At 62.5% G+C, this 56,999-nt stretch carries 52 protein-coding genes (1 of these 52 running past the window's edge); 22 read left to right on the top strand and 30 right to left on the bottom strand.

Annotated features, from left to right (window positions below; translation table 11 throughout):
- Positions 1 to 102: 102 nt before the first annotated feature.
- From LU493_RS13045 to LU493_RS13085, 10 genes are all read left to right on the top strand, one after another.
- Positions 103 to 1,830 (top strand): DUF262 domain-containing protein, encoded by a 1,728-nt coding sequence (locus LU493_RS13045; protein WP_275288297.1) that lies wholly within the window; start codon positions 103 to 105, stop codon positions 1,828 to 1,830.
- A 169-nt stretch (positions 1,831 to 1,999) separates the two neighbouring features.
- The gene (locus LU493_RS13050) at positions 2,000 to 2,959 is read left to right on the top strand and encodes a hypothetical protein (protein WP_275288223.1); all 960 of its coding nucleotides are present in this window, start codon (positions 2,000 to 2,002) and stop codon (positions 2,957 to 2,959) included.
- 165 nt (positions 2,960 to 3,124) lie between these two features.
- The gene (locus LU493_RS13055) at positions 3,125 to 3,922 is read left to right on the top strand and encodes a Hachiman antiphage defense system protein HamA (protein ID WP_275288224.1); all 798 of its coding nucleotides are present in this window, start codon (positions 3,125 to 3,127) and stop codon (positions 3,920 to 3,922) included.
- A complete protein-coding gene (locus LU493_RS13060; RefSeq protein WP_275288225.1) occupies positions 3,912 to 7,034 on the top strand; it encodes a DEAD/DEAH box helicase in 3,123 nt (1,040 codons plus the stop codon). Before LU493_RS13055 ends, LU493_RS13060 begins: the two co-directional genes overlap by 11 nt.
- Before the next feature lie 77 nt (positions 7,035 to 7,111).
- A complete protein-coding gene (locus LU493_RS13065) occupies positions 7,112 to 7,483 on the top strand; it encodes a transposase (RefSeq protein ID WP_275288226.1) in 372 nt (123 codons plus the stop codon).
- Entirely contained in the window at positions 7,372 to 8,292 is a 921-nt protein-coding gene (locus tag LU493_RS13070) for an IS3 family transposase (protein ID WP_275288298.1), read from the top strand. The genes LU493_RS13065 and LU493_RS13070 overlap by 112 nt, the downstream gene beginning before the upstream one ends.
- A gap of 115 nt (positions 8,293 to 8,407) precedes the next feature.
- Positions 8,408 to 8,968 carry a DUF2268 domain-containing putative Zn-dependent protease gene (locus tag LU493_RS13075; RefSeq protein ID WP_275288227.1) on the top strand — a complete coding sequence of 187 codons (561 nt, stop codon included), beginning with the start codon at positions 8,408 to 8,410 and terminating at the stop codon, positions 8,966 to 8,968.
- Positions 8,952 to 9,509 carry an AAA family ATPase gene (locus tag LU493_RS13080; RefSeq protein ID WP_275288299.1) on the top strand — a complete coding sequence of 186 codons (558 nt, stop codon included), beginning with the start codon at positions 8,952 to 8,954 and terminating at the stop codon, positions 9,507 to 9,509. Before LU493_RS13075 ends, LU493_RS13080 begins: the two co-directional genes overlap by 17 nt.
- Before the next feature lie 35 nt (positions 9,510 to 9,544).
- Complete coding sequence (locus tag LU493_RS20060; protein ID WP_410000329.1) at positions 9,545 to 9,643, top strand: acyloxyacyl hydrolase; 99 nt, start codon at positions 9,545 to 9,547, stop codon at positions 9,641 to 9,643.
- Positions 9,644 to 9,813: 170 nt separating this feature from the next.
- Positions 9,814 to 12,006 carry an OsmC domain/YcaO domain-containing protein gene (locus LU493_RS13085; RefSeq protein ID WP_275288228.1) on the top strand — a complete coding sequence of 731 codons (2,193 nt, stop codon included), beginning with the start codon at positions 9,814 to 9,816 and terminating at the stop codon, positions 12,004 to 12,006.
- Between the two features lie 93 nt (positions 12,007 to 12,099).
- Here the strand turns inward: LU493_RS13085 and LU493_RS13090 are convergent, their stop codons facing one another.
- On the bottom strand, positions 12,100 to 12,534 hold the full coding sequence (locus tag LU493_RS13090; RefSeq protein WP_275288229.1) for a GFA family protein: 435 nt from the start codon (positions 12,532 to 12,534) through the stop codon (positions 12,100 to 12,102).
- Positions 12,535 to 12,673: 139 nt separating this feature from the next.
- Here LU493_RS13090 and LU493_RS13095 point away from each other — a divergent pair, with 139 nt between their 5' ends.
- Positions 12,674 to 13,693: a GlxA family transcriptional regulator gene (locus LU493_RS13095; protein WP_275288230.1), complete on the top strand. Its 1,020-nt coding sequence runs from the start codon at positions 12,674 to 12,676 to the stop codon at positions 13,691 to 13,693.
- Between the two features lie 96 nt (positions 13,694 to 13,789).
- Here the strand turns inward: LU493_RS13095 and LU493_RS13100 are convergent, their stop codons facing one another.
- From LU493_RS13100 to fabF, 5 genes are all read right to left on the bottom strand, one after another.
- The gene (locus LU493_RS13100) at positions 13,790 to 14,956 is read right to left on the bottom strand and encodes a hypothetical protein (protein ID WP_275288231.1); all 1,167 of its coding nucleotides are present in this window, start codon (positions 14,954 to 14,956) and stop codon (positions 13,790 to 13,792) included.
- Complete coding sequence (locus tag LU493_RS13105; RefSeq protein WP_275288232.1) at positions 14,953 to 15,768, bottom strand: hypothetical protein; 816 nt, start codon at positions 15,766 to 15,768, stop codon at positions 14,953 to 14,955. Before LU493_RS13105 ends, LU493_RS13100 begins: the two co-directional genes overlap by 4 nt.
- A complete protein-coding gene (locus LU493_RS13110) occupies positions 15,765 to 16,412 on the bottom strand; it encodes a hypothetical protein (protein ID WP_275288233.1) in 648 nt (215 codons plus the stop codon). The genes LU493_RS13105 and LU493_RS13110 overlap by 4 nt, the downstream gene beginning before the upstream one ends.
- Before the next feature lie 57 nt (positions 16,413 to 16,469).
- On the bottom strand, positions 16,470 to 17,300 hold the full coding sequence (locus LU493_RS13115) for a hypothetical protein (RefSeq protein WP_275288234.1): 831 nt from the start codon (positions 17,298 to 17,300) through the stop codon (positions 16,470 to 16,472).
- Positions 17,301 to 17,729: 429 nt separating this feature from the next.
- Positions 17,730 to 18,995, bottom strand: a complete 1,266-nt coding sequence (gene fabF / locus LU493_RS13120) for a beta-ketoacyl-ACP synthase II (RefSeq protein WP_275288235.1) — start codon at positions 18,993 to 18,995, stop codon at positions 17,730 to 17,732.
- 92 nt (positions 18,996 to 19,087) lie between these two features.
- On the opposite strand from fabF, the gene LU493_RS13125 reads away from it, so the two are divergent.
- The gene (locus LU493_RS13125; RefSeq protein WP_275288236.1) at positions 19,088 to 19,741 is read left to right on the top strand and encodes a TetR/AcrR family transcriptional regulator; all 654 of its coding nucleotides are present in this window, start codon (positions 19,088 to 19,090) and stop codon (positions 19,739 to 19,741) included.
- Between the two features lie 86 nt (positions 19,742 to 19,827).
- Here the strand turns inward: LU493_RS13125 and LU493_RS13130 are convergent, their stop codons facing one another.
- From LU493_RS13130 to LU493_RS13175, 10 genes are all read right to left on the bottom strand, one after another.
- Entirely contained in the window at positions 19,828 to 21,072 is a 1,245-nt protein-coding gene (locus LU493_RS13130) for a metal-dependent hydrolase family protein (protein ID WP_275288237.1), read from the bottom strand.
- Between the two features lie 41 nt (positions 21,073 to 21,113).
- The gene (locus LU493_RS13135) at positions 21,114 to 22,421 is read right to left on the bottom strand and encodes a TRAP transporter large permease (RefSeq protein ID WP_275288238.1); all 1,308 of its coding nucleotides are present in this window, start codon (positions 22,419 to 22,421) and stop codon (positions 21,114 to 21,116) included.
- A gap of 9 nt (positions 22,422 to 22,430) precedes the next feature.
- Entirely contained in the window at positions 22,431 to 22,940 is a 510-nt protein-coding gene (locus LU493_RS13140; protein ID WP_275288239.1) for a TRAP transporter small permease subunit, read from the bottom strand.
- Entirely contained in the window at positions 22,937 to 23,566 is a 630-nt protein-coding gene (locus LU493_RS13145) for a TetR/AcrR family transcriptional regulator (RefSeq protein WP_275288240.1), read from the bottom strand. The genes LU493_RS13140 and LU493_RS13145 overlap by 4 nt, the downstream gene beginning before the upstream one ends.
- Positions 23,567 to 23,652: 86 nt before the next feature.
- Positions 23,653 to 24,792 carry a C4-dicarboxylate TRAP transporter substrate-binding protein gene (locus LU493_RS13150; protein WP_275288241.1) on the bottom strand — a complete coding sequence of 380 codons (1,140 nt, stop codon included), beginning with the start codon at positions 24,790 to 24,792 and terminating at the stop codon, positions 23,653 to 23,655.
- 179 nt (positions 24,793 to 24,971) lie between these two features.
- Positions 24,972 to 25,871, bottom strand: a complete 900-nt coding sequence (locus tag LU493_RS13155; RefSeq protein ID WP_275288242.1) for a hydroxymethylglutaryl-CoA lyase — start codon at positions 25,869 to 25,871, stop codon at positions 24,972 to 24,974.
- 179 nt (positions 25,872 to 26,050) lie between these two features.
- Complete coding sequence (locus LU493_RS13160; RefSeq protein WP_275288243.1) at positions 26,051 to 28,075, bottom strand: acetyl/propionyl/methylcrotonyl-CoA carboxylase subunit alpha; 2,025 nt, start codon at positions 28,073 to 28,075, stop codon at positions 26,051 to 26,053.
- Entirely contained in the window at positions 28,072 to 28,902 is an 831-nt protein-coding gene (locus LU493_RS13165; RefSeq protein ID WP_275288244.1) for an enoyl-CoA hydratase-related protein, read from the bottom strand. Before LU493_RS13165 ends, LU493_RS13160 begins: the two co-directional genes overlap by 4 nt.
- Before the next feature lie 135 nt (positions 28,903 to 29,037).
- A complete protein-coding gene (locus LU493_RS13170; RefSeq protein ID WP_275288245.1) occupies positions 29,038 to 30,645 on the bottom strand; it encodes a carboxyl transferase domain-containing protein in 1,608 nt (535 codons plus the stop codon).
- 113 nt (positions 30,646 to 30,758) lie between these two features.
- Positions 30,759 to 31,928: an isovaleryl-CoA dehydrogenase gene (locus tag LU493_RS13175; protein ID WP_275288246.1), complete on the bottom strand. Its 1,170-nt coding sequence runs from the start codon at positions 31,926 to 31,928 to the stop codon at positions 30,759 to 30,761.
- A gap of 191 nt (positions 31,929 to 32,119) precedes the next feature.
- Between LU493_RS13175 and LU493_RS13180 the strand changes: the two genes are divergently transcribed.
- Positions 32,120 to 32,824, top strand: a complete 705-nt coding sequence (locus LU493_RS13180; protein WP_275288247.1) for a lipoyl protein ligase domain-containing protein — start codon at positions 32,120 to 32,122, stop codon at positions 32,822 to 32,824.
- A gap of 174 nt (positions 32,825 to 32,998) precedes the next feature.
- Here the strand turns inward: LU493_RS13180 and LU493_RS13185 are convergent, their stop codons facing one another.
- The 4 genes from LU493_RS13185 to LU493_RS13200 form a co-directional block, all read right to left on the bottom strand.
- Entirely contained in the window at positions 32,999 to 33,349 is a 351-nt protein-coding gene (locus LU493_RS13185) for a VOC family protein (protein WP_275288248.1), read from the bottom strand.
- Between the two features lie 99 nt (positions 33,350 to 33,448).
- Positions 33,449 to 33,796, bottom strand: a complete 348-nt coding sequence (locus tag LU493_RS13190; protein ID WP_275288249.1) for a GFA family protein — start codon at positions 33,794 to 33,796, stop codon at positions 33,449 to 33,451.
- 51 nt (positions 33,797 to 33,847) lie between these two features.
- Positions 33,848 to 34,165, bottom strand: a complete 318-nt coding sequence (locus tag LU493_RS13195; RefSeq protein WP_275288250.1) for an antibiotic biosynthesis monooxygenase family protein — start codon at positions 34,163 to 34,165, stop codon at positions 33,848 to 33,850.
- Between the two features lie 301 nt (positions 34,166 to 34,466).
- Complete coding sequence (locus LU493_RS13200; RefSeq protein WP_275288251.1) at positions 34,467 to 35,531, bottom strand: NAD(P)-dependent alcohol dehydrogenase; 1,065 nt, start codon at positions 35,529 to 35,531, stop codon at positions 34,467 to 34,469.
- A 323-nt stretch (positions 35,532 to 35,854) separates the two neighbouring features.
- Here LU493_RS13200 and LU493_RS13205 point away from each other — a divergent pair, with 323 nt between their 5' ends.
- Complete coding sequence (locus LU493_RS13205; protein WP_275288252.1) at positions 35,855 to 36,766, top strand: AraC family transcriptional regulator; 912 nt, start codon at positions 35,855 to 35,857, stop codon at positions 36,764 to 36,766.
- Positions 36,767 to 36,833: 67 nt separating this feature from the next.
- Here the strand turns inward: LU493_RS13205 and hmpA are convergent, their stop codons facing one another.
- Positions 36,834 to 38,018 carry an NO-inducible flavohemoprotein gene (gene hmpA / locus LU493_RS13210; RefSeq protein ID WP_275288253.1) on the bottom strand — a complete coding sequence of 395 codons (1,185 nt, stop codon included), beginning with the start codon at positions 38,016 to 38,018 and terminating at the stop codon, positions 36,834 to 36,836.
- 299 nt (positions 38,019 to 38,317) lie between these two features.
- Between hmpA and norR the strand changes: the two genes are divergently transcribed.
- Positions 38,318 to 39,874 (top strand): nitric oxide reductase transcriptional regulator NorR, encoded by a 1,557-nt coding sequence (gene norR / locus LU493_RS13215; RefSeq protein ID WP_275288254.1) that lies wholly within the window; start codon positions 38,318 to 38,320, stop codon positions 39,872 to 39,874.
- A gap of 32 nt (positions 39,875 to 39,906) precedes the next feature.
- Here norR and LU493_RS13220 read toward each other — a convergent pair whose 3' ends face one another.
- From LU493_RS13220 to LU493_RS13260, 9 genes are all read right to left on the bottom strand, one after another.
- The gene (locus LU493_RS13220; protein WP_275288255.1) at positions 39,907 to 40,146 is read right to left on the bottom strand and encodes a hypothetical protein; all 240 of its coding nucleotides are present in this window, start codon (positions 40,144 to 40,146) and stop codon (positions 39,907 to 39,909) included.
- A 196-nt stretch (positions 40,147 to 40,342) separates the two neighbouring features.
- Positions 40,343 to 41,437: a patatin-like phospholipase family protein gene (locus LU493_RS13225; RefSeq protein WP_275288256.1), complete on the bottom strand. Its 1,095-nt coding sequence runs from the start codon at positions 41,435 to 41,437 to the stop codon at positions 40,343 to 40,345.
- Positions 41,438 to 41,596: 159 nt separating this feature from the next.
- Positions 41,597 to 43,339, bottom strand: coding sequence for a sodium:solute symporter family protein (locus LU493_RS13230; RefSeq protein WP_275288257.1), 1,743 nt, complete (start codon positions 43,337 to 43,339; stop codon positions 41,597 to 41,599).
- A 111-nt stretch (positions 43,340 to 43,450) separates the two neighbouring features.
- The gene (gene iadA / locus LU493_RS13235; protein ID WP_275288258.1) at positions 43,451 to 44,614 is read right to left on the bottom strand and encodes a beta-aspartyl-peptidase; all 1,164 of its coding nucleotides are present in this window, start codon (positions 44,612 to 44,614) and stop codon (positions 43,451 to 43,453) included.
- A gap of 28 nt (positions 44,615 to 44,642) precedes the next feature.
- Positions 44,643 to 47,264, bottom strand: coding sequence for a cyanophycin synthetase (gene cphA, locus LU493_RS13240; RefSeq protein ID WP_275288259.1), 2,622 nt, complete (start codon positions 47,262 to 47,264; stop codon positions 44,643 to 44,645).
- Positions 47,261 to 48,109, bottom strand: a complete 849-nt coding sequence (locus LU493_RS13245) for a cyanophycinase (protein ID WP_275288260.1) — start codon at positions 48,107 to 48,109, stop codon at positions 47,261 to 47,263. Before LU493_RS13245 ends, cphA begins: the two co-directional genes overlap by 4 nt.
- Positions 48,110 to 48,280: 171 nt before the next feature.
- On the bottom strand, positions 48,281 to 48,763 hold the full coding sequence (locus tag LU493_RS13250) for an NYN domain-containing protein (RefSeq protein ID WP_275288261.1): 483 nt from the start codon (positions 48,761 to 48,763) through the stop codon (positions 48,281 to 48,283).
- Between the two features lie 75 nt (positions 48,764 to 48,838).
- Positions 48,839 to 49,903: a proline racemase family protein gene (locus LU493_RS13255; RefSeq protein WP_275288262.1), complete on the bottom strand. Its 1,065-nt coding sequence runs from the start codon at positions 49,901 to 49,903 to the stop codon at positions 48,839 to 48,841.
- The gene (locus LU493_RS13260) at positions 49,900 to 51,075 is read right to left on the bottom strand and encodes a zinc-binding dehydrogenase (protein WP_275288263.1); all 1,176 of its coding nucleotides are present in this window, start codon (positions 51,073 to 51,075) and stop codon (positions 49,900 to 49,902) included. The genes LU493_RS13255 and LU493_RS13260 overlap by 4 nt, the downstream gene beginning before the upstream one ends.
- A 286-nt stretch (positions 51,076 to 51,361) precedes the next feature.
- Here LU493_RS13260 and LU493_RS13265 point away from each other — a divergent pair, with 286 nt between their 5' ends.
- The 7 genes from LU493_RS13265 to LU493_RS13295 form a co-directional block, all read left to right on the top strand.
- Entirely contained in the window at positions 51,362 to 52,132 is a 771-nt protein-coding gene (locus LU493_RS13265; protein ID WP_275288264.1) for an AraC family transcriptional regulator, read from the top strand.
- 147 nt (positions 52,133 to 52,279) lie between these two features.
- A complete protein-coding gene (dctP, locus tag LU493_RS13270; RefSeq protein ID WP_275288265.1) occupies positions 52,280 to 53,356 on the top strand; it encodes a TRAP transporter substrate-binding protein DctP in 1,077 nt (358 codons plus the stop codon).
- An 86-nt stretch (positions 53,357 to 53,442) separates the two neighbouring features.
- Positions 53,443 to 53,988: a TRAP transporter small permease gene (locus tag LU493_RS13275; protein WP_275288266.1), complete on the top strand. Its 546-nt coding sequence runs from the start codon at positions 53,443 to 53,445 to the stop codon at positions 53,986 to 53,988.
- Positions 53,985 to 55,262: a TRAP transporter large permease gene (locus LU493_RS13280; RefSeq protein ID WP_275288267.1), complete on the top strand. Its 1,278-nt coding sequence runs from the start codon at positions 53,985 to 53,987 to the stop codon at positions 55,260 to 55,262. The genes LU493_RS13275 and LU493_RS13280 overlap by 4 nt, the downstream gene beginning before the upstream one ends.
- 23 nt (positions 55,263 to 55,285) lie before the next feature.
- The gene (locus LU493_RS13285) at positions 55,286 to 56,338 is read left to right on the top strand and encodes a histone deacetylase family protein (RefSeq protein WP_275288268.1); all 1,053 of its coding nucleotides are present in this window, start codon (positions 55,286 to 55,288) and stop codon (positions 56,336 to 56,338) included.
- Between the two features lie 16 nt (positions 56,339 to 56,354).
- Entirely contained in the window at positions 56,355 to 56,711 is a 357-nt protein-coding gene (locus tag LU493_RS13290) for a RidA family protein (protein WP_275288269.1), read from the top strand.
- A 1-nt stretch (position 56,712) separates the two neighbouring features.
- On the top strand, positions 56,713 to 56,999 hold the start of the coding sequence (locus LU493_RS13295; RefSeq protein WP_275288270.1) for an ornithine cyclodeaminase family protein. The gene runs 655 nt beyond the window's last position; the window shows 287 of its 942 coding nt (coding positions 1-287); it begins with the start codon at positions 56,713 to 56,715; its stop codon lies beyond the right edge, outside the window.

Consider the following 56,999-nt stretch of genomic DNA (forward strand, 5'->3'; position numbering starts at 1 on the left):
GCGTCCTGCCATGCATCACCTATGCAGCTGCGGCATGGTGCACATTAGTAAATTCGACTTTTCGGACAAAACCTAGCATCTCAACCAACCTCAATCCAATCCATATACAGCTGGTACAAGGAAGATAAGCTATACGTCAATAGACGGTATCAAAGAAAACTTGTATGGACTCAAGATGAGAAGCAAAGGTTAATTGAGTCAATATTAAAAAGATACCCGATTCCCGCGATATTTGTTGCCGAGCGAGAAGAGACGGGAACATATGAAATAATAGATGGCCTGCAAAGGCTTCATGCTATTGTTTCATTTATAGAAACATCATTTCCAGATTTAGATGGACGATTCTTCAACCTTGAACACTTCCCCACCGCGAAAAGTCGTGCGGATTCTGGTGGTTTTGACCCTGCTCAATCGGAGAGCCTTCTTGATCAGGAGCAGGTGACCACGATCCTTGATTATACGTTGGCGCTTTCTGTAATGCGCAATGCAACAGAGGATGAAATAAATGACGTATTTGACAGAATTAATACCTATGGTCACCGGTTAAGCGATCAAGAAAGAAGACAGGCGGGTGTTAAAAACGAATTCTCTGAGGTCGTTCGTCATATAGCTTGTGAAATACGAGGGGATGACTCTGCTGATGTATTGACACTTAGTTTGATGCCATCAGTTAGTGTTGATTTGCCAATGTCCAAGCACGGCTATGAGGTGCGCGCAGATGAAGTTTTCTGGGTTCAGCAGGGTATCCTGCGATCCACAGATCTGCGAGATAGCGAAGACGAGCAGTGCATAGCGGATATTGTGGCTTCGATAGTCGGGAGTCAACCAATTCCTAGGTCTAAGGATGCCTTAGATAGCGTGTACGCGGACGGAAGTGAGGAAAATAAAAGAATATTGAGCTTGCTTGATGTATACGGCCCCGAGCGCATATCAGAGGAGTTCAAGTTTTGTGTTGAAGAAATACAAAAAATATGCAACCAAGGGGGCGAGGAAAAGCTAAGAGATTTGATCTTTGAAAAACGAACAACGAACCCATTTCCTTCCGTTTTTGCTGTTCTTTTTATCGCACTTCACGAAATTTTTGTCAAAGACAAGAGAGTGATCTCCGACTACGAGTGCGCCAAAAAATCTCTATACAATCTTGTCTCTAGGATTGAATCTGGTAGGAAAGCCGGCTCCCCAAGTGAACGAAGAAAGAATATAGCAACTGCGAAAGCCTTGTTGGACGATTGCTTGATCGATGCTGATGGAACACAGCATATTTATGGGTCGCAATCGACCGTAGATATCCAAAACGCATTAAGGCGATCAGAAGCCGAGCACTCTAGGTACGAATTAAAGCAAGGACTTCTAAGTCTCTCAGATGACAGACAGAAAGATGAAAAGGTAGTCGACAAGGTTATTAATACGATTTGTGCAATAGCGAATAATGGGCCAAGCTGCTCTGGACAAATAATAATTGGGGTTGCTGACAAGGAGGCAGACAAAAATCGGGTAAGTGAAATTGACGGAGTGGAAGGGAAAAGGGTTGGCAGAAAATATGTCGTTGGAGTAAAACGAGAGGCGGAGGTGCTGGGTATCACTATTGAGCAATATTATTCGCATTGGAAGGAGGCGATCCGGAACTCGGGTCTTTCTGGGAGTGTGCGGGATTCTGTGCTTTCCAATATGGACTATAATGAGTTCTACGGCCTAGGTGTTATAACCATTACCATCCCGCCGCAGTGTGAAATGTCTTATGTGGATGAGGAGACATTTTTGAGGAGTGGTGACGACACCCTAAAAGCAGAAACTGCGCAGCAAATCGCATCAATCGCGAAAAGGTTTTAGGCTACGGGTTTACCGAAGGGCTGTTGGTGGCGGTACCTATGTCCGCTTCACCAACAACGTGCATAACACGGCGCTTGAGACGACGCTCGCACACTCGCGCGCCTCAGCTATGCGTTAGGCCCAAATTGGACTTGGCTTTAGCGCATTTTATGGATTGAGAGGAAACACTATGTCAGGAACAAATAGAGGATTGACCACATTTCTGGAGCTAGTCTTTCCTCCCATCTCTAATCAAGAGGCCTACTGGTTCAAGGATGAGCCAGCAGCTGACGCTATGCGCGCAAGCGACTTTTACATGATAGGTGGCAAACCGAAATCGAAGTTCGCTAACCTATCTGCATGTGAAGACACTATGAGAGTATCTTTTGATCTTTTCATTGGGGGTGAATTGCGAGGTCAGGGATCTATTGACGTAGACAGCTTGGAGGTCGTTCAAAACTTTGAAGGAAGCAAATATGGTGTGGGCGGAAGCGAAGATGCGATAGAAGTATTTTATGAAAAAGATGAAGATACACTTCTACTAGAAAGGTTCACGACTGAAAGCATTTTATGGCACCGTTCCAGAGGTCTGAAAGGTCTAACTGGCCTCGACAATTACAAAGAGCTTTTTTGCTATGACCTTTTGTATGTGGGTATTGCAAAAGAAGGTGATAGCTACGAACGTCTCATTAAAAACGGGCATCATGCTCGGTTGGATATATTAGCTAATGAGCCACAACGATATCCTGGTGCACGAGTCACAGATGAGATCTTTTTATTTTTATTCCGTCTCGAACCGCTTTTTGTAACCACTTTTGGTGCAGGCAGCGAAATAGACTTAGAATTCGGTTATGACCACAAAGCAATTGTTGCAGACGCAGAGAAGGCTTTCGTTAGTTTGCTCAAGCCCAATTACAATACGGTAAAGTTTAAGCAGTATCCAAAAGGCGCTGATGGCCTATACGATTCTAAATTAGATAGATATACATACTCTATTGGCGAAGCAATCACCTTTAATACTCCCCACGGAAAAATGAAGGGAGGTAGAGATCAGTATCTTGCAGGGATGACCAATGAGGCTGACTTTATATTTATAGATAAGGAAAAGTCTAAGCTATTTGTTGCCTGTGAAGATTTTTCGGATGATTAACAGCGGCCTAACCAGGCAAGTCACGGCGACGGTTACTGCATTGCGGCTTCGCCTCCATTCCGCAACCGCGCGTGCTTAGCGGCGTTAGCCCCTTAAGTAACATCAGGAACTGGAATGCCCTGGACTTCAGACCATATAAAATGGCTCGTCGACACTGGCGAACGAATGACGACTTCCGATGGCAAGGAGGTGGAAGTCTGGGATTTTCGTCATGACAACGACGAGGAAGTGCTCTCCGCTTGGGCAAAACACTTCCGCAATCACTATTGCTTAGATACTGAGATTGATTTCCTCCGGGGCAAGCGTCCGCGATCAGACTACCTGATCGATGTCAAGTTCCCATGCAAAACATCCAAACTTGGTCCAGGGATTAGAGCGGGTGATTTTGGGGAAATTCTGGTTTCCGACTATCTTCAATGGCTGCTCGGATATTGGGTGCCTAGGGTACGGTGGTCATCGAAGGTTGTTCGAGATGAATCACCCAAGGGCAGCGATGTCATTGGATTCCGTTTTCACGAAGAAGAAGGCGAATCCTCCACCAAGGATGTATTATTTGTATTTGAATCTAAAACAAAGTTCTCCGCCTCTAAGATCAACCGATTGCAGGATGCTATCAACGATTCTGCCAAGGATCATATTAGAATAGATGAATCTCTGAACTTCATCAAACAAAGGCTCTTTGAAAAAAAGGAAATCGAACAAGCCCAGAGAATCGAAAGATTTCAAAGCCCAGTAGATATTCCCTACAAGGAAACCTTCGGCGCTGCGGCTATTATCTCTAATGAGCATTTCGACGCTAATGAACTGGCTTCAGTGGACTGCAGCAAGATTCCCAAGTCAGCAAAATCCAGCGAGTTCTTTCCCCATCCCAACAGTGACAATCTTGTCCTACTAGTTATCAAGGGACCCGGCATGATGGATCTTGTCCACGAGCTCTACAGGAGGGCTACGGATGAGGCCTGAAAAGAAATCCCAACTCCTGCTTGGTGTAACTAGGTCAAAGGCCAAAATGCTCGAGTACGGTGTTCCGGAAGAGCATCACATCAAAATCAATCAAGATCCGGCCAAGCTATTCACACTCTCGATTGGCCTGCTGGGTGACCTCGCCGCTGCAATCAACCGGGGGGAGCCAGATTTAGAATCCCTCCCGGAGCTTAAATCCAATCTACTTTTTTCTGCCCGTTTTTTCGACTCCTATTTACAGTCAAGGCTGAATGAGAACCTAGAGCCATACCTCTTACTTGTTGGAGCGTCTTCTTACTATCTTTGCGATTTACCCGGAAGCGCCTCGGTACTGGCCTGGAATGCCGACGCGGATTTTCCAGATCTAAATGCCATGGGACTCGAAAATCTGATTTTTTGGATGTTACGAGGGGACATATCTACGGATTTTGGTGGAGCGGAGGGAGAACTCGGAAATTATATCGACGTTATTTTCGACACATTAGTACGGTTTATCAGTAATGGCACCGGTGAAGACAAGCTCCTTGACCTGATCAGAGAGCTCAGAGTTTCTGTTTACGAGTATGGTACGCCTAGACAGCTTTTGCTTGGCGATATTGCGGCCGCTTTGATCAGGAAAAAAATTATTAACTCTTGCTGGAATGCGCTTCCATTCTATTCCGGGCTTTCAAGAGATAAGTGGCGACCAGCGATCGGAAAGAGTTCATTCATCAAAGAATTATGGCCAGCACAACACCTTTTAGGCAGAGCAGGTATCCTTAAAGGAAAGTCTGCTATCGTACAAATGCCTACCAGTGCCGGAAAAACAAAGGCAACGGAACTTATCCTACGGAGCGCTTTTCTGGCAGGCCGAGTGTCATTGGCCATCATCATCGCCCCCTTCCGGGCGCTGTGTCATGAAATCAAGAACAGCCTCGTTGAGGCATTCCACGATGAACCCACCATGGTGGATGAATTATCTGATGCTCTACAGACCGACTTCGAGATTGCCGAGCTTCTTGGGCACCAACAGATCCTGGTCGTAACCCCGGAGAAGCTGCTCTACGTCCTTCGGCATTCTCCGGAGCTGGCAGCTCACATTGGCCTGCTGGTCTTTGATGAAGGCCACCAGTTCGACAGTGGCACCCGAGGCATCACATACGAGCTTCTCCTAACATCGCTGCGCTCCATGATTCCAGAAGAAACGCAGAAGGTGCTGATATCGGCGGTCATCAGTAATGCCGAGGCTGTCGGCGAATGGCTGAACGGCGAACCTAATGTCGTCGAAGGTACAACGTTGACTCCCACTTTCAGGTCGGTCGGTTTCGCCAGCTGGCTCGATCAACTGGGAAGAGTCGAGTACGTCGACAGCCGTGACGCTGAACAAAACGAGTTTTTTGTGCCGAGGGTTATTGAGAGATTCAATCTCGGGAGGAAGAAGCGGGAAAGGAAGGACCGTTTTTTTCCTGAAAAGACGGATGGACAGGCTATCGCACTTTATCTTGGTCTGAAATTGGTCCCAAATGGCAGTATCGCTGTTTTCTGTGGAAGGAAGTCGACAGCGGCTAGCGTCTGCGAAAAGGCCGTCAATATTATAGAGCGAGGCGCACCCCTGCCCCTGCCGTCAGATTTTTCTGACGCACAGGAAGTTGAGCGGCTGACACATCTGCATGTAGAGAATCTCGGCGCTGACGCTCCGGCGTCTCAGAGCGCAGCACACGGAATTTTTTCTCATCATGGCAATACGCCGCATGGTATCCGGTTGGCGGTGGAGCAAGCCATGCGTGACGACCTTGTGCGATTCGTTGTTTGCACATCCACCTTAGCGCAGGGCGTAAACCTTCCCATTCGATACCTCATCGTGACCAGTGTCTACCAAGGCATGGAACGCATCAAGGTTCGCGATTTCCACAATCTCATTGGCCGAGCGGGCCGAGCCGGGATGCATACCGAAGGCAGTATCCTGTTTGCAGACCCGGTGATCTATGACAAGCGGAAGGCCCGTAACGATAAATGGCGCTGGGATCAGGTGAAAGAACTTCTCGAGCCTCGCAATTCTGAGCCATGCATCAGCAATCTTCTATCGATCTTCGACCCCATCAAGAGTGATGACGAGAAATACACAATCATCATGGAGGCTCTGGATTTCGCTAAGGCCTATATCAACGATCCTGATGAAGTTGCCAAACTGGCTGTCGGGATAGCCGAACGACATGGAGGCAAAGGATTCTCACGAAGCGGTGTCGAGAGGCAAGTCGCCTGGAGAATCAGCCTTATCTGTGCCGTGGAGAGCTTTCTCTTATCCCATTGGGATGAATCGGAGAATGGTCTTTCGGAAGCCGATGTGTCCCACCTGGCCGAAGGGACGCTGGCTTTCTTCCTGGCCGATGAGCGAAAACAGGACCATATCCGCGAGTTATTTCAGCTTCTCGCCGGCAATATCTCGGCAAACATCACAGATCCAGCTCGCCGTAAAATCTACGGCAGGACGCTTTACGGAATTCAGGATGCCCAAGCCATTGAGGGATGGGTTCAATCCAACACTGCCAGTCTGCTTTCGATTGTTGATGAAAAAGAAGCTCTCGACCTAGCCTGGCCTTTGCTCACCCGGCATATCAACGGTGGCGTATTCACGAAGTTCGATAAGCCGGAGGTGCTTAAAGAAATCGCGCATGAATGGATCAGTGGGCGGCCTTTCAGCGACTTACTGGGAATCATCCGTCAGCGTAAAGCCAAAATGATATGGGGCAATCGGCGAAGGGAGTTCAAGATCGATCATGTCGTCGACGTCTGCGAAGGGACGCTCGCATACGACGGAGCGCTTGTTGTAGGCGCTGTGTCTGAATTCATCGAAACTCTCGACCAAGATGGCATCGGAGAGCTGATCAGTCGTTTACAGCTTTTTCAAAAGCGACTGAAGTATGGTCTGCCCACCGAAACCACGATTGCTCTTTATGAACTTGGCTTTTCGGACCGCGTCATCGCTCAAGACCTTGCGGCATCCTTGAACTTGGCAGCGACTCAAAAGGAAGATCTTGTGAAGGCGCTGAAACAAGAAAGGGATGGAGCTAGTGCGTTGATGGAGAAATACCCAAGCTATTTCCAGGTGCGAATGAATGAACTGTTGGGCTAACAAATCGCTGCACTGGATTTTGGACTTCCCCCACTCTAGTGGACACGCATCGATAACTCCCCAGCAGGAGAGAACCGATGCCCGAGATGATCACGGGGAAGAAAACACAGCGCTATAGCACCGAGTTCAAAGTCAAAGCAGTGGAGTGGAGCTATCAGGCCCACCGGAGCGTCCAGGGGGTGGCTGAAGCACTGGATATCCACCCCTTCATGCTGTCACGCTGGCGAAAGGAATATCGCGAAGGAAAATTCGCCATGAAACGAGTCAGGAAGGCACCAGCTGAGGCCAAGCAGAAGGTCCAGGAGCAGGATGAGGTTGCTCGCCTGAAGCGCCGCGTATCGGAGCTTCAGGAGGAGAACGACATCCTAAAAAAGTTTCAACGCTTTCAGGCCGAGGGACGACGGAAGCGTTCCGGTTCGTCTGGAAGCACAGACGAGAATACAACGTAAAGCTCCTGTGCAAGTACTTGAGCGTTTCCCGGTCAGGCTATTACGCCTGGGTCAATCGTAAGCCAAGCCCTAGGGCTGTCGAACGGGCAGATCTGGTCTTCAGGATCCGGAAGGTCTATGACGAGAGCAGAGGGCGGTATGGGAGTCCTAGGGTGTATCAGGCGCTACGCCGTGAGGGCGTTCAGGTGGGCGAAAACCGCGTGGCGAGGATCATGCAGGAGTGGGGCATGAAGGCACGTGTCACTCGAGTCTACCGGCGTTTGGCACGCAGACGTCATGAATTGAAGGCATTGCCCAATTACCGGCTGGCTGCACCAGCGCCAACAGGTGTTAACCAGCAGTGGAGCAGTGATGTTACCTACATCAAATTAGGCACAAAATATGTGTTCTTGGCCGTTGTGCTGGACCTCTATTCTCGCCGAGTCATCCATTGGCGACTCGGTAAGAGCCTAACTGCTGACTTCTCTAAATCGACGCTCAGAGAGGCCTTCAAGCGGCGTCATCCGTCACCAGGCTTACTGCTCCACACGGATCGTGGGATCGAGTATAGGGCACACAAAATGCAGCGGCTTCTGAATCAACATCAAGTGCGACACAGCATGAATCGGCCTGGGCAATGTACTGACAATGCGGAAGTGGAATCCTTTTTTAAGACCCTGAAGGGAGAGTTGCTACACGCAACTAGCTTCACTGCGATGTGCCAGCTACGAAGCCAAATCAGGCACTATATTGATGGCTTCTATAATAACCATCGTCTTCACAGTGGCCTTGGTTACCGGAGCCCGATAGAATTCGAAGGGATTAGCTGATGGCGCGTGTCCATTTTTTTGGGGGAACACCATTTCTACTCCGTTGCGCTCCGTAAAAACCAGTGAGCTCAAGCGCTATGCCAAACATCCGTCTTGACGAAAGGAATATCAGCCGATGATCGTCCCGCTTTTCCTCGATACCACCGACTGTCGGCATTTCTCGGACGATTCTCGTCAAGCCGTCGATGAGATCTGTGCTGCTGCGGATATGGAGATACGTGCCCACCTTGGTGCGCTGTTGCCCCATGATATCGAGCTGGCATGCCAAACGGGGCAGTTCGTTATCCCGGAAACGGGGGAGGTGGGCGCTGCGATCACATCACATCGTGTGGGCTGGACGGTCAATCAGGCGCGACCGAGAGGGATCGCCGGTGTCGCTCGCACGCAGTTGCGCTTCACGTTGTTCCATGAGCTCCATCATCTGGCACGAGGCTGGGTGATGTATGGCGGGCCGGAGCGCACCTCCTTCATGGAAGGCGTTGTCAGTGAGGGGCTGGCAACCGTTTTCGAACGAGATGTCGGGGGCCGCGAGACGCCGTGGGGGCAATACCCCGACGACGTCCAGACATGGGTGGCCGAGTTGCTGGAGCTTCCGGTTTCGGCGTCTTACGGCCATTGGATGTTTCGGCATCCGGATGGGCGGCGTTGGATTGGATATCGTGATGGATGGCCTTAGACGTTTAATGAACAATCGATTCGTAGTCACCGGCGGGCCCGGCGGAGGTAAAACCACAGTTCTTGCCGCTCTGGCGGAGCGTGGGTACGGTTTCGCACCAGAGTCTGCCCGGAGGATAATCCAGGAGCGGTTAATGGCGAGGGTGTCGCCAAGGCCGGAGCCCGCCTTGTTTGCCCATGAGGTCCTGAGTGCGGATATCGAAAAGTATCGAGAAGTCGATATTAGTGATGGTCCCAGGTTCTTTGATCGAGGTGTGCTGGACGCGTTGTGGATGCTGGATGCGGAGAATGCACTGACATATGATCAAGCGGCTCGATACGTTCACGATTTTCCCTACAACAGGCGCGTTTTTCTTCTGCCTCCATGGAAAGAGATCTATGACACCGATGCCGAGCGCGACCAGACATTTGAACAGTCCGTCGAGGTGTTCGAAGGTCTGAAAAGGTGGTATCGGCAATGGGGCTATGAAACCTTGGAAGTGCCGCGTACCCATGTCGGTGAGCGCGTTTCATTTATTCTGGAAGCCGTAGACAACATCTGAAAAATTTTTGCCGTTGACCACCCAGCGCCACTGGCGTGGGCTATCGGTTTCTTCACTATTCCGATGCCGGCGTGAATGGCCCGGACACGACGGGGGCGGATTTCCACATGATCGAGTTCCGCTACCGGTATTGAGAATCGTCGTCGTAATGCCCGGTGGCGTTCGGGCCCGAGCGGGGCATGCCCTCGGCGCGCCCGCTCTGGCGATTTTTTGACCAGCCGCCCAAGACGAAGCGCCTCAAAAGCTGGATAATGGCGGGCTACGCGCTACGGCCGACCGAAACCACGAATCCGGTGCTTTGTCAATGGAAATCAAGGTCAATTATCTCGACAACCTCCGGCTGGAGGCCAAGTTCGATGACTTCACGGTCATCTCCGACCAGCCGATTCGCTACAAGGGCGATGGCTCGGCGCCTGGCCCCTTCGACTACTTCCTGGCGTCGTCGGCGATGTGTGCGGCGTATTTCGTCAAGGTCTACTGCAACGCGCGCGATATTCCCACCGAGAACATCCGGCTGTCGCAGAACAACATCGTCGACCCGGAGAACCGCTACAAGCAGATCTTCAAGATCCAGGTCGAGCTGCCGGAGGATCTGTCCGACAAGGATCGCCAGGGCATCATGCGTTCCATCGAGCGTTGCTCGGTCAAGCGGGTGGTGCAGAACGTGCCCGAGTTCCAGATCGAGACGGTCGAGAACCTGGATGAGGATGCCCAGGCGCTGCTGATGGCCGAGCCGGAGGAGGGCGCGAGTACCTGGATCGAGGGCAAGGACCTGCCGCTGGAGCAGACCATCGCCAACATGACGGGCATTCTCGAGTCGCTGGGCATGCAGATCGAGATCGCCTCCTGGCGCAACATCGTGCCGCATGTGTGGTCGCTGCACATTCGCGATGCCCACTCCAACATGTGCTTCACCAACGGCAAGGGGTCGACCAAGGAGAGCGCGCTGTGCTCGGCGCTGGGCGAGTTCATCGAGCGCTTGAGCTGTAACTTCTTCTACAATGATCAGTTCTTCGGCGAGGAGATCGCCAACAGCGAGTTCGTCCACTATCCCGACGAAAAATGGTTCCAGCCGGGGCCGAACGACGAGCTGCCAGAGGGCATCCTGGATGCCTACTGCCGAGAGTTCTACGATCCGGATGGCGAACTGCGCGGCTCCAACCTGATCGACACCAACTCCGGCAAGGTGGAACGCGGCATCGTCTCGTTGCCGTTCGTGCGCCAGTCGGATGGCGAGGTAATCTACTTCCCCTCGAACCTGATCGAGAACCTCTACCTCAGCAATGGCATGAGTGCCGGCAACACCCTGCACGAGGCCCAGGTGCAGTGCCTGTCGGAGATCTTCGAGCGGGCGGTGAAGAAGCAGATCATCGAGGAAGAGATCGCGCTGCCGGACGTGCCGCATGAGGTGCTGGCGAAGTACCCCGAGATTCTCGAGGGCGTCGAGGCGCTGGAGAAGCAGGGCTTCCCGGTGCTGGTCAAGGATGCCTCCCTGGGCGGGCAGTATCCGGTGATGTGCGTCACCCTGATGAACCCGCGCACGGGCGGTGTCTTCGCGTCCTTCGGCGCGCATCCGAGTTTCGAGGTGGCGCTGGAGCGCAGCCTGACCGAGCTGCTGCAGGGCCGCAGCTTCGAGGGCCTGAACGACTTCATGCCGCCGACCTTCAATTCGCTGGCCGTCACTGAGCCGAACAACTTCGTCGAGCACTTCATCGATTCCTCGGGGCTGGTGTCCTGGCGTTTCTTCAGTGCCCGGGCCGATGTCGAGTTCGTCGAGTGGGATTTCTCGGGCACAAACGAAGAGGAAGCCGAGCGCCTGTTCGGTATCCTCGCGGAACTGGGGCTGGAAGCTTACATGGCCGTCCACGAGGATCTGGGCGCGCCGGTGTGCCGCATCCTGGTGCCGGGGTATTCCGAGGTTTACCCGGTGGAGGATCTGATCTGGGACAACACCAACAAGGCATTGCTGTTCCGCGAGGACATCCTGCACCTCCACGAGCTGAGCGACGAGCAACTGGGCGATCTGCTGGAGCGCCTGGAAGAGACCCAGATCGATGATCACGAGGACATCATCACCCTGATCGGCATCGAGTTCGACGAGAACACCGTCTGGGGGCAGCTCACCATCCTCGAACTGAAGCTGCTGATCAACCTGGCGCTCGGCCAGCACGAGGAAGCCCTGGAGCGGGTCGAGATGTTCCTGCAGTTCAATGACAACACCGTCGAGCGCGGGCTCTTCTACCAGGCGGTGAACGCGGTGCTGGAAATCGTGCAGGACGACGAGCTCGAGCTGGAGGACTACCTCTATAACTTCGAGCGCATGTTCGGCGAAACGACCATGGCCGCCGTGGTCGGCTCGGTGAACGGCGAGGTGCGCTTCCACGGCCTCGAGCCGACCAGCATGCGGCTGGAAGGCCTCGAGCGTCACCAGCGGCTGATCGAGAGCTACAAGAAGCTGCATGCCCATCGAGCCAGGCGGGCAGACGTGGCGGCGTAGCCGCACGCTTCCTTTCGTATCACTTGAAGCGCCCCGGTCCAGCATTGGTCCGGGGCGCTTCGGGTTATGCATGGTGTGATACGTCTCAGCACGTCATTCCGCCACGCGAATACCGGAACCGCCTATTTCCTCGGGCACATCCCTGAACTTGTCGAGCTCGTCGGAAATCGGCAACACGCTTTCCTGGTAGTGCACGTGAAGGCCGGGGCTGTACGGGAGTGCGGGCAGGATCGCGGCATAGACATCCGTCAGGCCGAGCTCCGGGTGCTCGGTGAGAATGTGCCCGCCGCAGGTCTTGCACCATTTGCGGTAGCTCTGTGGGGTCTTGTGGTAGGTGCCGATGTTCTCCTCGCCCTGGGTGATGTGGACGGCCTCCGGCTTCCATAGTGTAAAGGCGTTGACTGGCGCCGCGGACCACTGTCTGCACGAATCGCAATGGCAGTAGCCCATGGCCTCCGGCTCGCCGCTGACGGTCACTTGTACGGCGCCACAAAAGCAGCTTCCCTTGTAGGTAGTGTTGTTGCTCATGCTGTGTCTCCTCTGCGTGCCTGGATCTCGTACGTCGAGGCGTCTCGGACGCGTTTCGCCAGTATTCTCCAGGAGCTTCCCGCCGCGTAGTGGCGGAAATGACATAGTGCAGGGGCGATCCGGCCAACGGAGTGATCAGATGATCGATGTCACCGTGGTGCTGGTGGAGGGGGGAATGCCCTCGACGGCGGTGGCGCCGGTGGAGGTATTCAGCACGGCCGGCGTGCTGTGGAACACCATGCGCGGGGAGGCGGTGGAGCCACACTTCCGGGTGCGTACGGCGTCCCAGGGCGGCCGGCGGGTGTCCACGGCCGTGGATTTGAACCTGGAACCGAGCTGTGCCATCGAGGCGGTGGCGGAGACCGATCTCATTATCGTATCCGCCGTGGGTGCAGACCTGGAGGCCGCCTGCTCGGCCAACACGGCACTCTATCCGTGGCTGCGCACGTGGCACGCGCGTGGCGTCACCCTGGCCGGTATCTGCGCGGGCGTGGGACTGCTTGCCGAGGCCGGTATCCTGGATGGCCGGCCCGCGACGACCCACTGGGGGGTGGTAGAGACGTGTCGGCGACGCTACCCGCAGGTGCACTGGCAGCCGGAGCGGTTCCTGACGGAGAGCGACAACGTGCTGTGTAGTGGCGGCGTGTATGCCTCCGTCGATCTCAGCCTTTATCTGGTCGAGAAATTCTGCGGTCATCGAGTTGCCATGGAGACGGCCAGGGCACTACTGCTCGAGACGCCGCGTGTGTGGCAGGCCGGGTACGCGGCGGAACCTCCGGAGATGTCGCATGAGGACGGGCAGATCCGACGGGCCCAGGAGTGGTTGTTCCACCATTTCACCGAGCCGGTGAGACTGGATGACCTGGCCGGGCAGGTGGGCATGAGCCCGCGGAACTTCGCTCGCCGCTTCAAGCTGGCCACCGGGGAAACGCCCACCGGCTACCTCCACCGCCTGCGAATCAATGCCGCCCGTCACCTGCTGGAGAACGAGCAGCAGACCGTTCAGCAGGTGAGCCGTGCCGTCGGCTACGACGACCTGGCCTTCTTTCGGCGCTTGTTCAAGCGCTACGCGGGGCTGCCGCCCCAGCGCTACCGGGAGTGCTTCGGCATCCGCCCGCCCGAGAGCGTCGCGATCGCCGGCCGCACACCGCATCGCTGACGCGGCATGGGCAGGGGGATATCGAAATGCTGGTGGCCGTTCGATGGCGCAGGGTTGGGCTGATCGGCGTGGTGTCCTCCGTTGCCGTGGAGGATGTCATGAACGTCGCTGCTGGAGGCGGGTCAAGCCGGCCCTCAGCGTTCGGCAGAGTCGTGGATAAAGCCCATCCAGCAGGCGCATCACCAGTATGAAAAGTCCCGTGATGGCCAGTGGCAGGGTGGCCTGCATGCTGGGTTCATTGATGAGCACGTCCCAGGGTCGTGGAGCGAGGTCGTTGCGGCTTATGTCACCGTAGCGGCCGATGGCCAGCGACCGCCCGCTGGCGTGACAGGCCAGGTCGATGCCCTTGCCTTCCAGTGCCTTGCTTTCCACCGAGAACAGGCAGGTGAAGAGCGCCGAGTCCTCCTTCTCTGCTGTGGCCGGCGGGCTGTCGTTTCCCCCTCGCACGCTGACGGTGTCGCCGAGATGCAGCGGGGCCTGCATCAGGGTGTAGATCTGCTCCGAGACCATTCGCCGGCCGACCACCGCGACCTCGCCGTGGCGCATGAGCGGTGGAGAGGCGGGGGTCGTGGGTTGATAGGGCTCCCCTCCGATATGCCCCAGGCCCTTGAGGGTGCCATTGAGGGGAGCCTCACCGATGTCGACCCTCAGCGTGGCTTCCCGCAGTGCAAGGGCCTCGGTGATTCGCGTTGCTTCCTCTTCGTCGCCACAGTTCGGATGACGTGATGCGCTGGCGTGTGGGGGCGCTTGGACAGTGCACTCCAATGGCTCCAGCAGGACGGCCGGAAGGGCCGATGTCTCGCGAGGATAGCCGGACCGGGCGGGTTCGATCTTGATGTCGAGAGGCCCGGCACCCTGGCGGGTGAGGGTAACGGTGGCGTTGGGGCCGATTTCCAGATAGCCCTGGAAGTCAGGAGGCTTCATGTCGGGCGCACCGCGATCGAGGGGGATCAGCGCATCCGGGGGGCGCTCTTCGCGTTCCGCCCCCACCTGGTAAAGCAGCCGAGCATGGTCCAGATACCATCTCGTGCCGGTGAGCTCGGTGGTCGAGAGCTCGAGGACCTCGCTGTTGGCGTCGATATAGAAGGCGTAGGGGCGCTCGAACAATTGGGTGATCAGATGCAGGATCAGCGGGATGGCGGCCAGGGTCACCACCAGGGCGAGCAGGGTCTGGCCGACGGGGCGCTCTGCCATGCCGCCGCCCAGCCAGGCGGCCTGGACGCCGCGCCCGGCATGGCCACCGGAGGGGTGGGTTATCTTCACAGTTCAAGCTCCACCGGCACCTGGCTGGCCAGGCTGGAGCCGCGGCGACGGACAAGCTGTGTGTCCTCGATCACTGGATTGCCCCTTTGCCTGAGCCGTGCGATATCCAGTCGGCAGGCGGCATCGTAGGCGATACGCTGAGGGGCTTCGATGGGTTGGCACATTACGCCGAGCTGACGGTTTTCGCCCTCGGGGAGCTCGAGCAGGACTGCCAGCAGGGTCTCCAGCCGGCTACTGTTGGCGATCACGCTGAGCGTCTGCGGCGCCGAGAAGGGGCGCCAGGCGGCTACCAGCACGGCCTCTCGCTTGGTAGCGGGGCTGCAGTCTCGCTTGAGTTCAGCCAGCACTGCCAGCCGGTGGGGCGGCGGGGTCTGGGCATACTGCGTATAGTACTCGGGCTTGCGGGTCACGAAATCCACCGGCAGGGTTTCGGTATTCTCTGCCTCCCGTTGCTCTAGTCCGGAGCGCAGAGCCTCCAGTCTCTCCAGCGATACGTCCAGCAGGCTGGTGTAGTGGCCGTCGCGGGAATTGAGCGAAATGCAGATGCGGTGTCCCCCGGTTTCCAGCCCATCGGGCAGCCAGAGGTATAGCCGCTGGGCTTGATTATCGCCGTCGGGGTGCCCGCTGGGTTCGGCCATCACTCCCATCAAGGTACGACCGGAAACGTCGACCGCGGGTTCGTAACCTTCATTGAGGATACGTGCTTCGAGCGCGAACTCGGCGAACTCGGCGGGCTCGGGCGTCTGGGCCTGGGTGACCGAAAACGTAAGCAGGCCGGCCAGCAGGGCAGCGGCAAGGGGAGTGCCATTCATGACAGGCGGATCTGGAAGGGCAGGGTGGCGCGGTTGCCGCCGGCGTAGTCGTCACCGGTGCCTCGGCCGGTGATGGCGCACTCCAGCGAGCCCATCAGGTCGACGCCGTTGAGCTCGCTCAGCGCCAGATGGCAGCGGAAGTATCCCGAGTCGAGTTGCAGTCGCCAGCCGCCTCGGTTGAGCTGTCCGATAAAGGTTTTGTTGTGGAACTCGGCGGTATCGAATCTGCCGGAAACCTCGTCGCTGGCGGTATCGACCTTGAGCTCCTTGAGCACCAGCTCGCGCCAGACGCCGTAGGTGTAGGTCTGGGCCTGGGACGGGTCGATGGGTTCGATCAGTTCCACGGCGAGGAATTCGCGTTCTTCGATCAATTGGCGCAAGCCGGCGGTCTTCAGGCGGTCATCGTCGCCGCTGAAGGCGGCCTCCATGGCCATGCTGCGCAGTACCGGATCTTCGTCTTTCATTACCTCTTCGAAGACCGCCAGGCGTACCGAGGCACTCTCGTCGGCGAGCAGGTTGCGCACCTGGTCGAGCATGGCAGCTCGTTCCTGGGCCGCCTCGACGCGGCTTTGATCCATGGCCATGGCGGGAGTCGCGCTTAGCGCCAGTGCCAGTCCCAGGGCAGCAAGTCGTCTATGGGGCATGGGATTCTCCTGATTGTTGTGGTTGTTGTGGTTGTGATTCGGGGGAGTGCTGAGGCACTAGGGGGCGGTGGTATCCCGAACGCGCACATAGCCCCCGGGGACCTGCCACCAGGGGCGACTCTTGACCTTGGCACTGAGCTCTACGCTTTGCCCGACCTCCAGCCAGTGCACCACCGGTGACCACGGGCTGGGCTCCTCGCGCACCGCGGTACGTGCGGTGGCCATGACCTGACCGCGGCGAGGTTCGAGGGGGAGGGTGCTGGATGGAAGACGTGAGCCACCCACGGCAAAGAACGCACCGATGCGTTGGTTGAGGGCGTCTTGTCGGTAGGCGCGAATGGCGCCCATCTCGGTGTTGAGTACCATGCCGACCGGGCGCCCATCGAGCAGGAGTCTCGATCCGCTGATCCCCTTGAAGGCCTCGTTATCCGGCGTCAGCAGGGTGACCTCGATGTAGCGGTCGTCCAGAGCGCTGAATCGCACGGCATGCGACTCCAGGCCACCGGTGTCGCGTACCCGCAGGATAACCCCCTCACGACCGCGGTTGACCGCTTGTCGTAGAAGGTCGTCGAGGGATTCGTTGAGCGGCCAGCTCATACCACAGGGCATGCGCCCCTCGGCTGCGATACGGATCACTGCGATGTCGTCGCCGAAGTCGGTGAGCGGCTCAGCCGGTGCCCGGATACGTTCCGCGTTGATCACGCTGAGCCCCATCCCCAACCCGACGACATGCTGGGGCGTGATGGCGAAACACTCGCCACCGCGGGCCCTTAGAGTTCCTTGGCCCTGTTCTACCCCTTTGACCAGCACTTGTTGTTGTGCGGCGAGCGGTAGGCTGATGCCTATCAACAGCCCGCCGAGCAGCCCAATGCGCAGTATGCTTCGCATCCGGTGCCTCCGCTCTCCCGTTCCCTGTACTCAGCGTAGCCATGTTTCTCAGCGCACGCTGTTGGTCAGGTTTGTCCGGGGAGAAATCGGGGGGATCGAAGGCAACGTGCGCCTTGCTTTCCCCCGCATGACTAGGTTCTGTACGAAAACTGTCTGCGCTCGCCCATACGGCGTTAAAAATCGGCTCAAAGTACTCATTTACACTGCGTAAACTCCGTTTTTTGACTCGTGACATCCATGTCACTCGCTCTCCGAGCAGCGGAGCTGCCCAAATCGTCCATCCTGACGATTTGTCACCGATTTTTGCCTTATCGGGCCATCACTCGCCGACTTTTCGTACAACCCCTAAGCCCCCGAGACGGTTCGCCGGCTCGGGGGCTTGTCGTTTGGTGCGTGGTGAGAGAGTAGGGCGGCCGATGTCGTCTGCTGCTACAGCAGGCTGACGATCAGGGCGGCATTCACGCCGCCGAAGCCGAAACCGTTGCACAGGGTGTGTCGGATGGCGTGCGCTCGCGATGCATGGGGCACGAAATCCAGGCCTTGCATGTCCTCGTCGGCGCTGTCGAGGTTGAGGCTCGGGGGCAGTCGGCCCTGCATCGTCGCCATGGCGGAGAAGATGCCCTCCACGCCGCCGGCGGCGCCAAGCAGGTGGCCGGTGGCCGACTTGGTGGCGGAGATCGGCACCTCGGTCAGGCCATCGCCGAACACGCCTCGCAGCGCGGCGATCTCGGCCCGGTCGCCGACCGGCGTCGAGGTGGCATGGGCATTGATATGGTCGATCACCTCCGGGGACAGGCCGGCCATGTTCAGGGCCGCCCGCACGGCGGCCGCGGCCCCGGCGCCGTCTTCCGGGCCGGCGGTGATGTGGTAGGCATCGGCGCGGGTGCCGTAGCCGCTGAGCACGGCCAGGGGCGTGGCCCCGCGTGCCTCGGCGTGGGCCAGGGTTTCGATCACCATCACTCCGGCGCCTTCGCCCATGACGAAGCCGTTGCGATCCCGGTCGAAGGGGCGCGATGCCCGGCTCGGGTCGTCCTGCTCCGTCGACAGCGCCTTCATGGCATTGAAGCTGGCCAGTGAGAGCGGGTCGATGCAGGCTTCGGCGCCACCCACTATGGCGACCTCGGCTTCGCCGCTGCGTATCAGCCGCATGCCGTCGCCGATGGCCTGGAGGCCGGCGGCGCAGGCGGTGACCGGGCATCCCAGCGGCCCGCGAAAGCCATGGCGAATCGATACGTGCCCGGCGGCCAGGTTGGCCAGGAAGGCCGGCACGGTGAAGGGCGAGAGCCGCCGGTGGCCACGCGTGGTCAGGGTGGTCTGGGCCTGGGTGATGGTGGGGAAGCCGCCGATGCCGGAGCCCACGATCACGGCGGTGCCGTCGCGGTCCGCCTGCCGCGAGGGGAACCAGTCGGCCTGAGCCAGGGCCTCGTCGGCGGCGGCCATGGCATAGAGGCTGAAACGCTCCAGCTTGCGACGCTCCTTGGCATCCGCTACCCGGTCAGGATCGAGGCCGGCGTCGGGGTCGTCGGTGATGTCCGGCACCGCGCCGGCGACCTTGATCGGCAGCTCGTCGGTATCGAATCGGGTGATCGGGCCGATGCCCGAGCGGCCGGCGAGGAGGCGCTCCCAACTTGCCTTGACGCCGCATCCGAGCGGGCTGACCATGCCCATGCCGGTAATGACGAGCGGTGATTGCATGATGGTGTCCTGAATAGCGGGTGTGTTGGGCCACGCTAGCACCGGGCTTGATATGATCAAGATAATATTCTGGGTGGAAGGGTGAAGTCGCCATGCCGTATTCGACGAACCACAAGACCAGATCGCGGGAGCGCATCCTCAAGTCGGCCATCGAGCTGTTCAGTCGCCGAGGTTTCGAAAAGGTCTCCATCGGGCAGATCATGAAGCTGGCCAGGATGACCCATGGGGCCTTCTATGCCCACTTCGCCTCCAAGGAAGCGCTGTATCAGGCCTCGGTGCAGGAGACTCTGGAGAGCAGCCGGGCGGCCAGGTTGGTGAAGGGGCCGCTGTCGGTGAAGCACCTGACGGACCTGGTGGCCAACTACTGGAACCTGCAGGAGCTGGAGCGCAAGCGAGCCCCCGGCCCGGAATCGGTGCTGTTCAATGAAATCGGCAACGAAAACGCCGAGATTCGCACGCTGTTCGAGGCCTCTTACCTGCGCATGAAGAAGATGCTGGAAACCCGCCTTATTGCGCTGAGCCGCCTCAAGAAACTGCCCTTCGAGCCTGACCGCGAGATCATCGCCGATAAATCTCGCGTCATTCTCGCCTCCTTGGTGGGGGCCGTGGCCATTGCCAAGAGCCTGCCCGGCGAGCAGGAGCGCCAGAACATTCTCAACGCCGCCCAGCGCAACATCCTGCTGATGCTCGGCGTCGATGAGAGCGAGATGGAGGCTATGGTGGGGGCGGCGCGCGCCGACTTTTAGGCTCGTTCTCTCCGCATGGAAAGCCCCGAGTCGGTCCGCCGACTCGGGGCTTTTGCGTTTTGAGCGCCGTGACGCGTCGGGCGCCGTTACTTGGTGGTGAGGGCCACGCCACCTTCGCGATAGACCTTGCCGCCCTTCATGATCATCAGCAGTTGCGCCTCCGGATCGGTGAGGGCGGTGATGTCCTCCAGTGGGTTGTCGCGCACCACCAGCAGGTCGGCGCGGGAGCCGGGGATGACCTCGCCGAAGTCGCCGACGTAGCCGAAGGCGTCGGCGGCGTTGCAGGTGGCGGCGCGGATCAGGTCATCGGCGGGCACCACGTCCTTGCGCAGGTGGAACTCGTTGAGCTGGTGGCGCTGCATGCGGCCGAGCAGGTCGGAGCCGTAAAGCATCTTCACGCCGTACTTCTGGGCCATTTCCAGCGCCTTGCCGCCGGCTTCCAGCACGTCGAATACCTTGCGCTGCAGGTGCTCGGCCATGCCGGCTGCCACGCCCTCCTTGGCCAGGGCGTCGTAGGTGGAAAGTGTCGGCGTCAGGTAGGCGTCGTGCTCCAGGAACAGGCGGCAGCTTTCTTCGTCCATCAGGTTGCCGTGCTCGATGGTCTTCACGCCACGCGGGATCAGCCGGTTGATGGCGCGAGCGGTGTAGGCATGGGCCATGGTGTGGATGTTGGCGGCAGTGGCTTCTTCGACGATGGCATCGATCTCCTCCAGCGAGAACTGGGTGCTGTCGATGCGGTCGGTAGGTGAGGAGACGCCGCCGGAGGCCATGATCTTGATCTGGGTGGCGCCCTTACGGATCTCGTCGCGGGCGGCGCGGCGCACCTCGCTGATACCGTCACAGACCCGGCCGAGGCCGGCGCAGCAGAAGCAGCCCTCGAAGGTCTGCTGACCGGGGCCGCGCATGTCGCCGTGACCGCCGGTCTGGGAGAGTGCGTTACCGCAGTAGAGCAGCCGCGGGCCGATCAGGCTGTCTTCGTCGACGGCGTTGGCCAGGCCGTAGTCGGCGCCGCCGGCATCGCGCACCGTGGTGAAGCCGCGCATCAGCATGGCTTCCAGTAGCTCGCTGGACTTGGCGCCCACGTAGAAGGGCGAGAGCGTCTCCAGCAACGCGAAGTTGGGGGTGATGGCGGTGACGTGGACGTGGGCATCCACCAGGCCGGGCATTAGATAGTGGCCCTTCACGTCGATGATGCGGTCGTCCTCGCCGCCGAGCGGGGCGTCGCTGACTTCGACGATGCAGTCGTCCTGGATGCGTACTTCACGGCCGGGCAGCACGCACCCGGCGCGGGTGTCGATGACGCTGGCATTGATGAAGCGGGTGGTGGTCATGGTTGGGTTCCTTCAGGCGTTTGTTGTCGTTCTGTGTCGGGTCACAGCATCTGTTGAGGGAGGTAGAGTGAAAGCGCCGGGATCAGCACGATCAGCAGCAGAGCGACGATGTCCATGGCGATGAACCAGGCCACGCCCCTGAAAACCTCGGGCAAGGTCACGCTCTTCCCCAGCGCGCCCTTGATGACGTAGACGTTGAGTCCGATCGGCGGCGTGACCAGACCGACCTCCAGCAGCTTGACCACGATGATGCCGAACCACACCAGGTTGAGGTCGGCGCCTTCCACCAGCGGCAGGATCAGCGGTAGCGTAAGGAGCATCAGGCCGATGGAGTCGATGAACATGCCGAGCACCAGGTAGATCACCGCCACGGCAAGGATGATCCACCAGGTCTCGGTGCTGACGCCGAGGATCAGCTCCGAGAAGGCGGCGGGCACGCCGCTCATGGCCAGGAAGCGGGTGAAGAACAGCGAGCCGATCAGGATGATGAAAATGCTGGCGGTGCTGACCGCGGTGCGCACCAGAGCCTCGCGGATGGCGGTCAGAGTCAGAGTGCGGCGGGTCAGGGCGATCAGCGCGGCGATGGTGGTGCCCACCGCGCCGGCCTCGGTGGGCGAGAACACACCAAGAAAGATGCCGCCCAGTACCGCGGTGATCAGCAGCGGCAGCGGCCAGATATGGCGGAAGGCCTGCCACTTCTCGGCCCAACTGGAGGTCACCTGGGCGTGCCCGGCCAGCTCCGGCTTTGCCTTGACCCGAGCCATGATCATCAGGATGTACAGCAGCGCCGAGAGCAGCCCGGGCAGGAAGCCGGCCATGAACAGCTGGCCAACCGAGACCTGGGCATAGACGCCGTAGAGCACCAGCAACACGCTGGGCGGAATCAGCGAGCCGAGCGTGCCGGAGGCCGCCACGGTGCCGGTGGCCAGGCCCTTGTCGTAGTTTCGCTTGAGCATCTCAGGCACGGCGATGCGCGACATGGCCGCGGAGGTTGCCACGCTGGAGCCGGAGGCCGCGGCGAAGAAGGCCGAGGCCATGACGCTTGCGACCGCGAGCCCGCCGGGCAGCCGCGCGAGATACAGGCGCATGGCCTGGAACAGGCCCTCGGTCATGCGAGTGGTGGTGCACAGGTAGCCCATGAACAGGAACATGGGCGCGGCGGTCAGTTCCCAGGTACCGGCGAAGTCGAAGGGGGTGGCGGAAATCATGCCCCAGGCGACATGCATGTTGACCAGCTGGCCGATGCCGATGATGGAGACCAGCCCCAGGGCGACGCCAATGGGCACGCGCAGGGCGATCAGGGCGAGGGCGGCGGCGATGCCCGCCACGCCGATCTCGAGGTGACTCATGGCGGGCTCCTAGAGTGCCTGGCGAAGGCGAATGGCCTTCAGCATGTTAGCGACGATGGCAAGGCAGACGGCGGTGAAGCCGAGCGGCAGCGCCCAGCGGCTGGGCCACAGGTAGAAGGTGAAGTTGGCCATGGCGGTCTCCCGGGACGCGGTGGCATACAGTGCGTCCAGGTAACCCTGATAGCCGAGCATGGCGAAATAGATTACCCCCAGGACGCCGGCGAACAGGTAGAGCGCGAGCTGCACGGCGGGCGGGAATCGGCCGACCAGCACGTCGACGCTGATGTGCTCGCCCATGCGCTCGGTGTAGGCCAGCGGCAGGAAGACCAGCGCCACCATGTAGTAGAAGGAGACGATCTCCAGTGTGCCGGGGAAGGACTGTCCGACGAAGTAGCGCAGTGCGACGTCCAGGGTCACGTGCAGCGCCATCAGGATCAGAAACAGGGTGGCCAGCACCAGGGTGGCACGGTTGACCCAGTCGCTGAGGGTCTCGATATGGTGTCCGAGGGTGCGGATCATGTGGCTTCTCCCGGGAGGAGAGGAGGGCCGATGTAGCCGGTCTCGAGTAGCATGCGCTTCCAGAACAGCAGCATGTCGCGATAGAGCGCCGGGTCGTCGCGCCAGATGCTCTGGGCGCCCATGCCGCGCATCATGCACAGGGTGGCGTTCAGGGCGACGCGATTCTCGTCGGTGGTGTGGGCGCTGTTGGCGACGAGCTGTTCCCAGATCTGTTCCAGCGAGGCATTGAAGCGTGCCGCCAGCGGTTCCAGCACGCTCATGATGGCGGGATCGGTGCGAGCGGTGGTGAGGTACTCCAGAGTGACCATGAACAGATCGCCCTTGAAGTGCTCGTGCAGCGCCTGCAGCAGGCCGTCCACGCCCATCTCGCCTTCCCGCATGCGCTGGGCCAGGTCGCGCACGCTCATCACTTCGCGCTCGAGGAGGTCTTCGAGCGCGGCCTGCATCAGCGCTTCCTTGGTCGGGTAGTGGTGGACCAGGGCGCCGCGGGAGACGCCAGCGGCGCGGGCCACGTCGACCGTGGAGGTGGCGCGGATGCCCTGGCTCAGTACGCATTCGAGCGTGGCCTGCATGATCTTGGCCTGGGTCTGGCGGGAGCGCTGTTCCTGAGTCTGGCGTTGGCTCATTGGGGCCTCTCGTAAGGGGAAAGGCCGCCCAGGTTGAATCAAGAGCGCGAACGCTCGGGGCGGCCATGTGCAATGTCAGCCTGGCGTCAATAGACGCCGTAGTCGGCCGGGAGGGTGTCGTAGATCTCCCGCATGGCCAGCTCAGCCAGGGCATCCTCGTCGCTGCGGTCGACGTCGGCGAGCAGCTCCTGCCATTTCTGGTAGGTGGCCAGGAAGTTGTCGATCAGCGCTTTCGGGTCCTCGACACCGTACTTGTCTCGGGCGACGTCGTAGACGCCGTCCAAGGCCTGTTCGCGGAAATCCTCCACCGACTGCATCAGCTCCGGCTCGGGCATGAACACCTGGTTGCCCTTGTCCTGGGCCTCATCGAGGGCGGCGTCGGCGGTGGCCAGGTACTGCACGATCATGCGCGTCATGGCCTTGGCGGAGGCCTGCTTGAAGACGTCGCGCTGGTCGTCGGTCAGGCTGGACCAGAAGTCCTCATTGAAGCCCCACTGCGGGCCGGACCAGTACATGCCGGTGGGTAGCAGGGTGGTGTAGTCGGCGACTTCCCACAGCGAGCGGTCGATCAGGTCGTTGGCAGCGTTGGTGGCGCAGTCGAGCGATCCGCGGTCGAGGCCGGTGTACATCTCGCTGGAAGGCACGTTGACCGGGATGCCGCCGGCCTGTTCGACCCAGGACGAGACGGTGGAGCCGGCGGTGCGGATACGCTTGCCCTGGAGTTCCTCTAGGTTGCGCACTGGTTCGCGGCAGAACAGTACGTAGGGCGGCGTGGTGTAGGCGCCGAGGTAGACGATGTTGAGGTCCTGCCACTCCTGGAGCTGGATGGGGTTGTGGGTGCTGAAGTCGGTGACCGCGAGGATGGCGACCAACGGGTCATCGAAATTGAAGCCCAGCTCCTGCACGGCATTGGCGACCGGCATCTCCGAGGGCGTGTAGACCGCGGCGTGGTGGGCTACCTGGGCGATGCCGTCCTGGATGCCCTGCAGACTGGCGCGAGGGGCGAGCAGCACGGTGCCGGTGTAGACTTCCGGGTTGAGCTCGCCGTGGGACAGCTCGCGCACGGTCTCGGCCCACTCGATGTAGCCGTACTTCGAGTGCGGATGCTGCTGATCGTAGAAGGAATTGGCAATGAACGAGGTCTCGGCCTGGGCGTTGGTGGCCAGGGCGGGCAGCGTCATGGCGGCGGTGATCGCCAGAGTCAGGTGGCTTCGTTTGAGGGTCATCTTGTCTCCCGGGCCGTTGGTCGGCCATGCATTGTTGTTGGGCTCTACGAGGTGCCTGATGAAGTTCGGCACTTGGAGACTAGTCAGCTCTTCATAAAAAAACAAGCAGGACTGTTTGTTTTTGTGGCGCCATAGACACTCCATCGGGCTCAGCCTGGGCCGTGATGCCTTGGAAGCCGTTACTTGGCGGCCAGCGCCACGCTCGCCTTCGAACGGTTGGGCCGGCCGATGGCCTGGGTGATCCAGTCGCCGGTGGCGGCGAGTTTGTCGAGATCGACGCCGCTGTCGATGCCCAGGCCGTCGAGGAGGTAGACGACGTCTTCGCTGGCGACGTTGCCGGCGGCGCCCTTGGCATAGGGGCAGCCACCCAGGCCGGCGACGGAGCTGTCGATCACCGCCACGCCTTCTTCGAGCACCGCGTAGAGGTTGGCGAGTGCCTGGCCGTAGGTGTCGTGGAAGTGGGCGGCGAGCTTGTCCATGGGGATGTCGCGGGCGACGGCCTCGAGCATGCGCTTGGCCTTGAGCGGGGTGCCGGTGCCGATGGTGTCGCCCAGCGAGACTTCAAAGCAGCCCATGTCGTGCAGGGCCTTGGCGACTTCGGCGACCCTGGCGGGGGCGATCTCGCCTTCGTAGGGGCAGCCGAGCACGCAGGAGACGTAGCCGCGTACGCGAACGTTGGTTTCCTTGGCGCGCTCGAGCACCGGGGCGAAGCGTTCCAGGGATTCGGCGATGGTGCAGTTGATGTTCTTATGGGAGAAGGCCTCACTGGCGGCGCCGAATACTGCGACTTCCTCGACGCCGCATTCCAGTGCGGTCTCGAGTCCCTTGAGGTTGGGGGTGAGGGCGGAGTAGGTGATGCCGGGGCGACGTTCGAGCCGGGTCATCACCTCGCGGTGGTCGGCCATCTGCGGTACCCACTTGGGCGAGACGAAGCTCGCCGCTTCGATATGACGCAGGCCGGCGTCGGTGAGGCGGTCGATCAGTTCGAGCTTGGTGTCGGTGCCGATGGCTTCGGGTTCGTTCTGTAGCCCATCGCGGGGGGCGACGTCGACCAGGCGGATGCGTTTGGGGAATGCCATTGCAGAGCTCCAATCATTCGAGAGAATCCGGAGCAGCGGCTGATCCGGCGGCAGGCCTTGGCGAAGGCGCTGTGAATCCCTCCCTGGACGCTACATTCGCCATCCATGGCGAATGACCTTCGCTACGGCCTGCCCCCGGCGCCGCTTACCTTGGACGCTACTTGCCAGGGGCACGGTGGTTACTCGTCTGCAGCGAACTCCAGCAGCACGTCGCCTTGTCCGACGGTGTCGCCGGCCTGGAAGTGGAAGCTTTCGACCTGGCCGTCGGCGGGGGCGGTCAGGGTGTGTTCCATCTTCATGGCTTCCATGACCATCAGCGCCATGCCTTTCTCGACGCGTTCGCCGGGTTGCACCAGCAGGGTCACCACGGTGCCGTGCATGGGGGCGGTGAGGGTGGATTCGGCTTCCTGGCGGCCGTGGTCGATGGCGTCGATGCGTCGCCAGAACAGCCGGGTTTCGCGCCGTGGATCGACCATCACCACCAGGTTGTTGTCGACCAGTCGAGTCTGCAGGCGGCGGCGGTGGCCGTCCAGGGTTACCGCCACGGCGTCGCCGTCGAGCGGTTGCAGGGTGGCGTCGAAGGTCTGTTCGCCGATGCGCAGGCGCCAGGGGGCGCCGGGGGCCGCTCGCTTGCCCTCGACGGTGACCACGGCGTCCTCGTCGTCGATTCGGGTGGGGTCGCAGAGGGCGATGCGGATGGTGTGCTCGGCGTTGAGCCGGAAGCCGTCGTGGCGATCCCAGGGGGAGTCGCTCTCGCGTTCCTGGCCGAGCTGATGGAGGCCGACCAGGGCGGCGCTGGCGTATTCCTCGGCCGTATAGTGCCGCGGTGCGAACAGTTCTGCTTCGTGGTGCTCGATGAAGCGGGTGTCCAGCTCGGCGGCGCGAAAGGCGGGGTGCGTCGCCAGGCGTTGCAGGAAATCGCGGTTGGTGGTCACGCCCTGGACGTCGAGGGCGGCGAGGGCGCGGTTGAGGGTGGCCAGTGCCTGTTCCCGGTCGTCGCCGTGAACGATCAGCTTGGCCAGCATCGGGTCGTAGTGCATGGAGACGCTGTCGCCGCTGGCCACGCCGCTGTCCAGGCGTACCCGGGTCGGCTCGAGGCCGGCGCCGGCGAGGTCCAGTTCGAAGCGGCTGAGGGTGCCGGTGGCGGGCAGGAAGTCCTGTGCCGGGTCCTCGGCGTAGAGGCGTGCCTCGAAGCTGTGGCCGGTGATGGCCAGTTCGTTCTGGCTCAGCGGCAAAGGCTCGCCCATGGCGACGCGCAGTTGCCACTCGACCAGGTCCTGGCCGGTGATCATCTCGGTGACGGGATGTTCCACCTGGAGACGGGTGTTCATCTCCATGAAGTAGAAGGACCCGTCGGCATCCAGCAAGAACTCGACCGTGCCGGCGCCCACGTAGCCGATCTCCTTGGCGGCGCGCACGGCGGCTTCACCCATCTCGCGGCGCAGGGCCTCGGTCATGCCCGGGGCGGGGGCCTCCTCCAGCACCTTCTGGTGGCGACGCTGCACGCTGCAGTCGCGCTCGAAGAGGTAGACGCCGTGGCCCTGGGTGTCGCAGAACACCTGCACTTCGACGTGGCGCGGCTGGGTCAGGTACTTCTCGATCAGCATGCGCTCGTCGCCGAAGGCGGCCCGGGATTCGCGGCGGCAGCCGTCCAGCGCGGCCTGGAACTGATCGCCGCTTTCCACCACGCGCATGCCCTTGCCGCCACCGCCGGCGCTGGCCTTGAGCAGTACCGGATAGCCGATGCGGTCGGCTTCGGCCTTGAGCAGGGCGTCGTCCTGGGCGTCGCCGTGGTAGCCGGGCACCAGGGGCACGCCGGCATCAAACATGCGGGCCTTGGCGGCGGACTTGTCGCCCATGGCGGCGATGGCCGAGGCGGGCGGGCCGACGAAGGTGATGCCGGCGTCCGCCAGGGCGGCGACGAAATCGCCGTTCTCGGAGAGGAAGCCGTAGCCGGGATGCACGGCGCCGGCCCCGGTGCGCCGGGCGGCGTCGATCACCGCCTGGATATCGAGATAGCTGGCCTGGGCGGCGGCCGGGCCGAGGCGCACGGCCTCGTCGGCTTCGCGCACGTGGCGAGCGCTGGCGTCGGCATCGGAGTAGACGGCCACGGTGCGCAGGCCCATGCGGCGGGCGGTGCGCATCACGCGGCAGGCGATCTCGCCGCGATTGGCCACCAGCAGGGTATCGAAGGCATGGCTCATGAGGAGCGCTCCGTCGTGGAAGGAGGTTCGGGGGCCCAGGCAGGGCGGCGCTTGTCGAAGAAGCTGGCCAGGCCTTCCTGGCCCTCGTCGCTGACACGCAGCTCGGCGATCACCTGGCAGGTGCGCTCGCGGGTCGCGGCGCTGTCGGGATCGCGGGCGACCTCGGCGAGCAGCGCCTTGGTGGCACGGCTGGACTGCGGTGAGGTGGCGAGCAGCGTCTCGACCATGGCGTCGATCGCCTCGTCCAGGGCGTCCGGCTCGACCACGCGATGCACCAGACCCAGGGCCTCGGCGGTGGCGGCGTCCATGACCTCGGCGGTCAGCGCGTAGCGGCGCATCTGCCGGCTGCCGATGGCGCCTTGCACATAGGGGCTGATCACCGCCGGCGAGAGGCCGATCTTGACCTCGGAGAGGCAGAAGCGAGCCTTCTCCGAGGCGATGACGATATCGCAGCAGGCGGCCAGGCCCACGGCGCCGCCGAAGGCCGCGCCCTGAACGCGGCAGAGCGTGGGGCAGGGCAGGGTGTCCAGACCGTGCATCAGCGCCGAGAGCTGGCGGGAGTCCGCCAGATTGTCCTCGAGATCGTAGTCGACCATGCGCTTCATCCAGCCCAGATCCGCCCCGGCGGAGAAATGCTTGCCCTGCGAACCCAGTACCAGCGCGCGGACCTCGCCACGCTTGGCGGCCTCCCTCACGTGCTGAAGATGCCCGTTGAGCTCGCCGATCAAGGCATCGTCGAAGGCGTTGAGGACCTCCGGGCGATCCAGGGTCAGCCACGCAACGCCTCGGGCATCGATTGCGAGTCTTGAATAGCTTGTCTGTGACATCTCGAACCTCGTTAACAGAGCTTGAAGCCGGAAGCTGGAAGCTTGAAGAAACCCCGATATCTTGCCTCCAGGGGCGTGGGGTAGTGACTTCCAGCTTATAGCTTCAAGCTTCCGGCTCCCTTGCGCAGCAAGGGGTCACATCCTGAACACGCCGAATTTGGTGTCTTCGACCTCGGCGTTCATGGCGGCGGCGAGCGAGAGGCCGAGTACGTCGCGGGTCTGGGCGGGGTCGATGACGCCGTCGTCCCAGAGTCGCGCGCTGGCGTAGTAGGGATGGCCCTGGTGCTCGTACTGGTCGCGGGTCGGTTGCTTGAAGTCGGCTTCCTCCGCGTCGGACCATTCGCGTCCCTCGCGCTCGATCTGCTCGCGCTTGACCTGGGCCAGCACCCCGGCGGCCTGTTCGCCGCCCATCACCGAGATGCGGGCGTTGGGCCACATGAACAGCAGGTTGGGCTCAAAGGCGCGGCCGCACATGCCGTAGTTGCCGGCGCCGAAGCTGCCGCCGATCAGCACGGTGAACTTGGGCACCTTGGCGCAGGCCACGGCGGTGACCAGCTTGGCGCCGTGCTTGGCGATGCCTTCGTGCTCGTACTTGGAGCCGACCATAAAGCCGGTAATATTTTGTAGGAAAATCAATGGGATTTTCCTTTGGGCGCAGAGCTCGATGAAATGCGCGCCCTTCACGGCGCTCTCCGAGAACAGCACGCCGTTGTTGGCGACGATGCCCACCGGGTGGCCGTGGATATGCGCGAAGCCGGTGACCAGGGTGTCGCCATAGGTACGCTTGAACTCGTCGAAGGCGGAGTCGTCGACGATGCGGGCGATCACCTCGCGCACCTCGAAGGGCTTCTTGAGGTCGGTGCCGACGATGCCGTAGAGCTCCTCGGGGTCGAGGCGTGGCGGCCTGGGCTCGGCCATGGCCAGTTGGCCGCGCTTCTGCCAGTTGAGCCGAGCCACGCAGCGCCGCGCCAGTTGCAGGGCGTGGGCGTCGTTCTCGGCGTAGTGATCGGCCACGCCGCTGATCTTGGCGTGAACGTCGGCGCCGCCCAGGTCTTCGGCGCTGATCGATTCGCCGGTGGCCGCCTTCACCAGCGGTGGGCCGCCGAGGAAGATGGTGCCCTGTTCGCGGACGATGATGGATTCGTCGGCCATGGCCGGGACATAGGCGCCGCCGGCGGTGCAGGAACCCATGACCACGGCGATCTGCGGAATGCCCTCGGCGGAGAGGGTGGCCTGGTTGTAGAAGATGCGCCCGAAGTGGTCGCGGTCGGGGAAGACCTCGTCCTGGCACGGCAGGTAGGCGCCGCCGGAATCCACCAGGTAGAGGCAGGGCAGGCGGTGCTTGCGGGCGATCTCCTGGGCGCGCAGGTGCTTCTTCACGGTCAGCGGGAAGTAGGTGCCGCCCTTGACCGTGGCGTCGTTGGCGACGATCACGCATTCCACGCCGGAGACGCGGCCGATGCCGGTGACCACGCCGGCGGCGGGCACTGGGCTGTCGTAGACCTCGTGAGCGGCCAGCGCCGAGAACTCGAGGAAGGGCGAGCCCTCGTCGAGCAGATGGTCGATACGGTCGCGGACGAACAGCTTGCCGCGCGACTCATGCCGGGCGCGCGCCTTCTCGCCACCGCCCTGGTGAATCGCCGCGGTCAACGACCGCAACCCGCCCACCTCGGCGCGCATCGCCGCCTCGTTAGCCTGGAAACCCTCGCTGCGCGGGTTGATCTGGGATGTCAGAACGCTCATTTATCCCTCCGGGATAAAAGCTCGAAGCTCGAAGCCGGAAGCTTGAAGACCCCCCCCCTCAACCAAGGGTTTGCTCTATCTTCCAGCTTCAAGCTTCCAGCTTATAGCTGGGTTTACGCCGATTCATTAAAGATTTCGCGGCCGATCAGCATGCGGCGGATCTCGCTGGTGCCGGCACCGATCTCGTAGAGCTTGGCGTCGCGGAGCAGGCGGCCGGTCGGGTATTCGTTGATGTAGCCGTTGCCGCCGAGCAGCTGAATGGCGTCGAGTGCCATCTGGGTGGCCTTTTCGGCGCAGTAGAGGATCACGCCGGCGGCGTCCTTGCGCGAGGTCCGGCCGCGGTCGCAGGCGCCGGCGACGGCATAGAGGTAGGCCCGGCAGGCGTTCAGAGTGGTGTACATATCGGCCACCTTGCCCTGCACCAGCTGGAATTCGCCGATGGACTGGCCGAACTGCTTGCGTTCGTGGAGGTAGGGCACCACCACGTCCATGGCGGCCTGCATGATGCCGATGGGGCCGGCGGCCAGCACGGTGCGCTCGAAATCGAGGCCGCTCATCAGCACCCGCGCCCCCTTGTTCACCTCGCCGAGGACGTTCTCCTCGGGCACCTCGCAGTCTTCGAAGACCAGCTCGCAGGTGTTGGAGCCGCGCATGCCCAGCTTGTCGAGCTTCTGGGCGGTGGAGAACCCCTTCATGCCTTTCTCGACGATAAAGGCGGTAATTCCTTTCGAGCCCGCTTCCGGATCGGTCTTGGCGTAGACCACCAGGACGTCGGCGTCGGGGCCGTTGGTGATCCACATCTTGTTGCCGTTGAGCACATAGTGCTCGCCGCGCTTCTCGGCCTTGAGCTTCATGGAGACCACATCGGAGCCGGCGCCGGGCTCGGACATGGCCAGTGCCCCGACATGCTCGCCGCTGATCAGGCCGGGCAGGTATCTGGCCTTCTGCTCGGCATTGGCGTTGAGCTTGATCTGGTTCACGCAGAGATTGGAATGGGCGCCGTAGGAGAGCGCCACCGAGGCGCTGGCCCGCGAGATCTCTTCCATGGCGATGCAATGGGCGAGATAGCCCATGCCGCTGCCGCCGTCCTCGTCCGGCACGGTGATGCCGAGCAGGCCCATGTCGCCGAACTTCTTCCAGAGATCGTCGGGGAATTCGTTCTTCTCGTCGATCTCGGCGGCGCGCGGCGCGATCTCGTCGCGAGCGAAGGCGTTGACCTGGTCGCGCAGCATGTTCAGTTCATCGTCGAGACCGAAGTCGAGGGGCTGGTAGGGCGCGTGCATGGCGAACTCCGCTGGTCTGGTGACGCGCCACGGGGCGCGTCCGATCATTCTTCGAGGTGATGATGCCAAGACTAAGACAGGTTTACGTTAACGTAAAGGTCATGGGAGAGAGGTTCGACCAAGGTGGTGTGCGATGGCGCCGGTCGGGGGTGACGACGTAAGCTTGGGCCTTCACGACGGGAGCGAGCGAGATGATGACGAACGACAGCATCCTTCGACATCCCACGGTGGAAGAGGGGCTCGCCGCCGAGGAAGCGTTGCTGGAAGGGGTGTGCCGGGGCGAGAGCCACCTGGAGTGCCTGGTCTGGTCGCCGCATGACCATGCCCTGGTGATGCCGCGTCGTCACGCGCGCCTCGAGGGCTTCGCCGAGGCGCGGTCGCGCCTGGAGGCGCGAAGCTGGCCGGTGCTGTTCCGTGCCACCGGCGGCACGCCGGTGCCCCAGGGGCCGATGGTGGTCAACCTGGCCCTGGCGGTGCGCTGCGAGGTGCGCAGTTCGGCGGCGCATCTCGAATGGGGCTATCACCGCCTGGGCGACCCCTGGTGTGAATGGCTGACATCTCTGGGCGTGGCCTCGGCGGATCTCGGCGCGGTGCCGGGCGCCTACTGCGATGGCCGCTTCAACGTGCGCATCGCCGGCCGCAAACTGGTCGGCACGGCCCAGCGCTGGCGTCGGGTGAGGGGCAGCCGTGACATGGCGTTGCTGGTGCATGGCGCTATGCAGGTCGAGGGGACGCCGTCGGCGCTGGTCGAAGTCGTCAACGACTTCCAGTCGGCCGTCGGTGATGCCCAGCATTTCCGGGCCGAGAGTCATATCGCCCTGCGCGACGCATTGCCCGACCTGGCGCTCGAGACGGCCTTGACCGATCTGGTGGCGCGTCTGCGCTCGGTAACCTAAGCAAACACTGCTTAAATGCCTGCGCATGCAAATCGCTTCGTTACGCGGTGCTCGAAAGCTCGCCTAACCTCTCGTTATGTCTCGCTTTCTGTGCTCCGTGCGCCTTGCGCTTCACTATGCTCGGCTATTTATTCAGCGTTTCCCTAAGCCGGGCCAGAGGGGCGGCCACCTCGCTCATTCATGCTGCAGGATATTGATCAGCTTCCCGAAGGGATCGCGGACATAGAATCGGCGCACGCCCCATTCCTCGCTGACGGGGCCGTATTCGACGGGAATGTCAGCCTTCTCGAACCTCGTCAGGGCGGCATCCAGGTCGTCGACTTCGATCGACAGCGCCGGTACCGGTGTGCCGGATCCGCCCTGTGAGCCGAAGTTGACCTGGACCATCATCCGTTCGTCCGAGCCGTATGTCCGGAACCACCCATGATCCATGAGCAGGTCGAGGCCGAGGATATCCTGGTAAAAGGCGGCTGCCTGGTCGAGCGCCGGCGTATCGGTATTGGCGACGATGCGTTTGACCTTCATTATCCCTCCGAAATCGCTGCCGGTGAATGGCAGGGCCCAGTCGCACCGCAAGCGCGCAGCGCCAGAAGCGTCGATCGGGCGTGATGGAAAACAGGTGCCCTACAAGGCGCGGCCATCGACCGGCACTCTTTCCAGGTCCGACAGTTCTACCCCCTCCAGACACCGCACATTGATGGCTGCCGTTTCAGCGCCCGAGCGGTCGGCGCCGAAACCGAACGGCGCGCAGCCGCATTCGGGACAGAAATGGTGCTTGATGACGTGCTTGTTGAAGGTATAAGTGGACAACACCGACTCGGGGCTCTTCAAGTTGAAGTCAGCGAGCGGCACGAACCAGAGCAGATAGCCCTTGCGACTGCAGTGCGAACAGTTGCACTCCATGACCTTCTCCAGGTTGCCTTCCACCTCGAACGTTACCTGGCCACAGTGACAGCTACCTTCGTACTTCATGAGTGATGCCTCCACTTTTTGTCTCCGGGGTATGTCGGTCGATTTGCCGGATCAGTATGAAAGGTGTTCCTTGACGTCATAGTGCTGGGACCGGTCATCCCATCGCGAGAGAACGGCTCTCGCCTTGTCGGGAACGTAGGATACGGTGGGGTCATCGCCAATGAAGTCTCTTACCGCGTCCCATGAATCGAACGTCATGATCGTGATGAATTCGATCTCGACGTCGTGTGGTCGTCGCAAGAGCTGGATGTCTCGGTATCCGGGGATGCCCTTGGCGGCAATCCCGGGGAATATCTCGCCCTTGAGGAGTGCTTCGTACTCGTCCGCATTCTCGGGCGTTGTCCAACCGTGCCAGATTCTCTTGATCATGCGATGTCTTCCCGTATGCGATGAGGCGGGTGTGGCGCCACTTCGATGAAAAAAGGATGCTCGTGGCATCTTGGAGTAATCGCATCGATGCAGTATGGCAGTTCGCGATGAGCGTGCCAGTCGGGAAGGGAACATCGAGAATCCGTTCACGGTGCATCTCGCGTCGTGAAGGCGGGAGATATCGTCGAGCGCTTGCCGCTATGACGAAGTGACGGGAAGGGAAGAGCGTGGTGTCGTTTCTGCCTTCAGTCAGGCATGAGGAGGTGGCCTGCCGAGGGGAGTCCCCGGCAGGCACGAGGCGTCAGTCGGTGCTTTCGTTCTTCAGCGACGCCATGTCGATGACGAAGCGGTAGCGCACGTCGCCTTTCTCCATGCGCTCATAGGCGGTGTTGATGTCCTGGATGTCGATGGTCTCGATGTCGCAGGTGATGTCGTGCTCGGCGCAGAAGTCGAGCAGTTCCTGGGTCTCGGGGATGCCGCCGATCAGCGAGCCGGCCAGCACACGACGCTTGAAGACCAGGTTGAAGCCTTCGATGGCCGGTTCGATGGGATCGAGCAGGCCCACCAGGATATGGGTGCCGTCGTACTTCAGGGTCGCCAGATAGGGGTTGAGGTCGTGCTGTACCGGAACGGTGTCGAGCATGAAGTCGTAGGTCTCGGCCACGGCCTCCATCTGGGCGGCATCGCCGGAGACGACCACATGGTCGGCGCCGTGACGACGGGCTTCCTCGACCTTGACCTCGGAGCGGGTGAAGACGGTGACCTCGGCCCCCAGCGCCTTGGCCAGCTTGACGCCCATGTGCCCGAGGCCGCCCATGCCGATCACCCCGACCTTGTGGCCGGCCTTGACGCCATAGTGCCTGAGCGGCGAATAGGTCGTGATGCCGGCGCAGAGGATCGGGGCCGCGGCGGCCGGGTCGAGGCCTTCGGGCATGCGCAGCACGAAGTGCTCGCTGACGACGACGCTGTCCGAGTAGCCGCCCTGGGTCATGGTGCCGTCCTGGCGGTCATCGCTGCCATAGGTCATGGTGAAGCCTTCGAGGCAGAACTGCTCGACGCCGTCCTGGCAGGGCTGACAGTGGCGGCAGGAATCGACCATGCAGCCGACGCCGACCATGTCGCCGACCTGGAAGCGGCTGACGTCGTCACCCACGGCGGTGACACGACCGACGATCTCGTGGCCGGGCACGATGGGGAAGCGTGTCATGCCCCAGTCGTTGCGGGCGAAGTGCAGGTCACTGTGGCAGACGCCGCAGTAGAGGATTTCGATGGCGACGTCGTCCGGGCGCGGCTGACGGCGCTCGAAGGCGAAGGGGGCCAGGGGCTGGTCGGCCGCATGGGCCGCATAGGCACGAGTCTGACTCATGAATGGCTCTCCTGTCGGTCTGTGATGCCTCGGGGTGAGGCTGGGATCATTATGGAAGCGGCGAGGGGCGCTGAGGACCGACGTTCCTCCGGATTTTTTGCCCGTTCCTCCGAGAGGTGGTGTCCTTCTGTACCATGGAAGTGCTGATGCCGCCATCATGTAGCCCCGAGACGATAAGAAATCATCATGGCGCTGGTCGAGCCTGCCGTGAATCCGCGTTTCTCTCGCATTTTTGCTACTTTCTACGAACTCGCTTCTGCCCGTCATGCAGGATCGGCCCGATGAAACTTCGATGGCCCCGGGCATGGATGAAGGACTTCAGGATGCACATCACAGAATCTCACGCCGGTTCGCTGGTCGATCTGCTGGCGCCCCTGGTCGAGGGTGACGGCTATACGCCGACCCAGTTGCCCGGGGTGTCCTTGATGGCCATGCATCGGCCGAGCGGCCGCACGCCGATGATCTACGAACCGAGTCTGATCATCGTGGCCCAGGGGTACAAGATCGGCTACCTGGGGGATCGGGAGATCCACTATGGCCCCGGGCAATATCTGGTACAGACGCTGCCGCTGCCTTTCGAGTGCGAGACCCATGCTTCCGACGAGGCGCCCTTGCTGGGGGTGGCGGTGCACCTCGATCCGGCGCTGCTCGGTGAACTGGTGACGATGATCGGTGAAGGGGGCGGCCAGCCTTCGAGCGAGGTCGAAGCGTCGCCGGTGCCGATGGCGTCGGTATCGATGACCGGTGGCATGCAGGGAGCGGTGGAGCGGCTGTTGCGGACCCTGCACGATCCCGCCGAGACGGCTGCCATGGGGGTGTCGCGAGTGCGGGACGTGGTGTTCGAGGCCTTGAGGGGCCGACAGGGGCCGGCACTGCGTGCTCTGGTGCTGCACCAGGGGCACTACTCGCGCATCGTCCAGGTGCTGTCGCGGCTGCATGCCCGCTATGCGGACGAGGTGTCGGTGGAGACGCTGGCCCGTCAGGCGAACATGAGCCCGTCGACCTTCCATCAGCATTTCAAGGAAATCGTGCAGGTATCGCCGCTGCAGTATTTGAAGCGGCTGCGATTGCTCAAGGCGCAACAGCTGCTGGCTCAGAAGACCTGCAACGTGAATCAGGCGGCCTCGGCAGTGGGGTATCGCAGCGTTTCGCAGTTCAGCCGCGACTACAAGCGCTACTTCGGCATCTCCCCCTTGCAGCACCGCCAGGAAGAGCGAGCATTGCGGGTTTCGTGAGGGGCGTGCGGCCTGGCCGGACAGCCGCCGGGCGGCGACTGTCCGGCGTGGCTCGCGTGGCCTGTCGTCAGGCGGCTTCGAGAGCGCGGGAAGGACCGAAATGCTCGAAGTGGCGGCGCTCTTCAGGCACGCCCAGTGCTTGCAGGTATCCATCGACGGCAACCATGAAGCCCTGTGGCCCGACGAAGTAGCAGTGCGGTGTGCCGGCGGGCAGGTGGCGGGCGATCAGGTCGTGATTCACGCGTCCGACATGATCGACACGGGCGGCATCGTCGGCCTGTTCGTAGACCGTGATGACGCGCAGGTGGTCGGGATAGTCGCGTGCCAGGGCGTTGACGTCATCGCCGAAGGCGTGATGATCGCCATCCAGTGCCGCATGCAGGTAGACGACCTGTCGTCCCTGTTCCAGCGCCTGGCGCAGCAGCGACAGCATGGGCGTCTGGCCGACGCCGCCGCTGAGCAGCATGACCGGATCGTGCCCTTCTTCGGGCAGGGTCAGGTCACCGGCGGGCGGCAGCAGCTCGATACGGTCGCCGACGCTGAGGGCCTCGTGAAAGTGGCGGCTGACGACCCCGTCGGCTTCGCGCTTGATGGAAATGCGGTAGCTGCGGCCATTGGGATAGGCCGACAGACTGTAGTGCCGATAGACCGGCTTGCCGTCGATCATGAGGCGGACACCGATGAACTGGCCGGGCTGGAAGGTGGCCACGGGACGACCGTCCTCCGGCTCCAGGATGAAGGAGCGGATGACGGCGCTTTCCTGGCGAGTGTCGGCGATCCGGAAGGGCCTGACACCGCGCCAGCCGCCGGGGGATTCGGCGAATTCGCGGTAACGCTGGCTCTCGAGATCGATCAGCAGGTCGGCCAGTTCCTGATACAGCGCCCCCCAGGCATCGGCGACCTCTTCCGTGACGGCTTCGCCCAGGACGTCGCCGATGGCGGCCATCAGGCATTCGCCGACGATCGGATACTGGTCGGGCTGGATGTTCAGCGAGACGTGCTTGTTGACCACGGTTTCCAGGGTGCGCCGGGCCCTGGCGGGTTCCTTGCGCAGCTGGACATAGGCCAGGACCGCGCCGGCCAGGGCCCGCGGCTGCCCGCCGTTGGCCTGGTGGGCCTGGTTGAAGAGCGGCTCGACCTCGGGATAGCGCTCGAACATCAATGGATAGAAGCGTTGGGTAATGGTCGTGAGGTGCTCGGCAACGACGGGGGCGGTGGCTTCGATGATGCCTTCCTGTGCACGTGTCAGCATGGTTCGCGTCAGCCTCGATTCAGGATGTGGGTAGATGACACCCTGTGGGAGCAAGACGTGTTCCACTACGTTGTCATTGCGACACTTCGCCACATGATGGGCTGTAACTATCTGTCGTATATAGAATTTCAGGGTGCTTCCAAACATCTTTCATTGAGCGCATGCCAGGGTTTCGGCCTGGCATTGTTTTAATGACACTGGTCGATATGACATTAATGGTGTCATTATGACAATTTTTTATCATATCCTCGTTATCCTGTCGGTCTATCTGAGGGGGAGCGAATGACGGAGGGGAACGAATGACGGAGTTTCTCAAGGCGCTGCGTACTCTGTTGGCCCAGCTCGCGGAGCACGAGGCGTCCGAGGCGCATTGGGGCCACCTGCTCCGGGCTCTGGTAGGCGACTTTCCCGCCGATGCCAGCACCCTGATGGTGATGGATGGCGATGCCTTGCGACCGGTGGCGCTGATGGGGCTCAACGACGAGGTGCGCGGGCGGCGCTTCGCGTTGCAGGACCACCCCCGGCTTGCCGCGATCGCCAGCCATCCCGGGGTATGTCGATTTCCCCATGACAGTCCGCTGCCGGACCCTTTCGATGGTTTGATCGACGAGGACCTCAGCGACGTGCATGACTGCCTCGGCGTCGCGCTGCGCGATGAGGAGCGACTGACGGGCCTGTTGACGCTGGATGCGCTCGAGCCGGGGCGTCTGGACGGCCTCGATGACGCTCAGCTGCTGAGTATCGCGCGGCTATTGGGCACCTGCCTGCGCCTGGCCGAGCGGCTGCGCACGACCCGTACCCGTCTCAACGAGGCCCTGACCCAGGAGCCGTCTTCCGAGGTCGGCTGGCGGTGGAGCAGTCGTGCCATGCGCCAGCTCGACAATGCCATCGAGCTGGTGGCGCCCACCGACATGAGCGTGCTGCTGCATGGGGAAACGGGGGTGGGCAAGGAGCTGGCGGTACGTGCCCTGCATCGGCGCTCGGGCCGCCACCAGGGGCCGCTGGTCCAGGTCAACTGCGCCGCGCTGCCGGAGAGCCTGATCGAGAGCGAGCTGTTCGGCCATCGGCGCGGGGCCTTCTCCGGGGCGACCGAGGACCGACGGGGCCACTTCGCGATGGCGGATGGCGGCACCCTGATGCTCGACGAGATCGGCGAGCTGCCGTTGTCACTACAACCCAAGCTGCTGCGCGTGCTGCAGGAAGGCGAAATTCAACCGCTGGGGTGCGAGACGTCGCGCCAGGTCGATGTGCGGATCGTTGCCGTCACCAACCGCGATCTCGAGGCCGAAGTCGAGGCCGGCCGGTTCCGCGCGGACCTCTATCATCGGCTGAGTGCCTTTCCCCTGCATGTGCCGCCCCTGCGGGATCGCCCCGAGGATATTCCGCTGCTGGTCGGCCATTTCCTCGAGATCAACAGGGTACGACTGGGGCTCAACAACCTGCGGTTGCAGGCGGAGGCCGAGACGGCGCTGCTGGCCTGGCACTGGCCGGGTAATGTGCGGGAACTCGAACATACGCTGGCCAGGGCGGCCTTGCGGGCGCTGGGGGATCGTGAGGCGCCGGCGACCGCTGATCGGCGCCAGGCCGTGGCACTGATCATGCCTGACCACCTCGACCTGCCCGATGACAGGGGCGTGGCGGTCTCCATGCGTCACCATGAAGTGTCGGCCGAGTCGGCCACGTCCCCCGGGCCTTCGTTGTCGATGAAGGAAGCGACCGAGGCGTTTCAGCGGCATCACATCCAGGCAAGCCTGCGTGATCATGACGGCAATTGGGCGGCATCGGCCCGGGCATTGGGCATGGACCCGGGCAATCTTCATCGGCTGGCCAGGCGACTGGGCCTGAAAGCGTCTTGAGGTTTGGTTGCGAGACGCGATGGGGAAAGCGTTCACTCCTGGTCGAGGCGATGGGCACGTACGCGCTCGACTATCCAGCCGAGCCTGCTAACCAGGGACAGTACGAAAGCGAACGCTCCCGAAAACCAGCCGAGTGGTACCAGGAAAAGCGGTTCGTTGAACACGCTCCTGGTCCCCATGTAAGTACTCGCCAGGTGATGAATGGAGCCGCACAGCAACGCGGTGGTGATGAATATCCCGGCCAGATATGCCGAGGTGCGACTGAACTGCATCTTTCGTCCTGCGTGTTCGCCTGAGCAAGAGCGGGCCAGGGCGTGGTAACCGGCCTGCATGATCGGCACATCATAAGGAGAAAAATGCGGTAAGTGGATGAAAATCCTATAAACAAATGTCAATGAGTCACGCCGTCGAGGTGCCCGACATACGACACTCGCAAGGATGGCAAGGCAAGGGAAAAGACGGCGCGCTTCAGTCGCGCGGTGAGGTATCCCGGAAGGCCCCTTCGGAGTGTCGGAGAGGACGAAAGGTATCGTCGAAGATGGCGTCCAGGTCGAAGGTGGAATGCTGGCCAATGGCGTCGAAGTTGTCGTTCAGCCACTGATCGGCCCAGCGCCGGCCCAGTTCATGGAGCCGCGAGATGAAGCGCCACTCGGCGTTCATCTTGCTGGAGGCGCCGAGTGACTCGATGTCCTCCTCGGTATGGATCAGGTGCAGGCGCATGGCGCGATAATTTTCCAGCTCCAGGCCTTCCGCCTCGATCAGTCGCTGCAATAGCTGGATGCTGCGCAGTTCCTTGATCAGGCTGGAGTTGAAAGTGATCTCGTTGATGCGGTTGATGACTTCCCGGGCGCAGTCGGGAAGTTGTCGGCGCTCGAGGGGATTGACCTGGACCACCACCAGGTCGCGGCAGTCCTGGTCGTCGACCAGCGGATAGAGCGCTGGATTGCCGCTGAAACCGCCGTCCCAATAGGCTTCGCCATCGATTTCCACGGCGGGGAAAAGCGAAGGCAAGCAGGCCGAGGCCATCAGCGTATCGGTCGAAAGGCCGGGCTGTCGAAAGATCGTGGCGCGTCCTGTGCGGACATTGGTGGCGGTGACGAAGACCTTGATTCGACGGCAGGCATTGACCCGTTCGAAGTCGATATGGCGCTCGACGAGGTCGCGCAGCGGGTTGAGCCCCATGGGATTGAGGTGCGAGGGCGAGACCAGACGGGTCAGGCCTTCGAAGAATAGATAACTCGGTGAGTGATCCAGGCTGTCGTTGCCCATCAGCCTGTCCCAGAAGCTTCGCTGGATGGGGGAAAACCGGGCGGCGTCACTCACTGCCTCCCAGAAGGCGCGCAAGGCATCGCGGGCGCCGTCTCGACCATTCCGGTGGAGACCGTCGGCCAGTACGGCCGCATTCATGGCGCCGGCGCTGGTGCCACTGATGCCATCGATCTCCAGGCGCTCGTCTTCCAGCAGGCGGTCCAGAACGCCCCAGGTCAGGGCTCCGTGGGAACCGCCGCCCTGCAGGGCCAGGTCGATGCGTTTGCGCGCTGCCGTCGGGGTGCCGTTCGCCATCTCTGTGGTCTCCGCTCTCGGTCGTCATGCTGCGGTGCAGTGTAGTCGGCTTTGGCGTTGACTGCCGTTGGGGCTGACGGGCGGCGCAGGGCGGGGTGCAAAACGAACGAGCCCATCGGCCGTTGGGCGCGATGGGCTCGGTGGGGAGGGTCGGCGCGTTCAGGCGCCGACGGCACTCGACTGACGGGCGTCCTGGCGGCGGCTGCGCACCACGCGATAGCCCACGGCGCCGGCGATCACCAGCATGGCGCCGCAACCCACGGCCAGGGCGTAGGCGCCGGTGACCGCAGACTCGGGGATGCCGAACCGGCTGGCCAGTTCGGCCAGAGTATCGGCGTACTGGCGCCACAGGAAGGCGCCGACGCCGACACCCGCCAGCATGGTGAAGACGGCGATGCCGCGGGAACCGGCGGTCCAGCCGCTGGGCTCGTGCTCGTCGGTACGATGCAGGAAGGCTCGATAGTCACGCTCGGCCTGGCTGACCCGGGTCAGCGACGAGGCCACGGCGATGGCCACCAGTGCCATCAGGGTGCTGAGCAGCACGGGATGCAGGTAGGTCGGCAGTGCGATCCACTCGGCCTGGACCATCAGCGACAGGATGAGGTTGCCGACGAAGCCTACCGTCAGGCCCCAGCCGGCGCCGGCGGCGGTGATTCGGCGGCTCCAGATGCTCATCAGCGCCACCGGGCCCCAGGAGGAGGCGAACAGGGTCGCCGCGAACCACACCACGGCCATCACCGCGGGCGGCTGGAACAGGGCCAGCACCAGGGCGGCCAGGCCGGCGCCCAGTACCGCGAGGCGGCTGGCGCGCATGGCCGAGGCTTCATTGCGGTTGGCCGGCATGATGTCGTTGGAGATGCTGAAGCCGATGATCGACAGGAAGGTCGAGCAGGAGGACAGGCCGGCGGCGAAGACGCCGGTAAGGATTACCACGCCCAGCCAGGCCGGCAGGACGTTGAGGGCCGCCCATACCATGGCGCGTTCGCCGTTCAGGGTCGGGTCGTAGAGGTTGATGGCCGCGCCGGTCATCATCATCAGGGCGTAGAAGACCGCCAGCGACACCGCGGTGAGCATCGCCGAGCGCATGACCACGTGCTCGTTGCGCGCCATCAGGTAGCGGCTGGACTGCCAGGGGCTCGCCGCCAGCACGGCGGCCCACACCAGGCCCAGCGTCAGTCCCCAGGTCAGGGCTTCGCCCGGCGTGGAGAAGGCCGCGTCGTCACCCTGGAGGACGCCGTGCCACAGGGCGATGCCGGGCTTGTCGCTCTGGGTCAGGAGCCCCTCGACCACGCCGTGCCAGCCGCCCAGGTCCTGGATGATGTAGATCGAGCCGCCCAGCGCCGCCACGGAGAAGATCACGAACATGATCGTGTCGGTCAGCATCACGCCCGGCGAGCCGGAGTAGAGGATGAAGCCGGTATAGGTCAGCCACACCAGCACCAGGCCGACCCAGTAGGGCATGCCGGTGAGCTCCTCGAACATGATGCCGGCGCCCTGCATTACGCCCAGCAGATAGGCGCCCAGGCCGAGCACGGTGGTCAGGCCGGCGATCCGCTGTACGCGTTTCGAGGCGAAGCGCTTGCCGAAGAACTCGGGCACGGTCAGGGCACCGCTGCGGCGCAGGTAGCGGCCGAAGGCCAGCGCGCCCAGCAGGCACCCGGAGGTGCTGATGGCGGCGAAGATCAGCATCACGAAGGGGTAGCCCTGATAGGCGAAGCCGGTCTCGCCGAGGAAGGCGCTGGTGCTCAGGTAGCTGGCGACCAGGGTGCCGAGGATCAGAAAGGTCGGGGCGTTGCGACCGGCGACCAGGTAGTCGTCGAGATGCTTGACCCGTCGCCCGGCCAGATGGCCTATGACGAAGTAGCCAATCAGGCTCAGCAGGATGGCGGAGGTGTAGACCATGGCAGGAACCATAATGTGTTGAATTTGTGGCGCACCATGATGCGGCCTCGCCATAAGGAGGGCATTCTCGTAGCGTCATGTCATGCGACTGATGCGACATCGAGCTCCGTCTTACCCCTCATGGACGCAGCGGCCCGCCACGAAGGTCTTCCGGGGCTGGAGTTCGCCGTCGAGCAACGTCACGTCGGCATCGAAACCCACGGCCAGGCGCCCCTTGCGGGCCTGCAGTCCGAGCACTCGGGCGACGTTGCCGGCAATCAGGTCCAGGGCCTGCTCGAGCGGCAGGATGTCCTCGCGTACCAGGCGCTGCCAGTCGGCGATCAGGGCGGTGTTGCGGGCCACGCGCATGCCGATGTAGCCGCCCTGGGCGTCGAACTCGGGCAGGCTGCCGTTGCAGTCGGAGCTGATGGTGATGCGCTCCTTCGGCACCCCGCGGCCGAGCAGCAGGACCACGGCGTCGAAGGCGGAGAGGCCTTCCTCGCCGGGCTCCTCGAAGGCGGTCAGGTCGATGCTGGCGCCGAAGGTGAGTGCGTAGTCCGCCGCCTCGTCGAGCAGGGCGCGGCGGCGATTGACGTGGGTGGGGATCACCTGGTCGGCGGGGATCTCGGTCTCGGACAGCAGCCGGCGCAGCGGTTCCAGACCGCGGTCGCCGTCGCCGACATGAAAGTGGCAGATGCCGCGTTTGCCGGCCAGCAGGGCGCCGACGCGCACGTCGCTGACCAGTCGCTCGATCTCGTCCTGGCGCGGCTGGCTGGAGCGGTGATCCGAGATCGCCAGCTCGCCCAGGCCGATGACCTCGGGAATCCAGGCCAGGTCGCGTTGTAGATCGCCGGTGAGGGTCGGCGGCGGAACGCGGTAGGCACCGGTGTACAGGTAGGCGGCGATGCCCTCGGCGCGCAGGCCGCGGACCTTGGCCAGCAGGTCCGCCGGAGAGCGACTGAGACTGTCGGTGCCGAGTACACCGACCACCGTGCCGATGCCCATGGCGGCGATCTCCGTGGCGGTGATCTCCGGGCAGCGGGTGACGAAGCCCCCTTCACCGCCGCCACCGGTGACATGCACATGCTGATCGATGAAGGCGGGGACGGCGGTGAGTTCGCGCGCCTCCACGAGATTGACGGGCCAACCTTCCGGCACGGCGAGGTTGCGGCCCAGCGCCGCGATCCGTCCGTCGGCGATCAACAGGTCGGTCTCCTCGTGCGGTTCCGGCGCGTAGAGACGGCCGACCCGCAGCAGGGTCAGCAGTGGTCTGTTCCGGTTGCTTCCAGGCGTCATGGTGGGCTTCCTCGGTGGCCGTCGTCGCTCATCCCGATTCGCTTGGGGTGGCAGGCGAGAAGCGGCGTCCCCGAAGGCGTTCGATGGCGCCGTCGATGTCATCGATCAGCAAGACCAGCAAGTCGCCCTCTCGGGCTTCATCGAAGGCTCTTTCGATCGCCATGTGCTCGTCGAGGATGATCTCGAGCTCGCAGGCGGTTTCTGCCGCCGCCGCGCCATCGCGCAGCAAGCCGGCGGCCTCGCCAATGGCCCGTCCGCGAGGATGGGTTTCGCAGATGAAAACGGCGTCGTGCATCCTGGCGAGCTGGGCGCCCAGGGCCACAATATCCCCGTCGCGGCGGTTGCCGGGGGCGCTTGCCACGCTGATACGGCGGCGTGCCGGGAGGCTGCCGACGAGCTCGTCGAGCGCCTCCAGGGCCGGCACGTTGTGGCCGTAGTCGATGAGCACCTGTACCCCATCGGCCGCCACCAGATTGGTGCGCCCGGGGTTCTGGCCGGGGGTGGGATGAAAGGTCTGTAGCCCGGTCTGGATGGCGGCGATGTCGAGCCCCAGTGCGTAGGCGGCGGCGCTGGCGGCCAGGGCGTTGGCCACGTTGAAGCGGGCATGTCCCTCGAAGGTGATGGGGACGTCATCGACGGGGATGATCTCGGCCTCGACGCGACCCTGGCGCATCACGATGCGCTCGCGGTGGACGGTGAAGGCTACCCCATGTTCGCGGACGTGCTGGCGGATGACGCGCGAGTCGGGATCCAGGGTGAAGAAGATGATGTTGCCGCGCGCCCATTGCTGGCCATCCAGCACATAGGGGTCGTCGGCATTGAGCACGGCGGTCCCCCCCTCGCGCACGGCGTCGATGACCACCGTCTTGCAGCGTGCCAGGTCGTCGAGGGTATGAAGGTCGTGCTCGCCCAGGTGGTCGCTGGCGATATTGAGCAACACGCCAACGTCGCACTCGTCGAAGCCCAAGCCGCGACGCATGATGCCGCCCCGGGCCACCTCGAGCACGGCATGTTCGACGGTGGGCTCGCGCAGTACGATGGCGGCTGCCTGCGGGCCGCTGTAGTCGCCACGCAGGATCACGTGGTTGTCGATCTCGATGGCGCCGGTACAGGCCATGCCGACCTTTCGCCCGGCGTGGCGCAGCAGGTGCGAGAGCAATCGCACCGTCGTCGTCTTGCCGTTGGTGCCGGTCACCGCGGTGATGGGAAGGCGGCCGTCGCCGCCCTCGGGGAACAGCATGTCGACGACATGTTGGCCGACATCTCGCCCCTGCCCGTGTGTCGGGGACAGGTGCATGCGAAACCCTGGCCCGGCATTGACCTCGACCACCGCCGCCGCCTGTTCTTCCAGCGGTCGGGTCAGGGTCTCGGCGAGCAGGTCGATACCGATGATGTCGAGCCCGATCAGCCGGGCGATCCGTTCCGCCGCATAATGCACCTCGGGGTGGACATCATCGGTCACGTCCGTGGCCGTGCCTCCCGAGCTCAGGTTCGCCGTGGACTTCAGATAGACGATCTGGTCCTGGGCGATCACGCTCTGCAGGGTCAGGTTCTGCTGGTCGATCAACCGCAGCGACTGCTCATCCAGGTGAATCCGGGTGAGCAGGTTCTCGTGGCCGATGCCGCGGCGGGGGTCCTGGTTGGCCTTGTCAACCAGTTCCTGCAGCGTGGATTCGCCGTTGCCGACCACATGGGCCGGGCGCCGCCGGGCCGCGGCCACCAGCTTGCCGTCGATTACCAGCAGGCGATGGTCCTCGCCCTTGATGTGCTGCTCGATGATCACCGACGGATGCTGTCGGGAGGCGGTCGCGTAGGCATCGCGCAGCGCCTGCTCATTCTGGAGGTCGGTGCTCACCCCGCGGCCATGGTTGCCGCTCAGCGGTTTCGCCACCACGGGATAACCGATGTTGCTCGTGGCCTCGAGCGCCTCATCGAGCGAGCCGCAAATCTGTCCGAGCGGTACCGGGATGCCGGCATCGGCGAGGATCTGCTTGGTCCAGTCCTTGTCGTCGGCGATGCCGTGGCCGAGCAGGCTGGTGCGACAGGTCACCGTCGCCTGGATGCGTTGCTGGAGGTGGCCATGCCCCAGCTGCAGGTAGCTGCTCTCCTCACTCAGGCGAGTGAAAGGGATGTTGCGGCGCTTGGCCGCATCGACGATCGACGCGGTGGAGGGGCCCAGCATGTGGGCATCGCGCACCGTCTTGAGGCGGGCGATGATCGCCGCCATGTCGATCGCGTCCCCGTCGAACAACCGGTCGACGATATCGACCGCCTCGACCCCGGCCGCCAGGCCGCAGGCCTCGTCCCGATAGCGATAGACCACGTTGTAGATGCCGGTCTCGTAGCTGTCGACGGTCTTGCCGTAACCGACCGAGAAGCCGATCAGGTTCTGCAGTTCGATCGCCACGTGTTCCGCGACGTGCCCGGCCCAGGTACCGCGCGCCAGTCGTTCCAGGAAGCCGCCGGGTCGGCCGACCGAGCAGCGATGTTCCTGCAGGGTCGGGATGAGTTCGGTGAGGCGCTCAACGATACCCGGGACGGTGTCGCTGGGCCGCTCCTCGAGCGTGCCGATATCCAGTCGCATGAGAAGGGCCGGGTAGCGGCTGTAATAATTGGGGCCACGCAGGGCTCGATGTTCGAGGATTTTCATGCTTGCTCCGCAAGGCAGGCCTTGAGTTTGTCGGGAACCAGGTAATGTCGCTCCTCGACGTTGAAGCCATGGCCGCTGACCATCGCATGAAGGATCACGTTCTCGATGGCCACCGCCCCGCCTATCGACAGTTCGGTGATATTCGAACTGGCCAGGTCGCGGCTGTCGATGAGGATGACATGCCCCGGTCCGATGGCTTCGAGAATCCGGTTCGGGTGAATGATCACGGCGGCATCCTCGCCGAGTCCTACGCCCAGGTGCTCCGGGTTGCTCGCCCCGATTGCCATCAGGCGCGTGAAGCGCCCACGTTCGAGAAAATGGCTGTCGATGATGAGCCCATCGACGAAGCCGAGGCCGGAGGTCATGTTGACGGCCCCTTTTTGCAGGGCGTCTGCGGCGTTGCCGTCGTAGATCATGGTTCTTGACATCGCCGCTGCACCGGCACTGGTGCCGGCCACGACGGCACCGTCCAGCAGGCGTTTGCGAATGGCATTCAGCGTTGCCGAGCCGCCCAGTACATTGGTCAGGCGCAACTGGTCGCCACCGGTAAAGAAGATCACGCCGCTTTGCTCGATCAGTTCGATATTGCCGGGGTCGGCGGCTTGCTGGCGGTTCTGGATGTCGAGTGCATGGACTCGGCTGGCGCCCAGGCGTGTAAATACAGCTTCGTAGTCGGGAAGTACCTGGTCGGGGATGCTGCTGGCGGTGGCGATGACGGCGACGTCGTCACTGCCGCTGGGGGCGAGAGCGAATACCTGCTTCAGAATTTCGAGATCGGATGTCTTATCCTCGGCACCGCCGATCGCCACAATATGGCCACGTGTGACGGTCAGCTGAGAGGTCATAAGTCCTTTCGTCGCCTGGCGACGCTTTTGAGGAAATAGCGAATCAATGGTCAGGGGGCAAGTCGATGAGTCGTCGGATGCCCCCTTCCTGTCTCACGGTATAGCAGCCATCCACCGGCGCGGCTAGGACAAACGCCTGATCAAATGTCGACGGGGATCGTCGGCGAGCGATCAAGCCTGGCCCAGCAGCAGGTCGCCCTCGACGGGAATGAAGCGCGAGGCCGAGCGGATCAGGGCATCGGCGGTGAGGGCGGGGACACCGTAGACATCCACCTCGACACCGTGATCCTGGCGCAATTTGTCGACCAGCAGCGCGAAGTCGCCATCCCCGGAAGCCAGCACGACGACGTCTGCCTCGGCGGCATGCTCGATGGCATCCAGGGTGATGCCGACGTCCCAGTCGCCCTTGGCCGAGCCGTCGGCGCGCTGGATGAAGGGCTTGAGCCTCACCTCGAAGCCGATGGCACGCAGGATGTTCTGGAACTGGCGCTGCTTGGCATCCCCACGGTCGACGGCGTAGGCAATGGCCCGGCTTACCTGCCGCCCTTCGGTGGCTCGGGCCCAGAGCGCGTTGTAGTCGACGTTGCGTCGATGGACCTGGCGGCTGGTGTAGTAGAGGTTCTGGACGTCCAGCAGGATCAGTACCGTTTGCATGCGGGCCCCTGATGGTTGCCGGGTGGCCGTGTGGCCACCCGGGCGAGAAAGAACGCGCCGGCCGGTGCCGATGGTTCAGGTGGCGTCGTGGTGGTGTGAGTCGAGGATATGATGGAAGCTCCAGTCTTTGATCATGGGGTCCTCGGGGTTGATGATGATGTCGGAGCGTGCCAGGACGTAGCCCTTGCCGGTGATGGTGTTTTCCACGACCTGGTGGGTGCCTTCCTGGCGGGTACCGGTGAATTCGCCGATGAAGCCGGTCTCGCGCAGCGAGACGGTCTCGAGCTTGTCGCCCGGCTGGATGCGGGCTTCATGGTTCATCAGCGCCAGGCGGGCCGAGGTGCCGGTACCGGTGGTGCTGCGGCAGATCACGCCGGGGTGGACGTAGGTCGCCGAGCGCGAACGATAGAAGTCGTCGGCGACCTGTTCCACCGGCCCCATGAAGTGCAGGAAGGGCAGGGGGCCGACATCGCCCAGGGTGTAGTGGGAGAAGCCGCGTTCGGCCTGGATCGCCTCGACGATCTTGTGGGCGCATTCGGCGAGGCGACGCTCTTCTTCCTCGACCAGCATGAAGCCCAGCTCGGTGGCATCGACCAGGGCATAGAAGCCGCCGCTGTAGGCCACGCTGTAGGTCACGTCGCCGATCGAGGGCACGTGGATGCTGGCCTTGTGGGTGTCGATATAGCTGGGCAGGCCCTCGCAGGTGATGGCCTCGACCACGCCGTTCTCGATCAGCGCCTCGATCTGCACCAGCCCGGCGGGGGCCTCGAGCATGAAGCGCTGCCGGCCCTCCTGCTTGGGGACCAGGCCGGCCTCGAGCACCGCGGTAGCGGTACAGATGGTGTTGGAGCCGGAGTAGATGGGATAGCCCATCACTTCCATGATGATGTAGCCGGCTTCGGCCCGAGGGTCGCTGGCCGGCACGATCAGGTCCACGGACATTTCGGGGATGCCATAGGGCTCTTCGAGGAGCAGCTTGCGCAGCCCGTCGGCGTCGTCACGCAGGTATTCCATCTGCGCTCGCACGGTGTCGCCGGGCAAGGGGGTGATGCCGCCGAGCACGATGCGGCTGACATCGCCGCCGGCATGGGTGTCCATCAGGCGGATACCGAGTTCCTGTGGCCTGGGTGTCTGACTCATTGGTGTCCCTCGAGGGCGTGGGGTGCGCCGTGCCGCGACCATTCGCTGTCCGGCACGATGACGATCTTGCCTAGATAGTTGCTGCCGCGATTGACGAAATAGCGTTCGGCGTCGTGCAACTCGGAGAGTTTGAAGGCGGCATGCAGTACCGGCTTGAGCTGGCCATCGCGAATCCAGGCGACCAGTTGTTCGGCTTCCTCGCGGGTACCGTGGGAAACGCCGAAGATCTGCACCTGGTAGAGATAGATGCGGGTCCACATGATCTCGCTGACGTTGCCGCCGCTGGCCCCGGCGATGGAAAGCCGAGGGTAGCTGGCGCGGGCCTTCATGTCGAAGATCATGGTGTCGATGAAGCGGTCCGTCATCTCGCCGCCGACCAGGTCCATTACCGCGTCGATGGGGGCGCCACCTGTCACGGCCTTGACCTGTTCGGTGAAATCGCTCATGTCGGAGCGATCGAGCACCGCTTCGGCGCCGAGATCCAGCAGAGGCTGGGCCTTGTCGCGCTGGCTCAAGGCATAGGGCACGGCGCCGACGATCCGGCAGAGCTGGATGAGGGCGGTACCCACGCCACCACTGGCGCCCGTGACCAGGACGCGCTCGCCGGCCTTGATGCCCGCCGAGGTCATCATGTGGTAGGCCGTCTGGTAGGAACACATGCCCATGGCGGCCAGTTCGGCATCGCTCAGCTCGGGGTTGGGCACGTGATGAAACTGATCGGACGGTACGGCGACGTACTCGGCGTAGCCGCCGTCGGCGCCATGGCCGTAGTAGTCCGGTGTCAGGTTGATGTTGCGGCGTCCGTCGGCATAGAGATTGAAGTCCAGCAGGCCTCTCTCGCCGAGGCGCGATGCGTCGACGCCGTCACCCACGGCCACGACCTGGCCGACGATGTCGGCGCCCTGGATGCGCGGAAAGGTCAGGGTCGGCGAGCCCCCCATGGCGAAGGAGGCTACCTCACCCTTGTCCTTGGTGGGGTAGAGACCTTCGCGCGCCTTGCGGTCGGTGTTGTTCTTGGCCGTGGCGGTCACCTTGACCAGGACCTCACCGGTGGCGGGGCTCGGCGTGGCCACGTCCCGGTGATAGACCAGCTTGTCGATGTCGCCGTGTCCGGTCAGCAACATGGCCGACATGGTGGTGGGAACGGTCTCCGGCAGAGGGGTGAAACCCATCGGCGTGCTCCTCGCATTGGGTCATGAGTGGGTGGAGGTTCGGGGGATGTGAAGCGAGTGGTATAGAGCGCTGACAATAGCAAAGAACCGCAGGTCGGCCAGTGGGTTTTTTTTCCGATTTGCGGGCTCTGGATGGGGCGTTTTTTCGGTGCGTCTGGGGAGGGTGGCGATCACGATGACAGCGGCCACCAAGCGTTGATGCGGGTTGCCGAGAGCCGCTTGCACTGCTACCGGCACGGCGTCATGGTGAGGGGGTGTTCACCACCAGCATGCCGAGGTCCGCGCGATGTCGCTGATCGATCTACGCGCCACCAATCTCGCACGCGAACATGTGGCCCATGCGCATGGACATCATCAGCTGATCCTGGCGACCCGGGGCGCCACCGAGCTCTCCATCGAGGGCAATGGCGAGCGGATCACCGGCAGCCGAGGCTGCCTGATTCCCTGTGACCATCACCATGAGTACCTGGGGGATGGGCAAAACCGTACCTTCGTGCTGGATATTCCCGTCGCCAGTCTGCCCGCGTTGCGTGATGCCAGCGAGATGGAGCGCCTGTTCGACCGCCCGCGCTTCTTCGGTGTACCGCCACGCCTGAATCGCCTGGCCGACAGCCTGATGCAGCAGCTCGAGTCGTGTCCGGCGTTGCACAGCGAGATTGCCGCTCTCTTGCTGCGGGCGCTCTATCTGCACCTGGAGTCGCAACCCTTGTCCGAGCAGGGGGCGGCGTACGTGTCGGGACGCGATGGCCGGCTCGACATGGGCCGCCTGGATGACTGGATCGACCGTCACCTGGCCGAGGAAATTCGCGTCGAGCATCTGGCCGCCCAGTGCGCGCTGAGCGTCGGACATTTCCATGCCCGTTTCCGTGAATGCCTCGGCATGACGCCCCTGGCCTATGTCCAGCAGCGTCGTCTCGAGCACGCCCGGACACTGGTCAATCATAGTGGCCTGAGTCTCGGGCAGATCGCCTCTCTGGTAGGGTTCCGCGACCAGGGCAGCTTCTCGCGTGCCTATCGACGCGCCTTCGAGGCATCGCCGTCGAGCGAGCGGGGGTGAACCGAGACTTTGCGAGCCTGAGGCAAGGATTTCTCATTCACAGGCAAGCGCGAAGACGTATCGCTTCCTACATTGCTGTATAGACGTTCGTTCAGGGAGTCGGCTCCCGACGAACGAGAACAACAGCAAAAACGCGAGGACGATACGATGCAGAGGAATTCACTTGCTCGCCTGGCGGCGCTTGCCGCCTTGCCGCTTGCCGTGGCCAGTGTTCAGGCACAGGCACAGTCCCACGAGATGGCCATTGCCACCCTGATCCCCGAGAATCTCGAGAACAACAGCATCTATCCGGCCCTGGTGCACTTCAAGGAACTGGTCGAGTCGCGCACCGAGGGTGACCTGGCGGTCAATATCTTCGGCGGCGGTCAGATGGGCTCCGAGGTGGAAACCGGCTCGCAGGTGCAGGCCGGCGGACGCGCCCTGCAATCGAGCGTGCTCACCTCCGGAGCGATGTCCTCCTTCTACGAGGACTACCAGATCGTGACGGCGCCCTTCCTGTTCGACAACTGGCGTCAGGCCTGGGCCTTCTTCGACAGCGAGTGGTTCGCGGACTTCATGTCCGGCGCCATCGAGGCGGCCGACATGCGCTATCTCGGCACCTTCGACGACGGTGGCGGTTTCGTGGCCTTCACCAACAACGAGCGCCTGATCGAGACCGTCGAGGATCTCGAGGGGCTCAACATTCGCACCGAGGAAAACCCAGCCCATGTGGCGACCATGAAGGCGCTGGGTGCCTCGGCCACACCCTTGCCCTGGGGCGAGCTGATCACCGCCCTGGAAACCGGCCTGGCCGATGGTCAGTTCAACGCGCCGGTGATCAATACCACCTATGGTCTGGACGAGGTGACCGATTACACCACCCTGACCGGCCATGTCTACAACAGCGCCTCCTGGGTGGTCAGCGAAGCCTGGTTCCAGGAACTGCCCGAAGAGTATCAACGCATCGTCACCGATGCGGCACGGGAGGCGGTAGCACTGAGTCACGGTGCTTCGGCGATGCTCGCCACGGCCAGCTGGCAGGAGTCCTGCGAGCTGTTCGAGGAGTGCTACATCATGCCCATCGAGGAACGTCAGCGGATGGCCGAAATTGCCCGGCCGGCCTGGAAGGAATGGATTGTCGAGGACTTCGGTGCCGACGAGCAGCTGGTCGAGGACATGCTGGCCAAGGTGGAAGCGCTTCGCGATTCCCTGCCGGATGAGGCCTTCCAGCGTTACGGCCAGTAGGCGCGATATGCCGTGCGGCAGCAGTGGCGGGGCAGGACTCCGCCATTGTTGCCGTCCTTCTTCGCTCGTTCATCCGGGTATCGACCATGCCGCTATTGACTCAGGCCCGTCGTCTCAGCGATGCCGTCAACCAGGCCGCCATTGTGGTCTGCGTGGCCTGCATCCTCGGCATGCTGGCCATTTCCTTCACGGGCTTTCTGTATACCTTGTTCACCGGTGGCGCCCTCAGCTGGACCTATTCGCTGGCCCGGTTGTTCCTGCCGTGGATCGGCATGCTGTCGTCGACCATCGCCCTGCATGCCGGTGAGCATGTGGCCATGACATTGCTGATGCGGGTATTGCCCGAGGCTCTGATCAAGGTCGCCGCCGTGCTCACCCTGGGGGTGATCGCGTTCTTCGCGCTGCTGGTGATCTGGTACGGCTGGGGCTTCTTCCAGAATGCCACTCAGGTCTACATGGTGTCGGATGCCATCCAGATCTCGCGCAAGTGGACGGCCGTTGCCGTGCCGCTGGCCGGGGTCATCTTCCTGTTGCATCTGGTACATGGCTTCAGCCTGCTGGAGCATTTCACCGACGAGGCCGCGGTGATCGAGGAGGTGATCCACGGCCAGGACGAGGAATCCCGCTCATGACGCCCGCCATCATCGCCTTTGTCGTCGTTCTATTGATCGGTGCGCCGGTCGCCGTGGTCATGGCGATCTCCGGTGTCGCCGGCGTCTATTCGCTGGGCGGCGAGCGCCTGGTCGGCATCATCGCCGACCGCATGTTTTCCGGGGTCTCCGGCTACATGCTGATTGCCGTGCCGTACTTCATCTTTACCGCCGAGCTGATGAACCAGGGCGGGCTGACCCAGAAGCTGATTGCCTTCAACAATGCCCTGTTCGGACGCATTCGCGGGGCCCTGTCCCATGTCAACGTCACGGTATCGCTGTTCTTCGCCGGCCTGACCGGGGCGGCCATCACCGACACCGTGGCGATCGGCAAGATCATGATCCCCGAGATGAAAAAGCAGGGATATGATGCCGAGTATGCCGCCGCCATCACGGCCTGCTCGTCGATCATCGGCCCGATCATTCCTCCCAGCGTGGTGATGGTGGTCTATGCGACCCTGCTGCGCGACATCTCGGTGATCGACCTGTTCGCCGGCGGTATCCTGCCCGGCGTGCTCATGACACTGGCGCTGCTGTTGACCAGCATCGTGCTGGCGTGGATGCGAGGCTATCCGAAGCAGGCCGGCACACCGGTTCGGGTGGCCATCCTGGCGTTCTTCTCGGCCTTGCCGGCCATGCTGGTGCCGTTGATCATCCTCGGCGGCATCCTCACGGGCATGACCACCATCACCGAGGCGTCCGGGTTTGCCGCCGTCTACGCGATGTTCATCGGCGTGGTCTTCTACCGCAACCTGACCCTGAAGAAGATCTGGAATGCCCTGGTGACCACGGTGAAGTTCTCCGGCGTGGTGTTCTTCCTGCTGGCGACCTCGGCGGTACTCGGCTGGTTCGTGACACGCTCCGGCATCGCCCGGGAGGCCGCGACGCTCATCACCACGCTGAGTGACGTGCCCTTCGTGCAGATCATGCTGGTATGCCTGCTGCTGATCGTGCTCGGCACGGTGATGGACGTGTTGCCGGCACTGGTGGTGATCGGTCCGGTGGTGGTCCCGGCCATGGTGTCGCTCGGCTTCGATCCGCTGCATTTCGCCATCGTCATGATCGTCACCTTGAACATCGCCAATGTCACGCCCCCCGTGGGCATGACCTTGATGACGGCGGCACGTATCGCCGAGGTGCCTTATGAACGGGCGATCCTGGCCTCGTTGCCGTTCTACTGCGCCTTCATCGCCGTGGTGGTCCTGCTGGCGGCCTTCCCGTTCCTTTCCACCTGGATCCCCTCGCTGCTTGGCTGAGGGACGATGCGAGGAGGCAGTGCATGAGGCTTTTCTACCATCCCGACCAGGAACGTCATGCCCCGGAGCGCTTCCTGCTGCGGGGGAAGCCGGCGCCTTCTCCGGAAGGACCGGTGCGCGCTGAACTGCTGGCGGAAGGGCTGGCCGACGTCGGGATGTCGCTGACCGCCCCCGGCATCGTCGACAGCGAGCGTCTGAGGGCGCGGCTGGCGCGGATTCATACATCACGTTATCTCGACTTCCTGGCGACCATCCATGCCCGCTGGCAGGCGTTGCCGGATGCCGCCGAGATCGTCGCGCCCAATGTGCACCCCTGCGGCGGAGGCCATCATTACCCGCGTCATCCGGTCGGCCAGGCGGGCTGGCACCTGCACGACATGGCCTGCCCGATCACCGCCGACAGCTTCGCCGGCATCCTGGCCAGCGCAGCCACGGCCCAGGCCGCGGCCGAGGCGGTCAATGGCAGCGAGCACCATGCCTATGCGCTGTGCCGGCCTCCCGGGCACCATGCAGGGCCGGACCGAGCCGGAGGGTTCTGTTTTCTCAATAACGCCGCCCTGGCGGCCACGGTACTGCGCGAGAGTTTCGCCCGCGTGGCCATCGTCGATGTGGACCTGCACCACGGCAATGGTACCCAGGACATCTTCTATGCCCGCCATGATGTCTGGACCGGATCGCTGCATGCCGATCCGGCGGATTTCTATCCCTTCTTCTGGGGCGGGGCCGACGAGACCGGCGAAGGGGAGGGCGAAGGGGCCAACGTCAATCTGCCGCTGCCCCTGGGCAGTGACGGCGCGGCCTTTCTCGACAGCCTGGAGACGTTACTCGGGCGACTCGACGATTACGCGCCCCAGGCCGTGGTGGTGGCGCTCGGCCTGGATGCTCACAAGGCCGATCCCCTGGCGGGTCTGGCCCTGGAGAGCGAGGATTTCACGGCGGTGGGGCGTCGGCTCGCTGCACTCAACCTGCCCACGGTGCTGGTGCAGGAGGGTGGCTATCCCACCGAATACCTGAGTCATAATCTGGCCGCCTTCATGGCCGGCTTCACCGGTGCCCGAGAGGGTGCCGACCAATGATCGCGAGAGGAACGAGATGAGCCTGACCCATCACGACAGCAATGCCCGCATGAGCCAGATCGCCATTCACGGCGGCACCGTCTACCTGGCCGGGCAGGTACCCAGCGATGCCAGCGCCGACATGCGTGGCCAGACCGAGCAGGTCCTGACGCGCATCGACGACCTCCTCGAGCGAGCCGGTACCTCCAGGGCGTATCTGGTGTCGGCCCAGATCTGGGTGAACGACATGGCGGAGTTCGACGACATGAACGCCGCCTGGGATGCCTGGGTGACCCCGGGCCGGCCGCCGGTGCGTGCGGCGGTAGAGGCGCAACTGGCCAAGCCCGAGTGGAAGGTCGAGATCATGGTCGTGGCGGCATTGCCGGAGGAGTGATATGCGCATCATCGACGCCGAGGAAGTGGCATCCAGCCTGGCCTGGCCGGCCCTGGTGGAGCGGCTGGCCGATACCTTCCGCCAGGGCGTGGAGTCGCCTCCGCGCCACCACCATGCCATGCACCGTCACGACGGCGAGGCGACCTTGCTGTTGATGCCGGCCTGGGAAAAGGACGGCTACATCGGGGTGAAGATGGTCAACGTCTTTCCCCAGAATGCCGCGCATGGCCTGCCGGCGATCGCCGGGGTCTACCTGCTCAGCGAGGGGGACCATGGGCGCCCGCTGGC

Source organism: Halomonas elongata (assembly GCF_029081005.1).
GTDB lineage: Bacteria > Pseudomonadota > Gammaproteobacteria > Pseudomonadales > Halomonadaceae > Halomonas > Halomonas elongata_B.

Excerpts from the sequence above, each read along its gene's own strand:
- LU493_RS13050 (WP_275288223.1), top strand. The coding sequence starts at position 2,000 with ATGTCAGGAACAAATAGAGGATTGACCACATTTCTGGAGCTAGTCTTT.
- LU493_RS13055 (WP_275288224.1), top strand. The coding sequence starts at position 3,125 with ATGACGACTTCCGATGGCAAGGAGGTGGAAGTCTGGGATTTTCGTCAT.
- LU493_RS13060 (WP_275288225.1), top strand. The coding sequence starts at position 3,912 with ATGAGGCCTGAAAAGAAATCCCAACTCCTGCTTGGTGTAACTAGGTCA.
- LU493_RS13065 (WP_275288226.1), top strand. The coding sequence starts at position 7,112 with ATGCCCGAGATGATCACGGGGAAGAAAACACAGCGCTATAGCACCGAG.
- LU493_RS13075 (WP_275288227.1), top strand. The coding sequence starts at position 8,408 with ATGATCGTCCCGCTTTTCCTCGATACCACCGACTGTCGGCATTTCTCG.
- LU493_RS13085 (WP_275288228.1), top strand. The coding sequence starts at position 9,814 with ATGGAAATCAAGGTCAATTATCTCGACAACCTCCGGCTGGAGGCCAAG.
- LU493_RS13090 (WP_275288229.1), bottom strand. The coding sequence starts at position 12,534 with ATGAGCAACAACACTACCTACAAGGGAAGCTGCTTTTGTGGCGCCGTA.
- LU493_RS13095 (WP_275288230.1), top strand. The coding sequence starts at position 12,674 with ATGATCGATGTCACCGTGGTGCTGGTGGAGGGGGGAATGCCCTCGACG.
- LU493_RS13105 (WP_275288232.1), bottom strand. The coding sequence starts at position 15,768 with ATGAATGGCACTCCCCTTGCCGCTGCCCTGCTGGCCGGCCTGCTTACG.
- LU493_RS13110 (WP_275288233.1), bottom strand. The coding sequence starts at position 16,412 with ATGCCCCATAGACGACTTGCTGCCCTGGGACTGGCACTGGCGCTAAGC.
- LU493_RS13115 (WP_275288234.1), bottom strand. The coding sequence starts at position 17,300 with ATGCGAAGCATACTGCGCATTGGGCTGCTCGGCGGGCTGTTGATAGGC.
- fabF (WP_275288235.1), bottom strand. The coding sequence starts at position 18,995 with ATGCAATCACCGCTCGTCATTACCGGCATGGGCATGGTCAGCCCGCTC.
- LU493_RS13125 (WP_275288236.1), top strand. The coding sequence starts at position 19,088 with ATGCCGTATTCGACGAACCACAAGACCAGATCGCGGGAGCGCATCCTC.
- LU493_RS13130 (WP_275288237.1), bottom strand. The coding sequence starts at position 21,072 with ATGACCACCACCCGCTTCATCAATGCCAGCGTCATCGACACCCGCGCC.
- LU493_RS13135 (WP_275288238.1), bottom strand. The coding sequence starts at position 22,421 with ATGAGTCACCTCGAGATCGGCGTGGCGGGCATCGCCGCCGCCCTCGCC.
- LU493_RS13140 (WP_275288239.1), bottom strand. The coding sequence starts at position 22,940 with ATGATCCGCACCCTCGGACACCATATCGAGACCCTCAGCGACTGGGTC.
- LU493_RS13145 (WP_275288240.1), bottom strand. The coding sequence starts at position 23,566 with ATGAGCCAACGCCAGACTCAGGAACAGCGCTCCCGCCAGACCCAGGCC.
- LU493_RS13150 (WP_275288241.1), bottom strand. The coding sequence starts at position 24,792 with ATGACCCTCAAACGAAGCCACCTGACTCTGGCGATCACCGCCGCCATG.
- LU493_RS13155 (WP_275288242.1), bottom strand. The coding sequence starts at position 25,871 with ATGGCATTCCCCAAACGCATCCGCCTGGTCGACGTCGCCCCCCGCGAT.
- LU493_RS13160 (WP_275288243.1), bottom strand. The coding sequence starts at position 28,075 with ATGAGCCATGCCTTCGATACCCTGCTGGTGGCCAATCGCGGCGAGATC.
- LU493_RS13165 (WP_275288244.1), bottom strand. The coding sequence starts at position 28,902 with ATGTCACAGACAAGCTATTCAAGACTCGCAATCGATGCCCGAGGCGTT.
- LU493_RS13170 (WP_275288245.1), bottom strand. The coding sequence starts at position 30,645 with ATGAGCGTTCTGACATCCCAGATCAACCCGCGCAGCGAGGGTTTCCAG.
- LU493_RS13175 (WP_275288246.1), bottom strand. The coding sequence starts at position 31,928 with ATGCACGCGCCCTACCAGCCCCTCGACTTCGGTCTCGACGATGAACTG.
- LU493_RS13180 (WP_275288247.1), top strand. The coding sequence starts at position 32,120 with ATGATGACGAACGACAGCATCCTTCGACATCCCACGGTGGAAGAGGGG.
- LU493_RS13185 (WP_275288248.1), bottom strand. The coding sequence starts at position 33,349 with ATGAAGGTCAAACGCATCGTCGCCAATACCGATACGCCGGCGCTCGAC.
- LU493_RS13190 (WP_275288249.1), bottom strand. The coding sequence starts at position 33,796 with ATGAAGTACGAAGGTAGCTGTCACTGTGGCCAGGTAACGTTCGAGGTG.
- LU493_RS13195 (WP_275288250.1), bottom strand. The coding sequence starts at position 34,165 with ATGATCAAGAGAATCTGGCACGGTTGGACAACGCCCGAGAATGCGGAC.
- LU493_RS13200 (WP_275288251.1), bottom strand. The coding sequence starts at position 35,531 with ATGAGTCAGACTCGTGCCTATGCGGCCCATGCGGCCGACCAGCCCCTG.
- LU493_RS13205 (WP_275288252.1), top strand. The coding sequence starts at position 35,855 with ATGCACATCACAGAATCTCACGCCGGTTCGCTGGTCGATCTGCTGGCG.
- hmpA (WP_275288253.1), bottom strand. The coding sequence starts at position 38,018 with ATGCTGACACGTGCACAGGAAGGCATCATCGAAGCCACCGCCCCCGTC.
- norR (WP_275288254.1), top strand. The coding sequence starts at position 38,318 with ATGACGGAGTTTCTCAAGGCGCTGCGTACTCTGTTGGCCCAGCTCGCG.
- LU493_RS13220 (WP_275288255.1), bottom strand. The coding sequence starts at position 40,146 with ATGCAGTTCAGTCGCACCTCGGCATATCTGGCCGGGATATTCATCACC.
- LU493_RS13225 (WP_275288256.1), bottom strand. The coding sequence starts at position 41,437 with ATGGCGAACGGCACCCCGACGGCAGCGCGCAAACGCATCGACCTGGCC.
- LU493_RS13230 (WP_275288257.1), bottom strand. The coding sequence starts at position 43,339 with ATGGTCTACACCTCCGCCATCCTGCTGAGCCTGATTGGCTACTTCGTC.
- iadA (WP_275288258.1), bottom strand. The coding sequence starts at position 44,614 with ATGACGCCTGGAAGCAACCGGAACAGACCACTGCTGACCCTGCTGCGG.
- cphA (WP_275288259.1), bottom strand. The coding sequence starts at position 47,264 with ATGAAAATCCTCGAACATCGAGCCCTGCGTGGCCCCAATTATTACAGC.
- LU493_RS13245 (WP_275288260.1), bottom strand. The coding sequence starts at position 48,109 with ATGACCTCTCAGCTGACCGTCACACGTGGCCATATTGTGGCGATCGGC.
- LU493_RS13250 (WP_275288261.1), bottom strand. The coding sequence starts at position 48,763 with ATGCAAACGGTACTGATCCTGCTGGACGTCCAGAACCTCTACTACACC.
- LU493_RS13255 (WP_275288262.1), bottom strand. The coding sequence starts at position 49,903 with ATGAGTCAGACACCCAGGCCACAGGAACTCGGTATCCGCCTGATGGAC.
- LU493_RS13260 (WP_275288263.1), bottom strand. The coding sequence starts at position 51,075 with ATGGGTTTCACCCCTCTGCCGGAGACCGTTCCCACCACCATGTCGGCC.
- LU493_RS13265 (WP_275288264.1), top strand. The coding sequence starts at position 51,362 with ATGTCGCTGATCGATCTACGCGCCACCAATCTCGCACGCGAACATGTG.
- dctP (WP_275288265.1), top strand. The coding sequence starts at position 52,280 with ATGCAGAGGAATTCACTTGCTCGCCTGGCGGCGCTTGCCGCCTTGCCG.
- LU493_RS13275 (WP_275288266.1), top strand. The coding sequence starts at position 53,443 with ATGCCGCTATTGACTCAGGCCCGTCGTCTCAGCGATGCCGTCAACCAG.
- LU493_RS13280 (WP_275288267.1), top strand. The coding sequence starts at position 53,985 with ATGACGCCCGCCATCATCGCCTTTGTCGTCGTTCTATTGATCGGTGCG.
- LU493_RS13285 (WP_275288268.1), top strand. The coding sequence starts at position 55,286 with ATGAGGCTTTTCTACCATCCCGACCAGGAACGTCATGCCCCGGAGCGC.
- LU493_RS13290 (WP_275288269.1), top strand. The coding sequence starts at position 56,355 with ATGAGCCTGACCCATCACGACAGCAATGCCCGCATGAGCCAGATCGCC.